The 57,015-nt window shown below is 67.2% G+C and carries 50 protein-coding genes and 1 pseudogene (2 of these 51 running past the window's edge); 25 read left to right on the top strand and 26 right to left on the bottom strand.

Translation table 11 applies throughout. The features are described 5' to 3' along the window. The 4 genes from WS96_RS24865 to WS96_RS24850 all read right to left on the bottom strand — a co-directional run. Positions 1-585, bottom strand: the 5' portion of a protein-coding gene (locus tag WS96_RS24865; protein WP_059836488.1) for a response regulator transcription factor. 99 nt of this gene lie to the left of the window's left edge; 585 of the gene's 684 nt are visible here — the first part of the coding sequence; the start codon lies at positions 583-585; its stop codon lies beyond the left edge, outside the window. A 58-nt stretch (positions 586-643) separates the two neighbouring features. Further along, the gene (locus tag WS96_RS24860) at positions 644-1,975 is read right to left on the bottom strand and encodes a HAMP domain-containing sensor histidine kinase (protein ID WP_257128057.1); all 1,332 of its coding nucleotides are present in this window, start codon (positions 1,973-1,975) and stop codon (positions 644-646) included. 79 nt (positions 1,976-2,054) lie between these two features. Continuing rightward, positions 2,055-2,732 carry a response regulator transcription factor gene (locus tag WS96_RS24855; protein ID WP_059836485.1) on the bottom strand — a complete coding sequence of 226 codons (678 nt, stop codon included), beginning with the start codon at positions 2,730-2,732 and terminating at the stop codon, positions 2,055-2,057. Positions 2,733-3,093: 361 nt separating this feature from the next. Continuing rightward, complete coding sequence (locus WS96_RS24850) at positions 3,094-3,288, bottom strand: hypothetical protein (protein WP_236872702.1); 195 nt, start codon at positions 3,286-3,288, stop codon at positions 3,094-3,096. A gap of 288 nt (positions 3,289-3,576) precedes the next feature. Between WS96_RS24850 and WS96_RS24845 the strand changes: the two genes are divergently transcribed. Both WS96_RS24845 and WS96_RS24840 read left to right on the top strand, forming a co-directional pair. Continuing rightward, positions 3,577-3,882 (top strand): DUF4148 domain-containing protein, encoded by a 306-nt coding sequence (locus WS96_RS24845; protein WP_059836132.1) that lies wholly within the window; start codon positions 3,577-3,579, stop codon positions 3,880-3,882. 430 nt (positions 3,883-4,312) lie between these two features. Then, positions 4,313-5,482 carry a porin gene (locus WS96_RS24840; RefSeq protein WP_059836130.1) on the top strand — a complete coding sequence of 390 codons (1,170 nt, stop codon included), beginning with the start codon at positions 4,313-4,315 and terminating at the stop codon, positions 5,480-5,482. A 122-nt stretch (positions 5,483-5,604) separates the two neighbouring features. Here WS96_RS24840 and amiE read toward each other — a convergent pair. The 3 genes and pseudogenes from amiE to WS96_RS24830 form a co-directional block, all read right to left on the bottom strand. Next, a pseudogene (gene amiE, locus WS96_RS34930) lies at positions 5,605-5,763 on the bottom strand (aliphatic amidase); the annotation flags it as partial. Next, a complete protein-coding gene (locus tag WS96_RS24835; protein WP_059836128.1) occupies positions 5,736-6,725 on the bottom strand; it encodes a quinone oxidoreductase family protein in 990 nt (329 codons plus the stop codon). The pseudogene amiE and the gene WS96_RS24835, both read right to left, overlap by 28 nt. Positions 6,726-6,857: 132 nt before the next feature. Further along, on the bottom strand, positions 6,858-7,817 hold the full coding sequence (locus WS96_RS24830) for an aldo/keto reductase (RefSeq protein ID WP_059836126.1): 960 nt from the start codon (positions 7,815-7,817) through the stop codon (positions 6,858-6,860). A gap of 170 nt (positions 7,818-7,987) precedes the next feature. Between WS96_RS24830 and WS96_RS24825 the strand changes: the two genes are divergently transcribed. The 5 genes from WS96_RS24825 to WS96_RS24805 all read left to right on the top strand — a co-directional run bounded on the left by WS96_RS24825 (position 7,988) and on the right by WS96_RS24805 (position 13,430). Continuing rightward, a complete protein-coding gene (locus tag WS96_RS24825) occupies positions 7,988-8,887 on the top strand; it encodes an AraC family transcriptional regulator (protein ID WP_059836124.1) in 900 nt (299 codons plus the stop codon). A gap of 161 nt (positions 8,888-9,048) precedes the next feature. After that, positions 9,049-9,966, top strand: coding sequence for a LysR family transcriptional regulator (locus WS96_RS24820; protein ID WP_059836122.1), 918 nt, complete (start codon positions 9,049-9,051; stop codon positions 9,964-9,966). A 215-nt stretch (positions 9,967-10,181) separates the two neighbouring features. Beyond that, positions 10,182-11,231, top strand: a complete 1,050-nt coding sequence (locus WS96_RS24815) for an Ldh family oxidoreductase (protein WP_059836121.1) — start codon at positions 10,182-10,184, stop codon at positions 11,229-11,231. 141 nt (positions 11,232-11,372) lie between these two features. Continuing rightward, positions 11,373-12,653 carry an MFS transporter gene (locus WS96_RS24810; RefSeq protein ID WP_059836119.1) on the top strand — a complete coding sequence of 427 codons (1,281 nt, stop codon included), beginning with the start codon at positions 11,373-11,375 and terminating at the stop codon, positions 12,651-12,653. A gap of 45 nt (positions 12,654-12,698) precedes the next feature. After that, entirely contained in the window at positions 12,699-13,430 is a 732-nt protein-coding gene (locus tag WS96_RS24805; protein ID WP_059836117.1) for an ABC transporter substrate-binding protein, read from the top strand. A gap of 110 nt (positions 13,431-13,540) precedes the next feature. Here the strand turns inward: WS96_RS24805 and WS96_RS24800 are convergent, their stop codons facing one another. The 6 genes from WS96_RS24800 to WS96_RS24775 form a co-directional block, all read right to left on the bottom strand. Further along, entirely contained in the window at positions 13,541-15,871 is a 2,331-nt protein-coding gene (locus tag WS96_RS24800) for a dockerin (protein WP_373557918.1), read from the bottom strand. A 64-nt stretch (positions 15,872-15,935) separates the two neighbouring features. Then, on the bottom strand, positions 15,936-18,209 hold the full coding sequence (locus tag WS96_RS24795) for a LamG-like jellyroll fold domain-containing protein (protein WP_059836113.1): 2,274 nt from the start codon (positions 18,207-18,209) through the stop codon (positions 15,936-15,938). 414 nt (positions 18,210-18,623) lie between these two features. Further along, positions 18,624-19,814 carry a M20 aminoacylase family protein gene (locus WS96_RS24790; RefSeq protein WP_059836111.1) on the bottom strand — a complete coding sequence of 397 codons (1,191 nt, stop codon included), beginning with the start codon at positions 19,812-19,814 and terminating at the stop codon, positions 18,624-18,626. A gap of 81 nt (positions 19,815-19,895) precedes the next feature. After that, positions 19,896-21,230 (bottom strand): DUF3100 domain-containing protein, encoded by a 1,335-nt coding sequence (locus WS96_RS24785; protein ID WP_059836109.1) that lies wholly within the window; start codon positions 21,228-21,230, stop codon positions 19,896-19,898. A gap of 48 nt (positions 21,231-21,278) precedes the next feature. After that, a complete protein-coding gene (locus tag WS96_RS24780) occupies positions 21,279-22,796 on the bottom strand; it encodes an aldehyde dehydrogenase family protein (protein WP_059836106.1) in 1,518 nt (505 codons plus the stop codon). Positions 22,797-22,850: 54 nt separating this feature from the next. Then, positions 22,851-23,723 (bottom strand): NAD(P)-dependent oxidoreductase, encoded by an 873-nt coding sequence (locus tag WS96_RS24775; protein WP_059836105.1) that lies wholly within the window; start codon positions 23,721-23,723, stop codon positions 22,851-22,853. Between the two features lie 144 nt (positions 23,724-23,867). On the opposite strand from WS96_RS24775, the gene WS96_RS24770 reads away from it, so the two are divergent. Beyond that, positions 23,868-24,776, top strand: a complete 909-nt coding sequence (locus WS96_RS24770) for a LysR family transcriptional regulator (RefSeq protein WP_034204624.1) — start codon at positions 23,868-23,870, stop codon at positions 24,774-24,776. 130 nt (positions 24,777-24,906) lie between these two features. On the opposite strand, the gene WS96_RS24765 is transcribed toward WS96_RS24770, so the two are convergent. From WS96_RS24765 to WS96_RS34820, 4 genes are all read right to left on the bottom strand, one after another. Continuing rightward, a complete protein-coding gene (locus WS96_RS24765; RefSeq protein ID WP_059500269.1) occupies positions 24,907-26,001 on the bottom strand; it encodes a potassium channel family protein in 1,095 nt (364 codons plus the stop codon). Between the two features lie 61 nt (positions 26,002-26,062). Next, a complete protein-coding gene (locus tag WS96_RS24760) occupies positions 26,063-27,397 on the bottom strand; it encodes an NAD(P)/FAD-dependent oxidoreductase (protein ID WP_059836103.1) in 1,335 nt (444 codons plus the stop codon). 632 nt (positions 27,398-28,029) lie between these two features. After that, positions 28,030-28,305 carry a hypothetical protein gene (locus WS96_RS24755; RefSeq protein WP_059836101.1) on the bottom strand — a complete coding sequence of 92 codons (276 nt, stop codon included), beginning with the start codon at positions 28,303-28,305 and terminating at the stop codon, positions 28,030-28,032. A 167-nt stretch (positions 28,306-28,472) separates the two neighbouring features. After that, a complete protein-coding gene (locus WS96_RS34820) occupies positions 28,473-28,682 on the bottom strand; it encodes a hypothetical protein (protein WP_011547465.1) in 210 nt (69 codons plus the stop codon). A gap of 486 nt (positions 28,683-29,168) precedes the next feature. Between WS96_RS34820 and WS96_RS24745 the strand changes: the two genes are divergently transcribed. Together WS96_RS24745 and WS96_RS24740 are read left to right on the top strand one after the other, a co-directional pair. Beyond that, complete coding sequence (locus tag WS96_RS24745; RefSeq protein WP_059836099.1) at positions 29,169-30,023, top strand: helix-turn-helix domain-containing protein; 855 nt, start codon at positions 29,169-29,171, stop codon at positions 30,021-30,023. Positions 30,024-30,146: 123 nt separating this feature from the next. Beyond that, positions 30,147-31,814 carry an ATP-binding domain-containing protein gene (locus WS96_RS24740; RefSeq protein WP_059836097.1) on the top strand — a complete coding sequence of 556 codons (1,668 nt, stop codon included), beginning with the start codon at positions 30,147-30,149 and terminating at the stop codon, positions 31,812-31,814. A gap of 48 nt (positions 31,815-31,862) precedes the next feature. Here WS96_RS24740 and WS96_RS24735 read toward each other — a convergent pair whose 3' ends face one another. After that, the gene (locus tag WS96_RS24735; protein WP_059836095.1) at positions 31,863-33,422 is read right to left on the bottom strand and encodes a methyl-accepting chemotaxis protein; all 1,560 of its coding nucleotides are present in this window, start codon (positions 33,420-33,422) and stop codon (positions 31,863-31,865) included. A gap of 230 nt (positions 33,423-33,652) precedes the next feature. Here WS96_RS24735 and WS96_RS24730 point away from each other — a divergent pair, with 230 nt between their 5' ends. Next, entirely contained in the window at positions 33,653-35,173 is a 1,521-nt protein-coding gene (locus WS96_RS24730; RefSeq protein WP_059836093.1) for an MDR family MFS transporter, read from the top strand. Between the two features lie 56 nt (positions 35,174-35,229). On the opposite strand, the gene WS96_RS24725 is transcribed toward WS96_RS24730, so the two are convergent. Beyond that, positions 35,230-36,228 (bottom strand): quinone oxidoreductase family protein, encoded by a 999-nt coding sequence (locus WS96_RS24725; RefSeq protein ID WP_059836091.1) that lies wholly within the window; start codon positions 36,226-36,228, stop codon positions 35,230-35,232. Between the two features lie 131 nt (positions 36,229-36,359). Here WS96_RS24725 and WS96_RS24720 point away from each other — a divergent pair, with 131 nt between their 5' ends. From WS96_RS24720 to WS96_RS24700, 5 genes are all read left to right on the top strand, one after another. Then, positions 36,360-37,232, top strand: coding sequence for a LysR family transcriptional regulator (locus WS96_RS24720; protein WP_059836483.1), 873 nt, complete (start codon positions 36,360-36,362; stop codon positions 37,230-37,232). 80 nt (positions 37,233-37,312) lie between these two features. Beyond that, complete coding sequence (locus WS96_RS24715) at positions 37,313-37,873, top strand: GNAT family N-acetyltransferase (protein ID WP_059836089.1); 561 nt, start codon at positions 37,313-37,315, stop codon at positions 37,871-37,873. Positions 37,874-37,882: 9 nt separating this feature from the next. Further along, complete coding sequence (locus WS96_RS24710) at positions 37,883-38,722, top strand: MerR family transcriptional regulator (protein ID WP_059836087.1); 840 nt, start codon at positions 37,883-37,885, stop codon at positions 38,720-38,722. Positions 38,723-39,102: 380 nt separating this feature from the next. Continuing rightward, positions 39,103-39,306 carry a cold-shock protein gene (locus WS96_RS24705; protein WP_011549079.1) on the top strand — a complete coding sequence of 68 codons (204 nt, stop codon included), beginning with the start codon at positions 39,103-39,105 and terminating at the stop codon, positions 39,304-39,306. A gap of 278 nt (positions 39,307-39,584) precedes the next feature. Further along, the gene (locus WS96_RS24700; protein WP_059836085.1) at positions 39,585-39,809 is read left to right on the top strand and encodes a hypothetical protein; all 225 of its coding nucleotides are present in this window, start codon (positions 39,585-39,587) and stop codon (positions 39,807-39,809) included. A 210-nt stretch (positions 39,810-40,019) separates the two neighbouring features. Here WS96_RS24700 and speB read toward each other — a convergent pair whose 3' ends face one another. Then, a complete protein-coding gene (gene speB, locus WS96_RS24695) occupies positions 40,020-40,982 on the bottom strand; it encodes an agmatinase (RefSeq protein ID WP_059836481.1) in 963 nt (320 codons plus the stop codon). 360 nt (positions 40,983-41,342) lie between these two features. Here speB and WS96_RS24690 point away from each other — a divergent pair, with 360 nt between their 5' ends. The 5 genes from WS96_RS24690 to WS96_RS24670 all read left to right on the top strand — a co-directional run bounded on the left by WS96_RS24690 (position 41,343) and on the right by WS96_RS24670 (position 46,618). Beyond that, positions 41,343-42,014, top strand: a complete 672-nt coding sequence (locus WS96_RS24690) for a lysoplasmalogenase (protein ID WP_059836479.1) — start codon at positions 41,343-41,345, stop codon at positions 42,012-42,014. Positions 42,015-42,259: 245 nt separating this feature from the next. Beyond that, the gene (locus WS96_RS24685) at positions 42,260-43,849 is read left to right on the top strand and encodes a flavin-containing monooxygenase (RefSeq protein ID WP_059836083.1); all 1,590 of its coding nucleotides are present in this window, start codon (positions 42,260-42,262) and stop codon (positions 43,847-43,849) included. Between the two features lie 21 nt (positions 43,850-43,870). Then, positions 43,871-44,797, top strand: coding sequence for an SDR family NAD(P)-dependent oxidoreductase (locus tag WS96_RS24680; protein ID WP_059836081.1), 927 nt, complete (start codon positions 43,871-43,873; stop codon positions 44,795-44,797). Beyond that, on the top strand, positions 44,794-45,699 hold the full coding sequence (locus WS96_RS24675) for a metal-dependent hydrolase (protein ID WP_059836080.1): 906 nt from the start codon (positions 44,794-44,796) through the stop codon (positions 45,697-45,699). Before WS96_RS24680 ends, WS96_RS24675 begins: the two co-directional genes overlap by 4 nt. Positions 45,700-45,703: 4 nt before the next feature. Beyond that, positions 45,704-46,618, top strand: coding sequence for an alpha/beta fold hydrolase (locus tag WS96_RS24670; RefSeq protein WP_059836077.1), 915 nt, complete (start codon positions 45,704-45,706; stop codon positions 46,616-46,618). Here WS96_RS24670 and WS96_RS24665 read toward each other — a convergent pair. Continuing rightward, on the bottom strand, positions 46,570-47,133 hold the full coding sequence (locus tag WS96_RS24665) for a putative glycolipid-binding domain-containing protein (RefSeq protein WP_059836076.1): 564 nt from the start codon (positions 47,131-47,133) through the stop codon (positions 46,570-46,572). The two genes, WS96_RS24670 and WS96_RS24665, sit on opposite strands and share 49 nt — an antisense overlap. Before the next feature lie 123 nt (positions 47,134-47,256). Here WS96_RS24665 and WS96_RS24660 point away from each other — a divergent pair, with 123 nt between their 5' ends. The 4 genes from WS96_RS24660 to WS96_RS24645 all read left to right on the top strand — a co-directional run bounded on the left by WS96_RS24660 (position 47,257) and on the right by WS96_RS24645 (position 54,186). Further along, the gene (locus tag WS96_RS24660) at positions 47,257-48,147 is read left to right on the top strand and encodes an urea transporter (protein ID WP_059836074.1); all 891 of its coding nucleotides are present in this window, start codon (positions 47,257-47,259) and stop codon (positions 48,145-48,147) included. After that, complete coding sequence (locus WS96_RS24655) at positions 48,125-48,898, top strand: class II aldolase/adducin family protein (RefSeq protein WP_059836072.1); 774 nt, start codon at positions 48,125-48,127, stop codon at positions 48,896-48,898. Before WS96_RS24660 ends, WS96_RS24655 begins: the two co-directional genes overlap by 23 nt. Positions 48,899-48,963: 65 nt before the next feature. After that, a complete protein-coding gene (locus WS96_RS24650; protein ID WP_059836070.1) occupies positions 48,964-49,152 on the top strand; it encodes a 4-oxalocrotonate tautomerase in 189 nt (62 codons plus the stop codon). Positions 49,153-49,344: 192 nt separating this feature from the next. After that, complete coding sequence (locus tag WS96_RS24645) at positions 49,345-54,186, top strand: NAD-glutamate dehydrogenase (RefSeq protein WP_059836068.1); 4,842 nt, start codon at positions 49,345-49,347, stop codon at positions 54,184-54,186. Between the two features lie 25 nt (positions 54,187-54,211). Here the strand turns inward: WS96_RS24645 and WS96_RS24640 are convergent, their stop codons facing one another. The 5 genes from WS96_RS24640 to WS96_RS24620 all read right to left on the bottom strand — a co-directional run. Then, the gene (locus WS96_RS24640; RefSeq protein WP_059836477.1) at positions 54,212-55,072 is read right to left on the bottom strand and encodes a class I SAM-dependent methyltransferase; all 861 of its coding nucleotides are present in this window, start codon (positions 55,070-55,072) and stop codon (positions 54,212-54,214) included. Positions 55,073-55,082: 10 nt separating this feature from the next. Further along, entirely contained in the window at positions 55,083-55,433 is a 351-nt protein-coding gene (locus WS96_RS24635) for a VOC family protein (RefSeq protein WP_034204602.1), read from the bottom strand. A gap of 1 nt (position 55,434) precedes the next feature. Next, positions 55,435-55,611 (bottom strand): ribbon-helix-helix protein, CopG family, encoded by a 177-nt coding sequence (locus WS96_RS24630; protein ID WP_059836066.1) that lies wholly within the window; start codon positions 55,609-55,611, stop codon positions 55,435-55,437. Between the two features lie 91 nt (positions 55,612-55,702). Further along, positions 55,703-56,533, bottom strand: coding sequence for an arylamine N-acetyltransferase family protein (locus WS96_RS24625; protein WP_059836064.1), 831 nt, complete (start codon positions 56,531-56,533; stop codon positions 55,703-55,705). A 128-nt stretch (positions 56,534-56,661) separates the two neighbouring features. After that, positions 56,662-57,015 carry the 3' portion of a hypothetical protein gene (locus WS96_RS24620; RefSeq protein WP_059836062.1) on the bottom strand. The gene runs 333 nt beyond the window's last position, so the window shows 354 of its 687 coding nt (coding positions 334-687); its start codon lies beyond the right edge, outside the window; its stop codon occupies positions 56,662-56,664.

Genomic DNA, 57,015 nt, shown 5'->3' with positions numbered 1-57,015 from the left:
CACGAGATTGACGCTCGACGGATCGACATCCTCCTTGTCCTGCCATACATACCGAATCAATTGGTCGCGCGGCACCGGCGCGTTCGGATGGCGCATCAGGCATTCGAGCAACAGGAATTCCCGGCGCGTCACGGCGAGGCGCAGCTTGCCGTCCTTGAGCTCGCGCGCGAGTGTCCCGACCGCAGACGCACCCGCGATCGAACGACCCGCATCGCGCGGCCCGGCCAGCCGCTGCAACGCCTCCAGGCGTTCGTGCAGCTCGATGAACGAATACGGTGCGCAGAAACATGCATCGGCGCCCGCGCGCAACATATGGATGCGTTCGCGCGCCGACGCCTCGCCGATCAGCACCACGAGCGCGGCGCCGCCGCCGTCGGCAACGAAACGCGGCAGCATCCCGAGCAACGCAGCCTCGCCGCCGGGCTCGAACGCAGTCGCGACGAGCGCGTCGAACGCCTCCTGCGACGCGAGGAACAGGCCGTCGCGCGGATCGTCGGTGCGCTGCACGCTGTGCCCGCTTTCCTGCAGCGCCTTGTGCAGCCACGACGCTTCCGGATGCGGCGAAGTCACGAGCAGGATGCGCATCGTCAGGCGGCCTTGCGGATGCAACATGCGATCGCGTGCAGCGTCGTCCCGACGGCCGTCATCCCAGTGACCTCGGCCAGCATTCGATCGTCACGCGCGTGCCGGGCGCGGCATTGCCGATCCGCAGCGTGAAATCGTGCACGTTGACGACCGTCGACACGATGCTCAGGCCGAGGCCGGCCCCGGCGAGATGCCCGGTGCGGCGGCTGCGGTACCGATACCGCAGCACCGCGTCGCGTTCGTCGGCTGCGATGCCCGGGCCGTTGTCGATCACGTCGATGCGCGGACCGGACGGCGTGTCGTGAAGTTCCAGGCGCACCGTATCGCCCGCCGTCGTGTACTTGAGCGCGTTGTCGAGCAAGTTGCTCAGCGCCTCGAACAACAGCGCGCGATCGCCGTGAATCCGCGCCACCGGCTCGACGGACTGCACGAAGTGGATCGCGCGGCTGTCCGCGAGCGGTTCGAACAACTGCGCGACGTCCACGACCAGATCCTCCAGCGACAGCTCCGCAAATCCGCCGCGCCGCTGCAACGAACCGATTTCGGCGATACGCAGCATCGCCCGGAAACGATCGAGCAACACGTCGGCCTCGTTGCGTGCACGCGAGACGAGACGCGCCAGCACGGCATCGTCGAGCCGCTCCGCGCGCTGCGCCGCCTGCGCGAGCAGCGTGTGCACGTGTGCAAGCGGCGTCCGCAAGTCATGCGCGATGCCGTCGCAGACGCCCTTTACCTCGTTCATCAGCCGCTCGATCTCCTCGAGCATGTGATTGACGAGATGGGACAGCAGATCGATCTCGTCGTGTCCGCCCACCGGCAGCCGCTGGCCGAGATCGCCCTGCGCAATGCACTGGGTGATGTGCCGAACTTCCTTCAGACGCCGCATTTGCCGCACGCTGAGCATCAGGCCGCCCACGACGCCCGTGCCAAGACAGAGCAGCCCGCCGCCGACCAGCGCCTGGATGATCGCCGCGCGGATTCGCAGGATGTGCGTGAGGTCGCGTCCGAGCACCAGCACGTCGCCGTTTGCGCGCCGCTCCGCCATCGTGCGGACGACCGGCGGCACCTGGTCTCCCGCGATCGGCATCGTATGATCGAGCGTCACGCCGCTGCGGTTCGGCTGCAGGCCGGCGGGCAACGCCAGCACATCGCCGGCAATATGCGTGCCGTCCGCGGTGAAGAGCCCGTAGTAGTTGGTATGCATCCGCTCGTGCTCGATCCGGTGCAGGATCGCGGCAGCAAGCTGGTCGTCCCGTATCGAATCGAAATAGATCATCTGCCAATCGATCACCGTGTCGGTTTCCCGCTCCATGTCGTGCGTGATCACCGATGCGATGAAACCGAGCAGCAGCATGACCGACACGGAGAACGTGACGGCATAGACCGACACCAGCCGAAACGTACTCGAGTACCAGCGTCGCGCGGGTGCCGGCTGGACTTGATGGGCGGCGCACGCCGCGGTAGCCGGTTCAGCCAAGGCGATACCCCGCGCCGCGTACCGTCTGGATCATCTGCTTCGCATCGGGGGGATCGATCTTCTTGCGCAACCGGCCCATGTGCACTTCGATCAGGTTCGTGCCGGGATCGAAGTGATAGCCCCATACGGCCTCGAACAACATCGTCCGCGTAATGGTTTGCCCGGCATTGCGCATCATGTATTCGAGCACGCGATACTCGGTCGGCAACAGCGCGATTTCTTCGCCGTCGCGGAACGCCTTGCGCGAGATCAGGTCGAGCTTGAGGGGGCCGACGACCAGCGTCGTGTCGAACGGAGCCGGCGCGGCCTGGCTCCGGCGCAGCAGCACCTCCAGGCGCGCGGCCATTTCCTCGGGATCGAACGGCTTGGTCAGGTAGTCGTCGCCCCCCGCACGCAGCCCGCGCACCCGTTCGTCGACATCGCCGAGCGCGCTCAGCATCAGCACGGGTGTGCGAACCCCGACGCTGCGCATCGTGGTCAGGATCGTGAGGCCGTCGACGACCGGCAGCATCCGGTCGAGCGTGATCACGTCGAACTCGTTGCCGAGCGCGCGCGCCATCCCGTCGCGCCCGTTCGCCACCCATTCGACCGTAAAGCCGCGCCCCTCCAGCGCCCTGACTATTTCGTTCGCGGCGATTTCGTCGTCCTCGATCGTGAGGACGTGCGCGATGGCCGTACGCTCCTCGGCCAGCGTGTCACGCGAGACGGGCTCGTTGCCCGGGGAAGCGGATGATGCCATGTACGATTCTCGTCTTCGTCGAAGGGACGTATGCGCGTCGATATCCGACGACCGAACGCGCTCGTGCAGAGCTTATGCGCGCACGCGTAAAAGATGCACATCGGCTTCGTGAAGAAAGTTTCATATCCGGCAGCATGGCGTCCAGGCCGTCTTCGATCCTGTCCGGTGCGCCGTCGCAACGGAGGCCGGGAACGGCGCGGCATGCGGGCCTTTGCGACACGATGCCGTACCGCGACCATCCATGCGCACCGGCCGGCGCGACCAGCTAAGAACCGAGCGCCGCAACGCGCGATCAGCGCGGGCGAGATCGTGTGCCCGATCCGTCCGCACGATGCGATGCGAGATCGCGTGCGGCGTCGATCGCGCGATCCGTCCGTTCGGCTTTCGCATGCGCGAGCGTCACGTCGGCGATCGCGAGCCCGGTTCCCTGCACCTTCGCGAACGCCGGCAGCGACGCACACATCAGCGCGACCAGTCCAGTCGTCACGACCGTCGATTTCATTGCATTCCCCCAGGGTGTACCGCGCGGCGCACGGCATCGATCGATTCGTCGCTCGACGATACGCCGCAGCGCCTAACCATCCGGAAACACGCACATGAAGGATTCTTTAGATTCCCATGCGGCAGCCGAGGCATGGACGGATCCGCGCGTGCCTAAAACATCTTTCATCATCGCGCTGCCGTTTAGCTAGTCCGGCGTGCCTAATCTTCGTCTCGCGGCCGACGCAGGCATCCTGCCGTACGGCCTCTACCCAACGCTATCCAGGAGCCGAAGATGAATCATCCCGTCCGTTACGTCGTCTGCGCCGCCATGCTCGCACTGAGCGTCTGCGCGCATGCCGAGACGACGCTCACGTCGGCGCAATGTCATGACTATCCGTTCGTGCATACGAAAGGCCCGGTCTCCCACCGGCAGCTCGTCAACGAACTGAACGAGCTGGAGTCCGTCGGTTACAACCCGTCGTCCGGCGACGAGAGCAGCTATCCGGACGACATCGATTCGGCACAGGCGCGCCTGATGCAGAAGTATCAGCACGATTGTGCCGGTGCAGCCCATACCGTCGCGTCGAACGGCAACTGATTCCTTTGCGGCACACGTTCTCCGAGTTTGCGCGCGAGCCTCGCGGCCGCGCGCATTTTTTTGGGTTGATGCGACCCGATCGTCGACGGCACGCGCGACCGTTTCCTCGTACGCTTTGCCCCGACATTCCGTTCCGATATGTCGACGTGTCACGCGAATAAAATCTTCATGTCAACCGGCGAAAAACGGAAAACGACACATCGCAAAGCGTTCGATACGCCAGACGACTCCAAAGCACCCCTATCTTTGCGCGTGACGCCCATCGCCGCACGAGACTTTCGAATACTGAAAGAGAGTCTTTCCATGCACGTTGCGGCGCCCGCTTTTCCTCTGCCTACACTGCCTCGTCCGCCGAGATCGCATTTCGGGACGACATCGACGTCAGCGCCATCCGGCGCCGACTACCCAACCACACCATCAGGGCAACGAAATGAAACGTCAATCGATGAAACCGTGCTGGTTCGCATTCGCGCCGGCACTCCTGCTCGCCGGTGCGGCGCACGCCCAGCAGAGCATCACGCTATACGGGCTGATAGACGAAGGACTCAACTTCACGAGCAACGCAGGCGGCCATCGCGCCTGGCAGATGTCGAGCGGAGACACATTCGGCAGCCGATGGGGCTTGAAAGGCAGTGAAGACCTGGGCGGCGGCGACAAGGCCATCTTTCAGCTCGAAAACGGCTTCAACGTGAACAGCGGCAAGCTCGGTCAGGACTCGAGCATGTTCGGCCGCCAAGCGTTCGTGGGCCTGTCGTCTTCACGGTACGGCACGCTCACGCTCGGACGCCAGTACGACACCAGCGTCGACGCGCTCGGCTTCGGCGGTATCACGGCGGCCGGCAACTGGGCGGGCGACATCGCTACCCCCCCGTTCGACAACGACAATACGGACTGGGATTTCCGCGTCGACAATGCCGTCAAGTATGTCACTCCGACATACCGCGGACTCACGGCGGAAGCGATGTACGGCTTCAGCAACCAGCCCGGCGGATTCTCGGACAATCGCGTCTGGGGCGCCACGCTGAACTACCAGAGCGGCAACCTGACCGCGGCGGCGTCCTACCTGAAGCTCGACAATCCGGGGCTCGCCGCGGGTGGCGCGGTCAACGGTGGCGATCTCTTCAACGGGTCGTCCCAGCAGGACATCGGCGTAGCGGCTTCCTACCAGTTTACGCACGTACTCGTCGGCGCCGCGTGGTCCCATGTCGATGTCTACAACCCCACCGGCAATGCATGGATCGACGATTCCACCCTGCAGAACGGCGCGACGTGGAATGCGTGGAAATTCGACAACTTCGAACTCAATGCTCAGTACTACTTCACTCACGCCCTATGGCTGGGCGCGTCCTACACGTTCACCATCGCGCATCTGTACACGTCCGACACGAAATATGTCCCCAAGTGGCACCAGATCGGCATGATGCTCGACTATGACCTGAGCAAGCGCACTTCGCTGTATCTGCAAGGTGCGTGGCAGCATGTCGTCAGCGCTCGTACCGGCACCGGCTTTGACGAAGCGCAGATCGTGGACGCATCGGCTGCCGCGTCGTCCGGGCCGAACCAGATGGTTTATCGAATCGGCATGTTGCATCGCTTCTAGCCGGCGAGACGCCCGCACCGGAACCCGCTCGGCGCGGCTTCGGTGCGGGCGCCGGCATGTCGATCGGCATGCGATGCGATTCATCTTCATGAATTCGCTCGCTTACACGCGGGCACACGTACTCAGTCCTCGTGCGGGATGCCTTCGATCGGACACGCCGGCGTGCCGGGCGTAGCGCGCGTCAGCGCTTCGACACGGCGGCGCGTGCGCATCGCCGGCCCGGCGTCTGCGTCGCATGAATGCCCGGCGGGGACTACCCGATGTCCATCACTGCCTTGCCCGACTGGCGGCGCTCCTCGAGCGCGGCATGCGCTTCTTCGACGTTGTCCAGCGTGTAGCGCCCGTTGATTTCGACATGCAACGCTCCCTGCGCGATGGCGGCGAACACGTCGTCGGCCCGGCGCTGCACGGTGACCGCGTCGGCGAGATGATCGGCGAGCCGCGGGCGTGTCAGGAAAAGCGAGCCGGCTTCGCCGAGTTCGTAGGGATCGAAATCGCGGATCGGGCCGGTCACCGAGCCGTAGTTGACGACCAGCCCGCGCACGCGGGTCGCGCGGAGGCTGTCGCGCAAAGTCGTCTTGCCGACGGCATCGAACACCACGTCCACGCCGCGACCGTCGGTCAGTTCGCGGATGCGGTCCGCGAAGCCGCCGTTCTCGTAGAGCAGCACGTGATCCGCACCGCGCGCACGCGCGATCGCGGCCTTGTCGGCCGTGCTCGTCGTGGCGAACACTTCGACGCCCCGCCGCTTCGCCAACTGCACCAGCAACTGGCCGATACCGCCCGAGGCCGCATGGACGAGGCAGGTCATGCCGGCTTCGAGCTTCCCGACGTCGTCGAGCAGATAATGCGCGGTCGAACCCTGAAAGATCGCTGCTGCGGCGAGATCGTACGCAATGTCGTCCCGGATGCGTGCGAGCCGCGCGGCGGGTACGACTGCATACTGGGCGTATGCCCCCCAGACGATGCACCACGCGACACGATCGCCGGTGCGCACGGATGTGACGCCCGCCCCCACCTCGACGACCTCCCCTGCGCCTTCCATGCCGAGCGTGCACGGAATCCGCACGGGATAGCTGCGCGAATCGCGGTACTTCCCCTGCCGCGTATGAACGTCCATGAAGTTGATGCCGGCCGCGACCACACGCACCAGCACTTCGCCCGCGCCCGGCTTCGGCACGTCGATATCCACTCGACGCAGCACGTCGGGGCCGCCGTATTCATGAATCTGAATGGCTCGCATGAGCACGTCTCCTTCGTTTGATCACGTTCGAACGACATGCGCGCGCCGTCGCGGCGCATCGACGAAACGGTGCGTCGACGCGGGGCGGCACGACATCGGCATCGACGTCGGCGACGCTTGCGCGCACGGCATTCAGGCCTGCATCTCTTGTTCCCACCAGCCGCGCGTGTTCACGTCCGCAGCGGCGGCGAGCGCTTCCAGCTCGGCGATTTCGTCGGCGGCAAGCGCGATGCGGCTGGCTCGAACCAGGCCATCGACATGATCGGGCTTCGTCACGCCGACGATCGGCGTCGTTCCCTTGGCGATGGCCCAGGCCGTCGCGACATCGGACGCTGCTGCCCCGCGCGTCCGCCCGATCGCGGCGAGTGCGTCCGTCAGCGCTTTCAGCCGAGGCAGCATGCGATTGTAGGTCTGCGCCCGGTTGCTGCCTGCCGGCAAAGGATGCGCCGGACCGTACTTGCCGCTCAGCGCGCCCTGCTCGAGCACCATATAGGCGAAGAACGGGATGCCGCGATTGCGGCAATAGTCGAGGATGCCGGCGCGTTCGGAATCGCGGTAAAGGAGACTGTAGTGGTTCTGGATGGCTTCGACCCGAAACCCGGCTTCGCCGAGAATCCGGTCGGCGTGTTCGATTTCGCTCAGGTCGTGATTCGAGACGCCGACGTGCCTGATCTTCCCGCTCTCGAGCAGCGGAATCAGGTGCGGCGTCCATCGCGCCACATCGGCCGGATTGTGAATCCAGTAGAGGTCGATGTAATCCGTACCGAGGCGGGCGAGACTCTGCTGCAGCATGTCCGCCACCGGATCGGCGCCGGTTCCCGCGGCCTGCGGGGTGAATTTCGTGGAAAGCCGGTAGTCGCTGCGCGCGAAGCGCCTCAGCACTTCGCCGAGTACGGTCTCCGAACGGCCCATCCCGTACACCATGGCGGTGTCCCAGAAGCCGAATCCGGCCGCATGGGCCTTGTCGGCGACTGCTTCCAGGCCAGCCCGGGTGAGGCTGCTGCCGAAGTAGCCATCGCCTGCCTCGCCGCTGTCGCCCCAGGCCCACGTGCCCAGCGCGATCGTGGGTGTCATCGGATTGTCGGTAGTCATGTCGGATCCCTGTTCGTCTGGCGACCGGGTTTGCCGTGCCCCGGCTGCCACGAACACTATGCTGTACCGCGCCGCCGAACCGTGAGCCTGATACCCCGAAATAGCTGCACGATCCTCCGGAATCAGGTTCGCATTGCCGCCTTCCCGCGTGGCATGCGATAGTCGGACGCATGGAAACACTGACCGAAATCGCTTCCGTCATTGCCCGGCATATCTCGACAGATGGCTTCGAGGCCACCCCGATCGCGCGCGTGACGCTCGTTCGATCGTCCACGGTGACGATGCCGATGCCGAATGTCTACCGGCCGCAACTCTGCCTCGTCGCGCAGGGACACAAGGAGGTCACGCTCGGCGAGCGCATCTTCAAATACGCACCGGGGCGCTACGGGGTCGTGACCTATGACCTGCCGGCAACGGGCCGCGTGGTCGACGCGACGCCCGACAAACCCTACCTGTGCCTGTACCTCGATTTCGATCCGGTCATGCTGGGGGACCTCGCACTGCGCGTGCCTCCGCCGCCGGACGCGCCCTCTCCGTCGATCGGCAAGACGGTGTCCGACGCCGGCGCCGGCCTGCTCGACGCGGCGCTGCGCCTGTTGCGCCTGCTCGACGATCCGGCCGGGCTGCCCGTGCTCGGGCCGCTTGCCGAGCAGGAAATCCTCTATCACCTGCTCGCCGGCCCCGACGGCGCCAGGATGCGCCAGATTACCGCCAGCCAGGGCCGGGTGGCTCAGGTCGGTCGCGCGATCGCATGGCTCGGCAAGCATTTCCGGGAACGGTTCAGCATCGAGCGGCTTGCCGCGGAAGCCGGCATGAGTCCGTCGAGCCTGCACGAGCATTTTCGCGCCGTGACGGCGATGACGCCGTTGCAGTTTCAGAAGCAACTCAGGCTGCAGCAGGCGCGCAGTCTGATGCTGGTGCACGACATCGACGTCACGACCGCCGCGTTCCGCGTGGGTTACGAGAGCACGTCGCAGTTCAGCCGCGAATATCGCCGTCATTTTGGAGAGTCGCCGGCACGCGACATCGCTCGCCTGCGCGCTTCGGCGGATTTGGCAACGGTCACTTGAGTTGGAAATGGCTTCGCACGCCGCGCACCGCGCAACAACGGGCGTGGCGCGTCGCAACACGGGATGATCGCGCCGGCGAATTCGTGTGTCGTACGCACGAATTGACAGCCCCCGTCGGCGCACTGAAACTGAGCATCCCTTTCCATCGCGGCGATCACGGAATGAATTTCGAGATATCGGACTTGCGGGCCTTCGTGGCGACGGCCGACCTCGGCAGCTTTCGCGCGGCGGCCGACACACTGCATCTGTCGGCGTCCGCGCTGTCGCGCCGGATCGAAAAACTCGAGGAGGTGCTGGGCGTCAGACTGTTCGAGCGAACGACGCGGAAGATGGACCTGACGATCGTCGGTCGCGGGTTTCTCGAGCGCGCGCACCGCATCCTCAACGAAGTCGACAACTCGATGCTCGAGTTCGACGATCTTGCACGCAAGATGACCGGCGAACTCACGGTCGCGTGCGTGCCGTCGGCGGTGCGCTACTTCCTTCCGGAAACCATTGCGACCTATCATCAGCGTTATCCGGGCATTCGCCTTCGTCTCATCGACGAGCCGTCGTCGATGGTTTTTCTCGCGGTCGCGCGTGGGGAAGCCGATTTCGGCCTGACTTACGTCGGCACCGAGGAGCCGGACATCGAATTCACGCCACTGCTCGACGACCCTTTCGTGCTCGCCTGCCCGCGCAGTCATCCGCTTGCAAAACGCAAATCCGTCGCCTGGGCGGAGCTCGCCAGCCTCGAGTATCTGGCCATCGCACAAGGCAGCGGCAATCGCGCGCTCATAGACGAAGCGCTGGCAGGCGCCGCCGACCGGCCCAAATGGTTCTGCGAGGTACGCCATGTACCCGCGCTCGTGAGCCTGATCGAAGCGGGGCTGGGTGTCGGCGTCGTGCCCCGGCTCGCGATGCCCCGCGGCCCGCACAAGGTACTGGCCAGCGTCGCGCTCGTCGATCCGCCGATCCGGCGAACGCTGGGTGTCATCCAGCGGCGCGGCCGCGGTCTGTCCTCCGCTGGCCGCTTCTTCCTTCAGCTGTTGACGGAGATGCGAGCGCCCGGTATGCCGCCCGCAAGCACTGCCGCATAGGCGAAGCGCCGGCCCCGACTCGAGGCGGCCCGGCAAGGTCTTCGCGAGTAGGCCGGTGGCTGGATTCGATTCGTGCGTACGACGCACCAATCGAACGAAAATATGCGTTTGTTGCGTGAACCGCTCCTGCACGATCATGTGCGAAACGCAAGCGTCTTGCCGTGCGCAGCCGCTTGAACCGCACAGCGTCCAAATCGAAGGAGACAACGCATTCCATGACCCAGCCGACTCCCACCCATGGCATCGTCAGCAAGGCCCATCTGACCGAGCTGACCGTCGAAGCACTCTGCGCGCTCGGTCTGACGCGCGCCGACGCGACGGACACCGCCACGATCCTCGTGCTTGCCGATCTGTTCGGTTTGCGCACGCACGGCACGAGCCGCATCGAGTCGTACGGCGCGCGACTGCGCATCGGCGGCATCAATCCCGCGCCTTCGATCACCGCCGAACAGGTGGCGCCGGCGCTTCACCGCCTCGACGGCGACAACGGCATCGGCCCGCTCGTCGGCTATCGCGCACTCGAGCTGGCGATGACCGCTGCACGCGAACATGGCATCGCCTGTGTGTTCGTGCGCGGCAGCAACCACTTCGGCCCCGTGTCACCGTATTCGTACCTGGCCGCGATGCAGGGCTTCGCCAGCATCATCGGCAGCAACGCGACGACGACGATCGCGCCGTGGGGCGGCACCGACGCTCGCCTGGGCAACAGTCCCGTCGGCTTTGGCGTCCCGAACCCGAATGGCCGTCCGTTCATGCTCGACATGGCGATCAGCGTCGCGGCACGGGCGAAGATTCGCAACGCGCTCAAGCGCGGCGAACCGATTCCCGGCGATTGGGCAACCGATGCACAGGGCAAACCGACCACCGATCCGAAAGCCGCGCTCGATGGCTTTCTGCTGCCGATCGGCGGCCACAAGGGCTACGGCCTCGCGCTGGTGGTCGATCTGTTCGCGGGACTGCTTTCCGGCGCGGCCTATCTCACGCACGTCAAGTCGTGGGAAGACGATCCCGAACAACCGCAGAATCTCGGCCACTTCTTCATCCTCGTCGATACGACCAGGCTCGGCAGCACCGAATGGCTCGCCACGCATATGGCCGACCATGCGGCGATCCTGCACGGCTCCACACCCGCCGATCCGGACGCGCCCGTGATCGTGCCCGGCGAGATCGAACTCGGCCGCCTCGAACGCCAGATGGCGGAGGGCATCGATATCGGCGCGGCCCAGCTCGCCATGCTGGAAGCGATCGCGCATCCGGGGCGCTGAACGCCTCCTTCGCGAGCGTGGCCCGCCACGCTCGCGCCGTTCCGAACACGCGGCGCGGCGGCGAACCGACCAGGCGGCGGACCGGATGGCGCGTACGAGCGCCCGGCCGTCAAGCACATAACAAGCTCCAGGGAGCGACAGGTGACAAACATTCGATGGCGCATCGTCCTGCTGCTGTTCATCGCAGGCTTCATCAACTATCTCGACCGTGCGGCGCTGTCCGTCGCCGCGCCCGCCGTCATGCGGGAACTGCATATGTCGCCGAGCAGCCTCGGGCTGCTGTTTTCGACGTTCTTCATCGGCTATGCGGCATTCAATTTCATCGGCGGATGGGCGGCGGACCGCTGGGGCGGCAAGCGGGTTTTCTCGGGCGCCGTCCTGACGTGGTCGTTGCTATGCGGCGCGACCGGCCTTGCCAGCGGCTTCGGATCGCTGCTGGCGGTGCGCACGCTGTTCGGCATGGCCGAAGGTCCGCTCGCGACGACGATCAACAAGATCGTGAACAACTGGTTCCCGCACAGGGAATCGGCGACCGCGTTCGGCTTCGCGAATTGCGGCCTGCCGCTCGGCGGCGCGGTGGCGGGGCCGGTAGTCGGCCTGCTGACGGCCGCTTACGGCTGGCGCGTCGCATTCGCCGGAATCGCGTGTTTCGGCTTGCTCTGGCTGGTGTTCTGGGTGTTCATGGCGACGGACAAGCCGCACCAGCATGTACGCGTATCTGCTGAAGAACGCCGGCTGATCGAATCCGATCGAAGCGTCGCCGAAAGCCCTTCCGACCTGCGGCCGCTCGGCTTCTACCTCAGGCAGCCCGCCATTCTCGCGGCGATGATTTCGTACTTCGGTTACAGCTACATCCTGTTTTTCTTTCTCACGTGGTTCCCGACCTTTCTGACGATGGACCGTCACCTGAGCCTCAAAAGCATGAGTCTCGCGACGGTGCTGCCCTGGCTGCTGGGGTTCGTCGGCTACGGACTGAGCGGCGTGCTGTCCGATCTGATCTTTCGCCGGACGGGCAATGCACTGCTTGCGCGCAAGCGGGTATTGATCGCCTGTCTCGGCACGGCAGGCGTGTGCGTCACGCTGGCCGGCGCCGTGACCACGACGCTCGGTGCGCTGCTGCTGATGGCCATTGCGGTGTTTGCCCTTTATCTGAGCGGCAGCGCCTATTGGGCACTGATCCAGGACACGATCCCCGGCCCGAAGCTCGGCAGTGTCGGCGGATGCGTACACGCGATTGCGAACTGCGCAGGCATCGTCGGCCCGGCTGCAACCGGCTTTCTCGTGCAGGAAAGCCATACGTTCCTCAGCGCGTTCGTTCTCGCGGGCGGCATCGCGCTGGCCAGCGTGCTCGCCGTGGCGATATTGCTGAGGCCCCGAGCGCCGGCGCAACGCGCGTCGAGCGATGCGCGGGTCTGCGGCTGAAGGCCCCGCGCCCACCCATGAACGTCAGTTCTTCTTACCATCGACATGAAACCCGATCCATCCGTCATTCGCGCATTCACCCCTGCGGGCAAGCTGCGCGCATCGATCAATCTCGGCAATCCCATTCTCGCGGGCAAGGACACCTCGGGCGCCCCGACCGGTGTGTCGGTCGATCTGGCGCACGCCTTTGCCGCAACGCTCGGTGTCGCGCTCGAACTGGTGGTCTTCGATACGGCGGGCAAGTCCGTTCAGGCGGTCAGCGACGAACGGGCAGACGTCGGCTTCTTCGCCATCGATCCACGGCGAGGCGAAACCATCGCGTTTACCGATCCGTACGTTCTGATCGAAGGCTATTACATGGTGCGCGACGCATCGCCGATTCGCACCAACGACGAGGTCGACCGGCCGTCGATCCGCGTGGCCGTTGGCGACGGAAGCGCTTACGATTTGTTCCTGACGCGCGAATTGAAGCATGCGCGGATCGTTCGGGCGCCGACGTCTCCGACCGTTGTCCGAACCTTCCTCGACGAGGGTCTGGAAGTCGCCGCCGGCGTCAAGCAACAGCTCGAGGCAGACGCACGTCGAGCTCCCGGCCTGCGCTTGCTCGACGAACGATTCATGGTGATCCGTCAGGCGATGGGCCTGCCGAAGCGCCGCGGTGCGGCGGCAGCCGAGACGTTGCGCGCCTTCGTCGAGGAAGCGAAGGCATCCGGGTTCGTCGCCGACGCACTCGCGCGGCACGGGATTACCGGCGCGTCGGTTGCACCTGCCGCATAGGCCGATACGGCCCACGCGTCGCGACTTCGGCGTCAGTCCGATACGCGCGCGGTCGATCGGGTCCGGACCGCACCGACGGCGACGAGCGACGGCCGACAGGCCGATCGCCCTCAATTGCTGAAGATCAGACCGCGAGCGGCGCCATTGACGTAAATCCGGCCGTATGTGTTCCAGTCGCCGGCCATCACGCCGGAGTCGCCGAATTGGTGCGCGTCGTCGTTGAAGCGCGCCCACGTTGCGCCGCCGTCGTCGGAATGGTAAATGCCCCAGACGCCGTTCACCGTGCCTTCCACATAGACCGCAGCCGAGTACGGTGAACCGGTCGGCGCCTTGCCCAACGCGATCACGGTGGCGCCCGGCGTGCCGTTGACCGACGCAAAGGCGCCGAGCTTCGCCCAGGTCGCCCCCGAGTCCACCGAGTGGTACACGGCGGTACCGTCGGCCAGCCAAAGATCGCCCTCCGCGTTCGGATTGACCGCCATCGACGTATCCCGCCACGCATTCCAGGCCAGATTCGCGTTCACCGAGCCCTGGCTCAGCGTGAACGTATGGCCGCCGTCGTTCGACACGTAGATCTTGCCGCGCTGCCAGCTCCACGACGCACCGCCCGAATCGTACGCATAGACCTTGTTCGGGTTCTGGCGGTCCGCGGCCAGCCGATAGGCACGCGGGAAGCCGTTCCAGGTGGCGCCGAACGCCGGCAGGTTGGTCGCCGTCCAGCTGGCGCCATTGTCGGTGGTGTACGACGGCACCGAGTCCGGCGGTGCCCAGGTCACGTTGTTGCGCGACGAGACCGTCAGGTTGCCCACGTTGCTCTGGCTTGCCGCGGCGCCGTTGGGCAGCGACGCGAACGTCGCCCAGCTATTGCCGCCGTCGCCCGACCAGAAGCCCTTGGTGGCATGGCCGTTGGCGTTGTCGACGCCCGCGGCGGCGATGTACGTCGGATCGGACCACGACATATCGGCCGAATTGCCGCTGCTCCACGTGTTCAACGGGCCTTTCGTCGGCCTGGCCGACAGGTCCGTATTGACCCACGTGCCGATGTCGCCGGCGCTGTTGATGAAGTTGTACGACGCGCCGGGCGGCGCCGTGACGAGCGCGAGCGTCACGGTTTCCTCGAGGTTGTCGACCTTGGGGCTCCAGATTGGCGTGGGCGACGACGCGTTCATGGTTTCACAGATACCGCCGCCGTGGACGTGCATGACGTGATCGCGATTGGCGGGGTCGATGGCGACGCTTTCCACCCAGCCGGCGCAGCCATCCGAGGCAGTGCCCGTATGCGGCATGCCTGCCTCGATTTCGCGCCACGTGCTGCCGCCGTCGTCGGACAGCTGGATGGTCTTGCTGGTGTCGCTCCAGCCGGTCATGCCCAGTGCGATTCGGGCGGACGAGCCCAGACCGGAGACGGACAGGCCGCCAAAGCCGTTGCTGTTGGAACTATTGAGGAGCGTCCAGTTGCCGTCGTTGCTGCCGCCGAACCTGTAAAGATAGCTCGGTCCGCCGATGCCCTGGCCGACGCCCGCGTTGAACACCACGTAGAAGTTGCCGTCGGACGTGCGCACGACGTGCGGGATGTAGTAGCCGGACACCGTCGGCGGGACGGGCACCGGGGTCCACGAGAAGCCGCCGTTGGTGGACTTGTACAGCGTCGACGTCAGGCCCGCCGCGTTGGCATAGTCCGGGGCGACGGTGGCCCACATGATCCAGGTCGGCTGGCCGCTACCCTTGCCCGACGTATCGAAGATCACCTGTTCGACGCCGATCGGGGAATTGCCGCCGCCGATCGTGGTGGTGGACAGACCCGTGACCTGCGCCCACGTGCGGCCCGAATCGGTACTCTTCCACAGGCCGGCCGTGCGCGATCCGTAGAACAGCGTCGACGGATGGTTGGGGTCCACCTGCAGGCGCTCGCCGGTGGCCCGGCCGTTGTCGTTGCCGCCCACCGGGAACGGCAGATCGTAGTGCGTCCAGCTGTTGCCACGATCGCTGGAGATGTAGATGCGGCCGTTGTGACCCTGCGTCACGGTAATGCCGGCCATCATGTAGACGAGCTGATCGTCGTTCGGGTCGAGCGCGAGGCTTTCGACGCCGTGGAAATCACCTTCCCCTGCGCCGAAACCGATGCCGTCGGTGATAGGCGTCCACGTCGAGCTGGTCGCATTCCAGCGGTACGCGCCGCCGACGTCGGTGCGTGCGTACAGCAGGCTCGCGTTGGTCGGATGATAGATCAGGCCGGTGACGTAGCCGCCCCCGCCCCACTTGACGCTGGTCCAGCTGGCCGCCGGCAGGTTGCTGCCGCTGCCGTTTCCGCCGGTCTGGTCACGCTTGGCGGCGGCATTGGCACCCAGGCTGGACGCGCCTGTCGCGCTGTCGGATCCCCCACCGCAGCCCCATAACGTACACGCCATCGCCGCCACGGCGATCCATCGTTGAGAAAACATAGTCATCCGAAAAGTCCTTAAAGGAAGAGGTCCATCGCAGGGCCCGCCACCGGGCCCAGCGCAATCAATTCGCCATGAGCGATGCAATCTGCGCAGCGTCGAGCGCACCGCGATAGATGCGGAAATCGTCGATCAGGCCGTTGAACGTGGCGTCGGCACTGTATTGCGATTTGCCCAGCCAGTTCTGCGTGGTACCGCCAAGGCGGAACGGCGCCTGGAACATCGCCGTGTTGGTGCTGACGGGCGTGCCGTCCACGTAGATCGTGCCGGTCGACCCCGACAGCGTGACGGCCACATGCACCCATCGCTTGGTCGGCAACTCGGCGGGGGCGTCGACGATCTGTTCCGGAGGGCCGTCGCCGGGGCCGTTGGCCGTCATCGCGAAGCGCATGCCGGCCCAGCCGTTGCGCGACTGCCCGCGCGGCGTGAACATCATGTAGCGATGGAAGCCCGTGCCGAAGTCGAACAGGCGTACCCACGTCTGCGAGCCGTTCCAGAATACCCAGCTGGCGATGGTGAAGTCCGACACATCGGTCAGCACATCGTCGGGCAACGCCACATACGCGCCCGAGCCATTGAGCGAGACCGCGTTGCCGTTGCGCCCCGCTGCCCACGTTGCGCCGTTGAGCGTGCCATTGCGCCCGTTGCCCGAACGATCGGCGGCCGTGATGCCGCTGCCTTCATCGAAAGTGAGGTGCGCAAGCAGCTGCTGCGCCGTGATCACTTTCACTTCGTTGGAGTGCGCCGATTCGCCCGCAATCGTTTGCGCCGTCACGACATAAAAATACGTCCCGGCACCGGCTGGCATGTCGGTATAGGTCAGCAGATCGGTGACCCCGCTCCGGATGGTGCTGTACGGTCCGCCGGCAATGGTCGCGCGCTTGACGTTGTAGCTCGTGGCATCGCTGCTGCCCCACCACGACAGCACCACCTTGCCCGCGCTGGCGTAGCCGGTCAGGCCGGTCGGCGTGGCGGCAGCGGGGCCGGGGTCGAGCGTGCAGGTGAGCGTGCCGTAGCCGAGCTGGTCGAAGCCGCCGCTGTTGGGGCCGTAGTTGCCGCCGCCGCCTTCCGGCGCCACGAGTTCGGCTGCGCGCTTGGTGTAAGGCGCCGCCAGGCCTTTGCGGTTGATGTAATGGTTGGCCACCAGCGCCCAGCAGGGCCGTCCCAGCGCGCCGCCTTGCCCGCCGGCGGCGAACTGCGTCTGGATGACGCCGGCGCTGTTCTGATACGTGACGAAAGGCACCGTGTAGAACGCGCCGTCTGCCTGCTTCAGGTTGGCCTTGGCCACGTATTCGGCGCCCGCCAGAAAGCGGTTGTTGTCGTAGCCGTACAGGTCGATGCCCTGATTCCACGCCATTTCGCAAATGGCGCCCGTCAATGCAATGCCCAGCACACTGTGCCCCTGGTCCCGGCCGGCTTCCTGCCATTGCCCGAGGTTGCCGGGGTGCATGTAGTACACGGCTTGCCGGATACAGCCGTTACTGCCGCCGGTCTTGAAATGGGTGACGGCCTCGTCGACGAGCCCGGCATCGTCGCACAGCACGCCGATGGCCAGGACGCACGCGACATTGGCCAGTCCCCAGTTGGCCCAGTAGTGCGTGTCCATCGCGGTGTCGATACGGGTCAGGAAAGCATGGCTGACCGGGTAGAAGACATTGCGCATCATCGTCTGAAACGCGGCGAGGCCGGCCGGGCTCCAGCCGCTGTAGCTGCGCATGATTTCGGCTACGTTGGCGAACTCGTAGCCATAGATGCCGGCGGCGAGTGCCACGTCGCTGCCGCCGAGCGTCGTCAGCGTCGAGGCCCATCGGTCCAGATACGCCACTGCCTTGTCGGCGTAGCGCTTGTCGTCCGACACCTTCCAGCGCAGCGCGTCGCCATAAGCGCAGGCGATGTCGTTGTAGAGGGCGCCGTAGTTCTGACCATGCGTCGGATCGTTGCCACGATAGATGCCGACCTGCGGGTTAGGCTCGTTCGTCAGGCGCGTGTGACCGTTGGCAACGAGCACGTTCCAGCTGTCGATCCACGGGGAAGCTTGCGCGCCGACTTTCGCGCGCATGCGTTCGAAATCCGCGTCGGTATGCAGCAAGCCAGGATGCACGAAGGTGCGGGTTTGGGCAGTGCCTGCCGACGTCGCACCTGCGTCGATACCGTCCGAAGCCGGGGCCACTGCGGACGCTTGGCCGCCGTTGTTTGCCGATGCACGCTCACCGCCTGTCACCGCGTTCCCGCCGTCACCGCCGCATCCGGCCAGAAGCGTTGCACCGAGCCCCATCACGAAATGGCGTCGGGCAAGATTGTCGATGTCGCCGAGTGCGACGACTTCCTCGGACAGCATCGTCGATGCTCCCTTGTCTCGCATGTCTGGATCCCCTGTTTTTAGCTATCGTCAACGCACTAAAATGTACTATCCGTTCCGTATTCATCCGGAACGGGGTGCATTCTATCCAGTGTGATAGGGATCCAATCAAGCGAAAAATAACAAATTCACCGATGACACGCACTTGTCACATCGGTGATGCAGGGAGCGAGGAATGCGCGAAGCGGTCGGGTACAGCCGCAGAACCGAGCAAAGGTCGTCATCGCTTGCGAGGTACGAATGTCGCTTCATCGGCCGACACCGACGCGAAACCTGAAAACTTACACGGAATCCAGTCCATTTCCATTCGTGCTACGAAATAAAATCGTCACTGACCATGATGTCGCGAAAAGCGGCGCCAACTCCTCCCCCTGCAGTGCCGGCACCGCCTCCCTACCGTTCCAAAACCCGCTCCACCAACCTCACGAAATAACTCGCCCCCACCGGCAGCAACGCATCGTTGAAGTCGTAACTGGCGTTGTGCAGCAGGCAAGGCCCGCCGCCATGCCCATGCAAACGATGATCTCCCACGCCATTCCCGAGAAACGCATAACAACCCGGCTTCTCGCGCAGCATGAACGAGAAATCCTCCGCCGCCATGGTCGGATCGACGGCTGCGTTCACATGCGCGTCGCCCACCAGCTCACGCATCACCGCCACCGCCACCGCCGTCTGCTCGGCGTCGTTCACGGTGGCCGGATACTGGCGCTGGAAATCCACCTCGCTGTCGCAATCGAAGGCTGCGGCCGTCGCGGCCACCACGGCGCGCATGCGCGTCTCGATCAGGTCGAGCGTCGCATCGGAGAAGGTCCGCACCGTGCAGCCAAGCCACGCATCGGTCGGCACCACGTTCATCGCCTCGCCCGCATGCACCTGCGTGACCGACAGCACCGCGCCGTCGATCGGATTTCGGTTGCGCGTGACGATACCCTGCAGCGCATTCAGCACCTGGCCCGCCGCGAACACCGGATCGCGGCCCAGGTGCGGCATGGCCGCGTGGCAGCCGGCACCGCGCAGGTCGATCCGGAACAGGCTGGTCGAGGCCATCAGCGGCCCCGGTCGCACCGCGAAATCGCCAGCCGCGATGCCGGGCCAGTTGTGCAGCCCGAACACGGCATCCACCGGAAAACGCTCGAACAGGCCGTCGTCGATCATTGCGCGCGCGCCGCCGCCCGCTTCCTCGGCCGGCTGGAAGAACAACTGCACGGTGCCGTCGAACTCGCCATGCCGCGCCAGGTGGCGCGCGGCCCCCAGCAGCATCGCGGTGTGCCCGTCGTGGCCGCACGCGTGCATCGCGCCGGGCACCGTCGAACGATGCGCGAAGGTATTGGCCTCCTGCACGGGCAGCGCATCCATGTCGGCGCGCAGGCCGATCGCACGCGGGCTGCTGCCGCGCTTCAAGGTGCCGACCACGCCGGTGCGGCCGACGCCGCGCGTGACGGCATAGCCCCATTGCTCGAGCCGCCCCGCAACGAGTTCGGCGGTGCGGAACACGTCGAAGCCCACCTCGGGATGGGCGTGAATATCGCGGCGTATCGCCGTCAGTTCGTCTGCGTGCGCGACGATGGAATCGATCAGTTTCATGCGGAGGGAAGCGCTTTTGTCGTCGTCGCGACACGGCGGCGGGCCGGTCCATGCCGGTCGCCGCCGCGCCGCGACGCATCATCAGATATGGAACAGTTGCGCCACCAGGGTCGCGCCGATGAAGGTGCCGGCATTGGCCACGAAGGACACCAGCACGATGCGCCAGCCGAGCCGGCGGAAAGCCGGGATGTCCTTGGCGATCGACAGTCCCGCGAATACCAGCATCGGCGTGGTCACGCCGAGGAAATCGTTGTGCGAGCTGAGCGCGGCGATCTGCGAAGCCCACGGGCACCACGGCGAGGTCAGGAACATCGCCACCACCGATACCCAGCAGACCGCCGGAATCCGTCGCCCCGTCACACGCGCCAGCGCATCCCCGACGATCGTCGCGCACACCATGATCGCGATTCCCGGCAGTCCCGCGAGCGGCGTGGTGCCGTGGGCGATCCAGTCGCACACCAGCGCCATCGCGGCCGTCACGATCCAGGCCAGCAGCTTGCCGCCGTAGCCGAGCGCCGGCGCCTCGGTCCGCACGTCGCCCAGCGACGGGCTGGCCGCCTCGGGCTGCGCCGAGGCCCTGGTGGTGCGGCCGATCAACGGCTCCAGCACGCGATAGCCCCAGACCGCGAGCGGCAGCGAGATGAACAGCGTGAAGTAGGTACCGATGGTGGTGGTGATCAAATTGCTGGCCGCGGCGAACGCGAGCACCGATTTCGCCGTCTCCGGGTCCTGCTGCGCGGCGATCGCGCCCGAGGCGGCCGCCATCATGCTGCCCGAGCCGACGCCGGAGCCCATCGCCAGCGCGAGCGGATCGAAGATGCCGAGGCTGCTCACGAAACCCGCGAACACGGCGATGAACACTGCACCGAACACGGTGCCGGTCAGGTACTCGGCCAGCACGCCGCGGCCCTCAGCCGAATCCATGCCGTACTTCTCGCCGATGATCGCCAGGCTCGGCTCGCGGCCCACCGAGAAGGTCGCGCCGATCGCCTCGCGTTTGATGCCGAGCAGCAACGCGAGCGGCAGGCCGAGCAGGATGGTGCCGACGAAGTGGCCGAATTCCTGGAAGGCCAGCGCCCAGCCCGCCGACGCCAGCTTGGGCAGCGCGCTGCCCACCATCAGCCCGAGCTTGGAGACGAACAGCAGCAGCGCCGGCTGCAGGATCGCGGCCGCGAAGAATTGGTCGGGCACGCTCAGGCGCGCACTGCCGTTCCAGCGCGCGCTGGCCAGCCCTACCGCCGCGCCGAGCAGCAGCGCCCAGATCATCGGCAGCAGCACGACCTTGCCCGGCCCGAGCTTGAACGTGAACGAGCCGATCCATTCGGCGACCAGCAGGATGCCGGCCGCGTATAGCAGAACCTTGGCGGTAGCCGCGCCGCCCAGTTCGCGGCGCTCGATACCCAGTGCGTGTTCCATGACGAGTCTCCCCTTGAAGCCCGGCTGCCGTCGAATGCGGGCCGGTGGTTACAGATAACCGAACGCGGTGGGCGGCGCTTCGGCCGTCTCGACCCACACGCTCTTGGTCTGCGTGTATTCGTACAGCGCCTCGACCCCGCTCGAGCGGCCGTAGCCGCTCATGCCGTAGCCGCCGAACGGCGATGCCACGTTGATGGTCTTGTAACCGTTGACCCAGAAGGTGCCGGCCTTCACCTGCGCGGCCACACGATGCGCGCGCGCCACGTCGGTGGTCCACGCCGCGCCGGCCAGGCCGAAGTCGGTGTCGTTGGCGATCGCGATCGCCTCATCCTCGGTGTCGAACGGGATGGCGGCCACCACCGGCCCGAAGATTTCGGTGCGCGCCACATCCATCGCGTTCGACACGCCGGCCAGCACGGTGGGCGCCACGAAGTAGCCGCCGATGCCCTCCGCGACGCGCCCGGGCGAGCCGCTGGCGAGCGTGGCGCCCGCCGCAACGCCGCTCTCGATCATCGACATCACGTGGTCGTACTGCTTGCGATTGTTGATCGGGCCCACCTCGGTCGCCTCGTCGAGCGGCGCGCCGACACGGATCTTCTTCGCCCCGGCCGCCACCATCGCGACGAACTCGTCGTAGACGGCGCGCTGCACCAGCAGACGCGAGCCGGCCACGCAGCTCTGGCCCGCGCCGGCGAAGATCGCCGCCTGGGCAGTCAGCGCGGCGCGCTTGAGGTCGGCATCGGCGAACACGATATTGGCCGACTTGCCGCCCAACTCCAGCACGCACGGCAGCACGCGGCGCGCGGCGGCCTCGGCGATGCGCGCGCCGGTGGCCGGCGAACCGACGAACACCACCTTGCCGACCACGCGATGCGCGATCGCGGCCTGCCCGACGGTGTGACCGAAACCGGCCAGCACGTTGACCAGGCCGCGCGGCAGCCCGGCCCGCTCGCCGAGCCTGGCGACCGCCAGCGACGTGAAGGGCGTCAGTTCCGAGGGCTTGAGCAGCACGCCGTTGCCCATCGCCACCGCGGGCGCCACCTGCCACCCGCAGGTAAACACAGGCGCGTTCCAGGGCGTGATCTGCAGCACCACGCCGGCCGGCTCGCGGCGCGTGTAATTGAGGTGCGAGGTCGGCACCGGGATCACGCTGCCGTAGAACTTGTCGGTCCAGCCCGCGTAGTACTCGAACATCTCGGCGACCTTGCCCACCTCGCCCCGGCAGTCGCGGATCGGCTTGCCCGAGCCCAGCGCCTCCAGCCGCGCGATCGCCTCGGCCTCGGCGCGGATCGCGCGCGCCACCTCCTGCATCACGCGGCCGCGCGCGGCATGCGTGAGCGCCCACCATTCGCGCTGCGCGCGGCGCGCGCTTTCGGCCGCGTGGTCGATCGCGGCTGCGCCGGCGTCGCGATAGGCGAGCGTGGCCTCGCCCGTCGCCGCATCGTAAAGCTGGATCGTGTCGCCCCGGCCGGCGACGAGCTCGCCGTCGACATACGAGCCGATCGTGACGGCACCGGGGAAGAAATGCGCGAAGGCGGCAAGCAACTGGTCTGCGTGCTGGGTCATGTCAGGTGTCCGTGTATGTGAGTCGAGCGGGATCGCGGCGCGGGCTGCCGGGCCTCACGCCGGGTCGAGGAAGTCGACGATGCGGTTGAAGTCCTCGCCGTCGGCGACGGATCCCTCGCTGGCGGCCCACACGCGCGCCGCCTCGCGCGCCACCGGCGCGACGCTGTCGAACTGGTCGAGCAGGCCCAGCGCGAGCCGCACGTCCTTGCGCATCAACTTCATCGTGAAACCGGAATCGAACTTGCCGTTGAAGATCCAGGTCGGGTAGTTCGTCAGCGTCGCGCTGTTGCGGCCGGAGCCGCCGTTGAGCGCCTCGACCAGCTTTTCCGGATCGACGCCGGCCGCGCGCGCGGTGCGCACCGCCTCGCTGGCGGCCAGCAGGTGCACGCCGGTCAGCAGGTTGTTGAGCAGCTTGGTGACGTGACCGGCGCCCACCGGGCCCACATGAACGCGCTTGGCGCTGATCGTCGCGAGAATCGGCTCGATGGCGGCGATATCGCTGTCCGAGCCGCCGAGCACCATGGTCATGGTGGCGGTAGCCGCGCCTTTCGGGCCGCCGCTCACCGGGCCGTCGACGAACCCAATGCCGCGCTCGGCCAAGGCCGCCGCCACGCGCCGCGTGCTGTCCGGATCGGCCGTGGTGGTGTCGATCACGATGGTGCCCGGTTTCGCGTGCTCGAGCACGCCGCCCGCGCCCAGCACCACCGCCTCGACCACCGCCGAGGTCGGCAGCGACAGCAACAGCACGTCGGCGTCGCGCGCAATCTCGGCCACCGAATCGCGCGCCGACAGCACCGCCTGTCCGGCCAGCGCGAGCGCCACGCCGGGCGCCGCGTCATAGCCGAGCACCGTGTAGTCGCCGCGCCGCAGCGAACCCGCCATGCCGCGCCCCATGTTGCCCAGACCGATCACGCCCACCGTTTTCATCCGACGACTCCCGATAGCTGTTGGTTCGAGGCCGGCGCGCCAGCTTGCGCCTACCTTGCATGGCTACGATGTTCGGTCCAGCGATCCGTATAATCAATCAACGCCAATATTGAGATTGTTCTCTTTTTTAGAACACCAGAATCCATGAGCGATACCCTTACCGACAGTCGGATCGTCTATTTCTACGAGGCCGTGCGTTGCGGCACGATCCGCGCCGCGGCCGACTGGCTCGACGTGGCCCCCTCGGCCGTGAGCCGCCAGATCGGGCTGCTGGAGAAGGAGCTCGACGCCACGCTGATGGAGCGCCACGCGCGCGGCGTGACGCCCACCGAGGCGGGACGCTGCGTGATCGAGTATTTCCGCGAGCAGCTCGCGCACCGCGACGACCTGATCTCGCGTCTGCAGGAGCTGCGCGGGCTCAAGACCGGCCAGGTCAGCCTGGTGCTCGGCGAGGGCTTTGTCTCGGATCTACTGGCCGGGCCAATGCAGCAGTTCTGCCGGCAGTTCCCCGGGATCCGCGTCAACCTCGACGTGGGCAGCACCAACGACGTGATCCGCAAGATCTCGAACGACGAGGGCGAGATCGGCCTGGTGTACAACCCGCCCGCCGAGCCCAAGCTGGTGTCGCGCGCCTCGAAGCGGCAGCCGATGATGGCGATCGTCGGCCCCGATTTCCCGCGCCGCAGCCACAAGGTGCTGACGGTGCAGCAGCTCGCCACCTACCCGCTGGCGGCCACTCACCCGTCGTACGGCACACGACAGATGATGGAGGCCGTGGAATACGCCGAGCGCGTGCGGCTCGCGCCGATCATCACCACCAATTCGTTCGCGATCCTGAAGGAGTTCGTGAAATCGGGGCTCGGCATCTCGGTGATGCCGGCCTTCGCGGTGACCGCCGAACTGCAGGCCAAGGAGCTGTTCGCGATCGAGATCGCGCATCCGATCCTCGAGAACGCCGAGGCGCACATGGTCACGCGCGTGGGCCGCAAGCTTTCGGTTGCCGCCAACAAGATGCTGCAGATGATGACGGGGCAGATGCGGGCGTTCCGGTAGGGGGTTCTGGCCTGACTCGTGATTCTGCCTGCGACGCGAGGCTTCGGTCAGCGGCCTGCAACGGTCATCGAAGAAAAGGGAACGCTGCACGCCCGTGCCCTCATGGGCACATAACCAAAGCCAAACGCCCTCACGCATCCGCATCCGGAATCCGCGCCGACTGAATCACCACCAGCGTATCGCCCGCCTCGATCCTGCACGGCGGATCCTCGTAAAACGAATGGATCTTCCCGCAGCGGTCGAGCCCGACCACGATCGCGCCCGGCACGACGTTCGTCATGCAGCCGATTTCATGCGGCAACGCCTCGCGCTCCAGCAGCGTCGCGCGACCGCGCGTCGACAGCATGTCGTTCACGAACGGCACGATGTAGCGGCTATGGACCGCGTCCGCCAGCAACAGCGCGCCGATCTTCGTCGACGACACGATCACGTCCGCGCCGGCCTGCCGCAGTTGCCGCTGGTACAGGTTCTCCTGGATCCGCACGACGATCTTCGTATCGGGCGCGATGCTGCGCACCGACAGCGTCAGCAGGATCGCGGTCGGATCGTCGGTCACTGAAATGATCACGGCCTTCGCCGCGCGCACCTGCGCCTGCTGCAGCAGATCCTCGTGCGCCGGATCGCCGAGCAATCCCGTCACGCCGAGCGACGTCGCCGCCTCGAGGGCCTGCTGTTGCGAATCGATCACGATGATCGTGGCCGGATCGACGCCGCTCTCCAGCAACTCGCGCACCGCGATCGACCCCGACAGGCCGTAACCGCACACGACGATGTGATCGGACAGTTGCTTCTGCAGGCGTTTCATGCGGAATTCCTCGACGACGCGCTGGATCACGAACTGATACGCCGTGCCCAGGAAAATGAACCAGATGCCGATGCGGATCGGCACGATGAAGAACGCATCGAGCAGGCGCGCCCGCGCCGTGACGGGCACGATATCGCCGTAGCCGACCGTCGCGACCGTGACCATCGTGAAGTACACGAGATCGGCCACGGTCATCGGCGTGCTCTTGGTCGAATCGCGCAGGCCGTCGCGATCGAGATACAGCACGAGAAACGCAAGCGTGCACAACAGCACGACCGCGCCGAGGCGGAACAGCAGCGTGCGCCGCGGCGACGTCGCGGGGCGCGTGAACAGCGTGCGCGCGCGCGGCGCCTGCCACGGATCGCGGGCGCGACGCAGACGCAGGCGCAACGAGCGGCGCTGATCGGATGGCGTTGCCAACGGGAAATCTCCTGAAGGATGCGGGCTCGATTCTACGACGGGAACGCGTGCGCGCGGCCGGTCACAGCATGCTGCGCGGCCGCACCATCGTCCCGTCGACGAAACGCCGCGCGCGAAACGCCGACAGGTCGAGCGACGGCGCGCCCGTGTCGATCCATTCGGCGAGCAGCCGGCCGACGATCGGCCCCATCGCGAAACCGTGCCCGCAGAACCCGGTCGCAATCGCGAGCCCCGTCGGCGTGCCGGGCGCATCGATCACCGGAATGCCGTCGGGCAGCACGTCGATCAGGCCGGCCCATGCCTCGACGATCTGCGCGTCCTTCAGCGCGGGAAAGATCGCCTTGAGCTTCGCGAGCGCGCGCGGCGCATGCGCGCGATTCGGCTGGGGCTGCGGATCGCGCGGCTCGATCGGCCCGGTCGAGCCGTCGATGCGTGCGAGCACGTCGCGCCAGGCGGACGCACCCAGATGCAGCCGGAACTTGTCGCGTTGCGACCAGAATTCCGGCCAGAAGAGACTCAAGCCGCGCAGATGGCCGAGCGTCAGGTCGACGTCGACCTGCATGTCGTCGGCGAGATTGATCGCGCCGTTCTTGCGCTGCCGGATGCCGAGACCATGGCCCCACACCGTCGCCGCGGACACCGGCGGGACCACGTTGGTACGCATGCAGGTGCCGCGCACGGCCTGTTGCGGCAGCCGGATGCCGACGCCGTCGAGCAGCCGGAAACTGGTCGCGCCGGCCGCGCAGATCACGCGACGCGTGCGGATCGTGCCGCGCTCGGTCGCGACGCCGACGACCGCGCCGCCGGCCGTCTCGATCGCGCTCACACCGCAGCCTTCGAAGAAACGCGCGCCGGCCTCGGTCGCGCGCGCCGCGAATGCGGCGGCCACGCGACGCGGCTCGGCCTGCCCGTCGGTTGCCGTATACAGGCCGCCGAGAGTACGCGCGTGCGTCGACAGCCCTTGCACGCGATCGTCGATCTGGGCGCGCGTCAGCGTGCGCGTGTCGAGCCCGTGCTCGCGCGCGACGGCGAGCCATGCCTGGAACGAGGCCCAGTCGTCTTCGTTGTCCGCCATGTAGAGGCAGCCGCCCTGCCGCCATTCGAGATCGAAGCCGAGCGCCTGCTCCAGGCCTTCCCATATCCGCATGCCGGCCATCATCAGCGGCACTTCGGCCGATTCGCGTCCCTGCTGTCGCACGAAGCCCCACGCGCGCGTCGATTGCTGGCCGGCGATGCGCGACTTGTCGAGCACGACGGCTTTCAGGCCGCGCAGGCCGAGGTAGTAAGCAGCCGCGCAGCCCATGATGCCGGCGCCGGCGACGACGACGTCGGCTTCGGTCGGAAACGCCGTATCGGCGTGGCTCAATGCGTCGTGCAGCGGATAGGTGGTGGTCATTGTTTTCTGTCGGGTCGATGCATGCCCGGCAAAGCTTATCGTGGCGGCGACGTCACATGAAGCGATAAATTTCGAAAACCGTCATTCGGCCATCCCTTCGGGTCCATCATCGCATCGACGCCGCCGCGGTGGCGCGGCCTGCCGACGCCACGGCGCCGCAGCCGCATGTCGCACCGCGACGGTTGCGCTCGCTTGCGCGTCGATACCGGCAGCGGTGGAATTGTCGGCCGCTGCCGGTGCCTCGACACCCTGCGCCGTCGCGGAAATTCGATCCGTAGATGCGGGCTCGCCAAGCGCAACGCGAACCGTTGCGTCGACAAGGCTCGACGCCCGATGCGATCGTTGCCCGCCCAGCCGGATTCCTTATCGATCAGGATTGCGAATTTAATGGCGGACAATACCCGATCGATGCCGCAGCCGTTCGTGCCTGACCGGCTCCGGCGGCTGTTGTCCGCCGGACGAGACGACGGCACGCCGTTCACGTCTATGCACGATGTAGCGCGAACGCGCAATCGATGCGTGTCGGTTCGACGGCGTCGACGGCGACATGTCGAGCGCCCGACAACCACGCGGCCATTCATTCAGTCAGGACTTCGCGGCCTGCCCGGGGAGCCGCCGCCACGCCGGCGTCCTCAGTGCGAATAGCGCGTTTGCGTGCCTGCGGTGCGGTCGAACGGCTGGAGCCTCGCCAGCTGCTCGATCGACATCGTGACGACTTCCAGAACATGTCGCGCGATTTCGTCGTCGGCCATGCCCGCGTTGATGTACCGCTCGATGCTCATCGTGCGGGGCGGATAGCTGCCGGCTTCGTCGTCGACGATGTCGATCCTGGCCGTACGCTGCTCGGGCGACAGCATGATCTGGACGGTTTTGCCGTGAACGACGGTCTGCATGCACAAAGTGGACATTCGCAGTCTCCGATTGCGTTGGCTTCGGACGATCGATACCTCACAACAGGAGTCGTCAATCTACAAATTTCCGCACGCATTCGCAACATTCAGACACGAATTCCCCGTCGTTCGGGCGCAGCACCGCCGGTCGACCCGATGCCCGCATTGCACGGGCATGCGCTGCGCTACGCATAGCGGCTCAGCCATTCTTCGGAGAATTGTCTCGCGTACGCGACCGCTTCGGCTTCGGTGTCGAATTCGCCCAGCTTGCGGAACGCAGCCTCACGGCTGAAACCCACCTTCGTGACCTCGACCTGCGCGGCGTATTTGCCCGTCTCCGTCACGCGCGGCTCGCAGTTCATTTCGTATCCGCGCATCAAGAATTTCTTCTGCATCGGTTCAACACGTTTTTGAAACGGCGGAATCGTAGCACGCAGCTGCGCCGACCTGAAAAGTGTATCCGCGTCGGTCTCACTAGAGGAAACCGTCGATGGATCGCACTCCCGGAACTGCGACGATCCGTCGTGCGATACCCTGAAAAAATGGGGTGGAAACGTCGGTCCGGCGCGTCCGCGCCCTGCGTTGGTGCATCGTGCGGCGATTACCTGCCGCCTCGTGTGGAATCGCATCGCGGCCGACCGGAATGCGGACCGGAAGATGTCGAACTCGCCATCACCGGCACGCGCCGCGTCAAGCCGGGCGTAACTTCGTGACACACCTTTCACACAAACGCACCTTTCACGACACTGAATGACGACCATTTTGCGGTAAAGTTATCTTTTCCGTGCGTGGCCGGTCGGCTCGCCATTGGACGTCATGAAGACTGTCCGCCGAGACTGCCGCAAGGCGTCGTTCTGAACGTCACGATCCGTTCCCGTAGCATGACCACTGAAGCAATCACCACGGATTCCCTCGCGGTTGCCGAGCGCGTGCGCGAGCTGATGACCCGCAACGGCATCGGCAAGCGCCAGCAGACCACCGAGCTGTGCCGCATCCTCGATCTGAGTTTCTCGCAAGGCCACCGCAAACTGCGCGGCAGCAGCCCCTGGACGCTCGCGCAGATCAAGAAAGTCGCCGAAGCGTACGGCGAACCGGCCGCGCAGTTGTTCGGCGCGCAAACGCTCGACCCCGGCATGGTCGGCGCCTATTCCCAGGAAGCCGTCCTGTATGCGGGCGTCGCCGAGATACCGTGCACCGCCTGGATCGGCGCGCCGCTCGAAGCCGGTGCGCGCCCCGAGTTCGTCGCGTACGAACAGAACGGCCGCTGGCGCGTGCTGCGCCATACCGGCGTGCTGTACCAGAACGCGTACGACGTGCACAAGATCGAGATCTACCCGCGCCGCGCGGAGAGCGACAAGCTCGTCGTCGCGGTGGTCGATCCCGATCGCGTCAGCGCGACCGAGCTGTGCCGCTATCTCGAACGGCAGGGTTTCGCGACGGCCGCGTTCGACGGGCTCGCCGCATTCGTCGACGCGCTGCAGGGCCAGGCCTTCGACGCGGTCCTGACCGAATGGCTGTTCGACGACGGGACGGCCGCGACCGCGATCAAGGCCGTGCGCACGTCCGACAATCCGGGCGCGCCGATTTTCGTGCTGACGGGCGACCTGCTCACCGGCCGCGCGAGCGAAGCCGACATCAGCGAAGTGATCCGCGCGTTCGACGTGGTGTGCTACGAAAAACCCGCACGCATGGCGATCCTCAGCGCCGATCTCGCGAAGCGCCTCGCGCGCGGCTGACCTCCGCCGGGCCGGCCGCCCGTCGAATGGCCAACGCACGCGCGGCGCCGCGGGCATGAACCGGTTCCTCAGTACAATAGCCGCACCCGTTCACGCGCATGCCGGCATCCGCCGCCCGACTCCATGGCCCGCCTCATCCCCGACGACTGGAAAAGCCTCGCCGCGACCGGCGCGGCCGAACGCGAGCGCGAAACGCTCGCCGCGCTCGAACACGCGCTGCCCGACAGCTACACCGTGTATCACGGCGTCCACTGGACGCGCGCCGACCAGGCGTTCTCGGTGTTCGGCGAAGCCGCGTTCGTCGTCGTGAGTCCGGCCGGCCGCGTGCTGCTGATCGAGCAGAAGGCCGGCTTCCTGCGCGAAACCCCGAAAGGGCTCGTGAAGGTCTACCTGCAGAAGGAACGCAATGTCCCGATCCAGCTCGCGCGCACGCAGGAGACGCTGCACCGGCGCTTGACGGCCGCGCTCGGCGCGGGCGTCTACGGCGTCGAGGCGCTGCTGTACTGCCCCGACTATTCGATCCGCGACGCGTCGATCGCCGGCGTCGCACCCGAGCGCATCGTCGACGCGTCGCGCAAGGCGCAGCTCGCGCACGTGATCCTGCAGATCCTGCCCGAGGACGACGCGCCCTTTCCGAACGCGCCGAAGCTCCACCATTTCCTCGCGGACGAGCTCGCGCTCACGCCCGACACGAGCGCGCTCGTCGGACAGGCCGGCACGCTCGTCACCCGGCTGTCCGGCGGGCTCGCCGCATGGGCGCGCGAGCTCGCGTTCACGCCGTTCCGGCTGCGCGTCACCGGCACCGCGGGTTCGGGCAAGACACAACTCGCGGTGCAGGTGATGCGCGATGCGGTCGCGGCCGGCCAGCGCGTGCTCTACGTATGCTTCAACCGGCCGCTCGCCGACTACATCGCGCGCATCGCGCCGCCCGGCGCGAAGATCGCGAACTACCACCAGCTGTGCGACTGGGTCGCGCGCGACGGCGGCTATACGCCCGACTTCCAGGTGCCCGGCGAATTCGAACGGCTCGAGGCGCGCTTCGCGCACACGCCGATTCCCGAACGCTGGCGCTTCGACGTGCTGGTCGTCGACGAAGGGCAGGATTTCCACGCGCCGTGGGCGGCCGCGCTGGAGCGCCTGCTCGCGCCGGACGGCGCATGGTGGTGGCTGGAAGATCCGCTGCAGAACCTGTACATGCGCGAACCCGTCGCGCTGCCCGGCTGGGTCACGCTGAAGGCGCTCACCAATTACCGCAGCCCGCGCGACCTGCTCGAATTCGTGCGCGACGTCGTCGGCCGGGCCGAGCCGCTCGCGGCCGAATTGCGCTCGGGCAGCCCGTTCGACGGCTCCGATCCGTCGGTGTCGGCATACGGGGAAGACGGCGCGTCGGGCGACGCGCTGGCGCAAGCCTGCATCGACGCGACCAAGCGTGCGATCACGCAGGCGCTGTCGCTCGGCTTTCGCAAGCAGGACATCGCGGTGCTGTCGTACCGCGGCCGCGAAGGCTCGGTGCTGGCATCCCTCGACCAGCTCGGCCCGCACCGGATCAAGCGCTTCACCGGCAAGTACGACCTGTTCGGCAACCCCGAGTATCGCGACGGCGACGTGCTGCTCGATTCGATCTACCGTTTCAAGGGCCAGTCGGCGCCGTGCGTGATCCTCACCGAAGTCGATTTCGACACGCTCGACGCGCGCGCCGCGCGCAAGCTGTTCGTCGGCGCGACGCGCGCGACGATGAAGCTGCTGATCGTCGCGTCGTCGCGCGCGGCCGCGCAACTCGCGGCCGGTTGATACGACGGGCGGTGCACGTGCCTGTCACGGCGCCGCCGTCATTTCGCTTCAAGCGACCCGAAACGCCCCCACCGTGCGACGCAGCCCATCCGCCTGCTCCTCGAGCGACGCGGCAGCCGCAGCCGCCTGCTCGACCAGCGCCGCGTTCTGCTGCGACACCTGATCCATCTGCGACACCGCGCGGTTCACCTGCTCGATCCCGTCGCGCTGCTCGCTCGATGCGGCCGCGATCTCCGTCATGATGCCCGTCACGCGCCCGATCGCCTGCTGGATGTCCTGCATCGTCGCGCCGGCCGTACCGACGAGCCGCGAGCCGGTCGCGACACGTTCGACCGATTCGCCGATCAGCGTGCGGATTTCCTTCGCCGCGGACGCCGAGCGTTGCGCCAGCGTGCGCACCTCGCCCGCGACCACCGCGAAGCCACGGCCCTGCTCGCCCGCGCGCGCGGCTTCGACCGCCGCATTCAGCGCGAGGATGTTGGTCTGGAACGCGATGCCTTCGATCGTGCCGATGATGTCGGCGACCTTCTGCGAACTCCGGTCGATCTCGTTCATCGTGCCGATCACCTCGCCGACGACCGTCGCGCCGCGCGTCGCGATCTCGCTCGCGCTGTCCGCGCAGGCCTGCGCCTCGAGCGCGTGATCGGCGTTCTGCTTCACGGTCGCCGTCAATTGCTCCATGCTCGCGGCCGTCTGCTGCAGCGCCGACGCCTGCTCCTCGGTGCGCTGCGACAGGTCGGTGTTGCCGGCCGCGATCTGGTGCGTCGCCGTCGAAATCGCTTCGGAACCCTGGCTCACCTGGCGCACCGTATCCGCGAGGCTGCGCTGCATGCCGGTCACGCCCTTGACCAGTTCGGCCATCTCGTCGCGCGACGACCAATGCACTTCCGACGTGAGGTCACCGTCCGACAGCCGACGGAAATGCGACAGCAGGCGATTCACCGGCTGCGTGATCGCGAAATGCAGGCCGATCGCGCACCCGAGGCACGCGGCCAGGCCAAATGCGATGCCCGCGATCGCGCCCGTGCGCATCCAGCCGTAATAGGTCTGCGCGGTGTCGTACACGTCCTTGCCGCGCGCGGCCTGGTACGCATCGAGCGCGTCGGTCGCCTGCGTGAGCGCGACCGACAGCGGCGGCGCGACCGTCATCAGCAACCGGTCGGCTTCGTCGCGCCGCCCTTCGCGAATCGCGTCGATCATCGGCTTCAACGCCTGTCCGATCAGCGCCTGGCGCGCGGCATCGAGGCGGCTCGCGAGCGGGCCCTCGTCGTCGCCGTGCGGCATCGCCGCGTAGGTGCGCCACGCCGTGTCCGCCTTCGCGAGATAGCCCTCGGCCTTCTTCACGAGATCGGGCACCTCCGGCGCTTCCGGATGCAGCAGCGCACGGTCGAGCGTCGTCCGCACGATCGTCAGATTCAGGCTCGCCGCGGACAGCGCGGTCTTCGCCGCGAGTTGCCGCGTATAGGCCTCGTCGAGGGCGCGGTTCGAGCTCTGCATGCCCGCGAGGCCGATCAGCCCCGACACGACGAGCAGCGCGGCGACGAGGCCGAGCGTGGAGAAAATCCGCGTACGGATCGAGAAACGGGAAAACAGGGCGTTCAGGTTCATGACGGCACGTGAGCGATGAAAAGTGCCGCGGCAATCGGTCCGCGGCAAGCTGTATTACGGTTTGCCTGCAAAAAACTTGAGTCCGTCCCTGCTTCGCGGCTGACCGCGATCAATTTTTCGGGCGGCAATTTCCTGTTACGACTGCAACATATCGAGGCTGGGCAGAAATTGACTAGGCAATCATCCATGGCTATATTTCGACTCAATTCCCTGCCATGGCAGATATTTCGATGACACCCCATACGCTCCTCACTTCTCCGTCCGCGTCCTCGGACGCGGCCCGCCGCAATGCGCCGACCGGGCTGATCGTCGCCGCGCTGCTGCTCGTGATGCTGCTGTCCGCGCTCGACCAGACGATCGTGTCGACCGCGCTGCCGACGATCGTCGGCGAACTCGGCGGGCTCGACCAGTTGTCGTGGGTCGTCACCGCGTACCTGCTGTCGTCGACCGCGGTGCTGCCCCTGTACGGCAAGCTCGGCGACCTGTACGGCCGCAAGATCGTGCTGCAGGGCGCGATCGTGCTGTTCCTCGCCGGCTCCGCGCTGTGCGGCGTCGCGCAGGACATGACGCAACTGATCGTGCTGCGCGCGCTGCAGGGGCTCGGCGGCGGCGGCCTGATGGTCGTCACGATGGCCGCGATCGGCGATCTGGTCCCGCCCGATCGCCGGGCGCGCTACCAGGGGATGTTCGGCGGCGTCTACGGCCTCGCGACGATCGTCGGCCCGCTGCTCGGCGGCTTCCTGGTCGAGCATCTTTCATGGCGCTGGATCTTCACGATCAACCTGCCGCTCGGTGTGCTCGCGCTCGCGGTGATCGGCATGGCGTTCCGGCCGCACACCGCGCACGTGAAGCACCGGATCGACTACATGGGCGCCGCGTTCCTCGCGACCGCCCTCACCTGCGTGATCCTGTTCACGAGCGAAGGCGGCTCGCTGCTGCCATGGACGTCGCCCCAGCTGTGGATGACGCTGGTGCTCGGCCTCGTCGCGATCGGCGGCTTCATTTACGAGGAGCGCATCGCGGCCGAGCCGATCATGCCGCTCGACCTGTTCCGCCATCGCACCTTCGTGCTGGTCAGCCTGATCGGCTTCGTGGTCGGCATCGCGCTGTTCGGCTCGGTCACCTTCATTCCGCTCTACCTGCAGGTCGTGAAGGGCTCGACGCCGTCGCAGGCCGGCATGCAGTTGCTGCCGATGATGGGCGGGATGCTCGTGACGTCGATCGTCAGCGGGCGGCTGATCTCGCGGTTCGGCTCGTACCGGCTGTTCCCGATCGGGGGGACGCTGATGGGCGGCGTCGCAATGGCGCTGCTGTCGACGCTGACGCTCGATACGCCGCTGCACACGATGTACGCGTACATGGCGCTGCTCGGGATCGGGCTCGGGATGGTGATGCCCGTGTTGACGCTCGCCGTGCAGAACACGGTCGAATTCCGGCACATGGGTGTGGCGACGTCGGGCGCGACGCTGTTCCGCTCGATCGGCGGCTCGCTCGGTGTCGCCGCATTCGGCGCGCTGTTTTCGCACGGGCTGCAGTCGCGGATGATGCACGCGCTGCCGGCCGGTACCGAACTGCCGCCCGCGCTCGGCCCGGCCGCCGTGCACCAGTTGCCGGATGCCGTGCGCGACGCGTACCTGCACGCGTTCGCCGGTTCGCTGCACGTCGTCTATCTGTCGGCCGCGGCGGTGATCGCGATCGCGTTCGTGCTTGCCTGGTTCGTCGAAGATGCGCCGCTGCGCAAACACCCCTGAGCGCCGGCGGCTCGCGATGCGACCGCCGGGCCGCCGCGCGTCCGCCGTCCCCGCCGTCACGCCAGCAGCACGACCCCGCCCGTCGTCGCCCGCGACTCCAGCAACCGGTGCGCCTCGGCGGCCTGTTCGAGCGGCAGCCGCGCGCCGATCTCGACGTGCATCCCGCCGGCCAGCCGGTCGAGCGTCGCCCGCGCGGCGTCCCGATACGCACCGACATCGCGCGCGATGAAACCGAGCACGCTCGGCCGCGCGAGCGCGATCGAACGGGCCGGGCCCAATTCGTCGAGATCGAACGTCTGCCGCGCGCCGATCGCGGCCACCTGTCCGATGCTCGCGACCATGCCGAACGGACGAATCGCGCCGAGCGTGCGGGTCAGCACGTCGCCGCCGATGCCGTCGATCGCGTAGTCGACGCCCGCGCCGCCGCCGAACGTACGCGCGGCCGCGACGAAATCCTCCTCGCGATAATCGACCACCGCTTCCGCGCCGTGCGCGCGCACGAGCGCGGCTTTCGCGGCCGATCCGACCGTGCCGATCACCCGCGCGCCGAGCGCACGCGCCCACTGCGTCGCGAGCAGCCCGACGCCGCCGGCCGCTGCATGCACGAGCACCGTGTCGCCGGCGCCGACCTGCCGGACACGATGCAGCAGCATGTAGACGGTGATCCCCTTCAGCAGCCCGGCGGCGGCGGCTTCGTCGCTCAGCCCGTCGGGGATCGGCAGCACGCGCTCGGCCGGCATCGTGCGCAGGCTCGCATAGCTGCCGGTCGGCAGGCCCGCATACGCGACGCGCTGCCCGCGCGCGAAATCCGTCACGCCCGGCCCGACCGCGTCGATTACGCCGGCCGCCTCGACGCCGAGCGCCTCCGGCAGCGCGGGCAACGCGTGCGCGCCCGTCCGGAAATAGATGTCGACGAAATTCACGCCGATCGCGGTCTGGCGAATCCGCACTTCTCCGGCCCCGGGCGGCGCGACGGGCGCATCGACGCGGCGCAGCACGCCGGCGTCGCCGTAACGGTCGATCCCGATCCGGATGGCATGGGCGGTTTGGGTCATGGCGTTCCTCGCTATCGAATGAAGTGACACGATCATCTCATCGTGCATAATCGAACGGAATTCACGTTCAACGCCCATCTACTGTGCAAAATTCGACCGATCGCGAGGCTGCCGACGCGCCCACCCTGCCGATGAGCTGGGATGACATTCGCTACTTCCTGGCGGTGATGCGCGGCGGCAGCCTGTCGGCCGCCGCCCGGGCGCTGCAGGTCCAGCATTCGACGGTCGCGCGGCGGATCGACGCGCTGGAGTCGGCGCTCGGGATCCGGCTGTTCGACCGGCTGCCGCGCGGCTGGCCGCCGACCGACGAGGGGCTGCACGTCGCCGAGCACGCCGCGCGCCTCGAAGCCGACGCGCATGCGTTCGCGCGCGCGGCGCAGGGCGCGGCCGCGCTCGACGGCGTGGTGCGCGTATCGGCATCGCCGGTATTCGCCAGCCATTTCCTCGCGCCGCGCCTGGCCCGCGCGCAGCGCGCATGGCCGGCGTTGCGGATCGACCTGATGGGCGAGATGCATGCGGCGAACCTGTACGCACGCGAAGCCGATCTCGCGGTGCGGCTGTCGCGGCCGAGCGAACCTGGGCTCGCCGCGCGCCGGCTCGGCACGATGCGCTTCGCGCTGTGCGCGACCCGGGAATGGGCGGACGCGCCGCCCGATCGTTGGTCGTTCGTCGGCTACGACGATGCGCTCGCGCAAACGCCGCAGCAGCAATGGCTCGAACGCTTCGCGGCCGGGCGTCGTTTTGCGTTCATCGCCAACGACCTGGCCGCGCAGCATCGCGCGTGCGCAGCCGGGGCCGGCGTCGCGCTGCTGCCGCGGTTTCTCGTCGACGATCCGGCCGCGCACGCCGGCGCGCCGCTCGTCGAGCTGACGGCCGCGCCGCGCTGCGACATCGAGCGCGAGATCTGGCTCGTCGTTCACCCGGACGTGCGCCGCTCGCCGCGCGTGCAGCGCGTCGCCGACGCGATAGCCGATGCGGTCCACGCGGCGGACGGTCGGCTGTAAGCCGCCGAAACCGCAAACGGCTTTGCCAGCCGCGCCAGCAGCCGGCATAGTAGCGTTTTGACTTCGCTCGCCCTGCCGCCATGCCTGCCGCTCCCGCCTGCGTCGTTCGCGACGCGACCGACGCCGACCTCGATGCAATTCACGCGATCTATGCGCACCACGTGCATCACAGCGTCGCGTCGTTCGAGGAAACGCCGCCCGACGTCGCCGAACTGCGCGCACGCCGCGACGCGGTGCTGCGCCACGGGTTACCGTATCTCGTCGCCGAATGCGACGGCCGCGTGGCCGGCTACGCCTACGCGACGCCGTACCGCACGCGCAGCGCGTACCGCTTCGCGATCGAGGATTCGATCTACATCGACGATGCGCAGCGCGGGCGCGGCATCGGCCGCGCATTGCTCGCGGCGCTGATCGAGCACTGCGAACGCGGCCCGTGGCGGCAGATGATCGCGGTGATCGCCGACGGCGGCACCGGCGGCTCGACGTCGCTGCATCGCGCGTTCGGCTTCGAGCCGGCCGGCCTGCTGAAATCGGTCGGTTTCAAGCACGGCCGCTGGATCGACACGGCGCTGCTGCAGCGCCCGCTCGGCGACGGCGCGAACACGCGCCCCGCCTCGCCCGAGCCTGGCGCGGCGCGCTAGAATGGCCGCATGTCAAAACAGACTCATTCCACGCCCGACGAGGCCACGCCGGATTCCCGCAACGAGTACACGGTCGACGAACTCGCGCGCGTGTCCGATACCACCGTGCGCAACGTCCGCGCCTATCAGGATCGCGGGCTGCTCGCGCCGCCGGAGAAACGCGGTCGCGTCGGCATCTACGACGACACGCACGTCGCGCGGCTGAAGCTGATCAACCATCTGCTCGCGCGCGGCTATACGCTGTCGAACATCCAGGACCTGATCAAGGCGATCGACGAAGGCCACGACCTGCGCTCGATTCTCGGCCTCGAAAACGCGATCGGCGGCCGCTGGTCGCACGAGTTGCCGAAAACCTATTCGCTCGCCGCGCTCGCGCAGATGTTCGGCCCGCAGGCGACTACGCAACTGTCGCGCGTGACCGAGCTCGGACTGCTCGAACGGCGCGGTCTGTCGTTCGTCGCGAAAAGCCCCGCGCTGCTCGAGGCGGCGGCCGCGATGACGAAGGAAGGGATTCCGCCGCGCGAGCTGCTCGACGTGATCAGCCTCGCGCGCCCGCATTTCGACGCGATCGCGCGGCTGCTCGTCGATCTCGTCGTGAAGCGGCTCGACCGTTACGACGCCGGCACGCTGCCGCCGGCCACCGACGTGCCCGAACTGGTCGACGCGATCTGGCGCCTGCGCCCGCTCGCGGCCGTGTTCGTCGAGGGCGAGACGAACCGCGCGCTCGAAACGGCCGCCAGCGCGTATCTCGGCGGGCGGGTCGCGACGATCCTCGACAAGAAGCTCAGCGACGAAGCGGCGCGGCAGTCGGGTACGACCGATACGCAAGGCGACGGCGACAACGCATAGGGCGCGCCGTCTTGCGTCGGTTCGCCGCTCACGACGCGCGCGCATCCGGTTCGCGGAAGGACCGACGGCCGTTGCCGATGAGAAGCGCCGTTCGCCGGGACCGGCGCATGGCCGGCAGCACCGTTCGACCCTCATTCCCGCCGGACGGCGCCGCATCGCTCCGCCCACGGTCACCGGCCGCGCCGCAAAACAGTTACAAGTTATCGGTTGACGCGAACCCGCCCGGCGGTTAGTGTATGCGTCGAAGTCCAAGAAGTCCGATTGCTGTTCATCAATTGCTCGCTCTCCCCTCAGCGGTATTCGTTGTCCTCTCCCTCCTTGACGCTTCAAGCGCTCTTTCACAGAGCAAATCTCCGTATATTTTTTCTCAAGGAATCTTCATGGATACCGGTATCGTCAAGTGGTTCAACGACAGCAAAGGCTTTGGCTTCATCACGCCGGACAAGGGCGGTGACGACCTGTTCGCTCATTTCTCCGAAATCCGCGCCGACGGCTTCAAGACGCTGGCCGAGAATCAAAAAGTGAGCTTCGAAACGAAGCAAGGCCCGAAGGGTCTGCAAGCGGCCAACATCAAGCCGCTGTAAAGTTTGAAGGGCCCGGCCTCCCACGACGGACGCCGGGTCGCAGCGACATCCCCACGGAGCTTCGTCTCCTAAAGTTGGCGCGATCGGCTCGATCTGCATTTATTCGGTTAGCAGCTCGCCCGGCGCCACACGTCTCGTTGCACTTCATCCCCCCTCCGGCCGCAACGCCTTATTTTAGCTTTCCGACTGCGTCAGATTCAGCTCGCAATGGCGTTGAATCGGCGTACCCGTGCGTATTGCGCACGGCACGCGCGCACTCGACCATCATTAAAATTAAAATGGACAACCAACGAATTCAACAGTACAACGGCTATGCCGTCCAACCCTCGGCGCATCGCCTGCCCGACGGGTATTTTTCATCCAACCTGCTGCTCGAACGTACCGACGGCACGCACGACGAAGGCCGCTACCAGTTCTATTCGCTCGATTACTTCGCGAGCGAAGCGCAGGCGCTGGCGCATTCGGCACGCTGGGCACGCAACTGGGTCGACACGCGCGGTTGACGGCAGCGCCCCCGTATCGGCGCCTGCCGCACATGAGCCGTCGGTGCGGCCGGTTCGAGCTTCCGGATCGCCGCGCCGACGTCGCCGTCAAGCTGCGCCCGCTCCGCGCGGACATTGGCGACGTATTGCGACATCAGCGCAGACGGCCATCAAGAAAACCGGCGGGCAACGGCCCACCGGCCTTCTGCACGACACGTCCGTTCGCCGACTTCACCGCCCCGCCACCTTCTTCTGCCGCCACAGGCACAGCAGATCGCAAGCCACGTGCGCGGCCGCGATCGCCGTAATGTCCGCGTGATCGTACGCAGGCGCCACCTCCACCACGTCCGCCCCGACCAGATTCACCGCCCCGAGCCCCCTCACGATCGCCAGCGCCTGCGCCGACGACAACCCGCCCGCGACCGGCGTCCCCGTTCCCGGCGCGAAGGCGGGATCGAGACAATCGATATCGAACGTCAGATACGCGGGCCGCGCGCCGACGATCTCGACGATCCGCTCGACCGCCGCGCGCGAACCATGGTCATGCACCCACGCGGCATCGAGCCGCTCGATCCCGAGAAAGTCGTCGTTCCACGTGCGGATGCCGACCTGCACCGACGTCGCGGGATCGATGAGCCCTTCCTTCACCGCCTTGTAAAACATCGTCCCGTGATTGAGGCTGTCCGGATCGTCGTCGGCCCACGTATCGCAGTGCGCGTCGAAATGGATCAGCGACAGCGGCTTGCCGTAGCGCTCCGCATGCGCGACCAGCAGCGGATACGTGATGTAGTGGTCGCCGCCGAGCGTCAGCATCTTCGCGCCCGAGCGCAGGATCGTGCGCGCATGCTCGACGATCGCGGGCTTGATCGACAGCGGGTTGTGCGCATCGAACCAGCAGTCGCCGTAGTCGACGGCCGCGAGGTCGTCGAACGGATCGAAGCCCCACGGATACGGATGGAGCTCCGCGAGCTGCACGCTCGCCGCACGAATCGCGGCCGGCCCGAGCCGCGCACCGGAACGATAGGTCGTCGCGAGATCGAGCGGCACGCCCGAGATCGCGACGTCGATACCGTCGAGCGTGCGCGAGTAATTGCGGCGCATGAACGACAGCACGCCCGCATAGGTGTTTTCGATCGAGGAGCCGTACGGCGTCGTGCGACGGATCGCGCCGTCGCCGTGAAGAAGTTCGGTCATGGTCGGGTTCGGGTTCGTGGTGGCCGGGGCGCCCCGCTTCGAGCGAGCGCTCGCGCCGGGCACCGCGTGGATACGTCGGGCCTGCACCGGCTCGCGCATCCGGTCGCGAGGCAAGGCGGGACATCGACGCCGACAACGGCAATACCGCGGCGATCATAGCAAGCCGATTCGCAGCCGTTGCCCCGGTTCAGCCGGGGCAACGCGCGGAAAAATCCGCTGGCGGCGGGGCGGCGCGTCGCCGTCGTTTCCTAGAAGGATTCGCCGGTTTTCGCGCCCCCGTTCTTCCGGATAATGGCCGGCAGCCGCGCCATCGACCGCGCGCCGTCCACCACGGACGACAACGAACCGGAGACCCCCGCCTTGATCGCCACGCTTCCCGCCGCCTACCGCCGGCTCCGGCCGCTCGCCATCGCCGCGGCGCTGCTGTACGGGCTCTCGCTCGCCGCCGCGCCCTATCCGGGCCAAGCCGCCACAAAAGCCGCGATGGGCATCCTGCTGCTCGCGGCGGGCAGCACCTGCGGCGCGCCGCGCGAACGCACGTGGCTGTGCGCGGCGCTCGCGACCGCCGTGCTCGGCGACGTGCTGCTCGCGCTGCCCGACTGGCCGCTGTCGTTCGTCCTGGGCCTGGGCGCGTTCCTGCTCACGCATCTGTGTTATTGCGCGATCTTCTTCCGGTGGCGCGCGCGGCCGCACGGCTGGCGCATCGTTGCGCTCGTCGGGCTGTGGATCGCCGCGCCGGCGTTTTACGTGGCGTTCTTCCCGCATCTCGGCGAGCTGCAGGCGCCGGTCGCCGTCTACATGCTCGTGCTGTGCGCGATGGCGAGCTTCGCGCTCGCCGCCCGCACGCATGGCCCGCTGGTCGCGCTCGGCAGCCTGGTCTTCGTCGGCTCGGACACGCTGATCGGTGTCGGCCGGTTCCTCGGCGGCTTTCCGGGTATCGACTATTTCATCTGGGGCCTCTATGCGCTCGCGCAGGTCACGATCGTGGCCGGGGTTTTCCATGAGACGGCCGACCAATCGATCCGTCCCTGATACCGTTTCAAACAGGGCGCCGCATGCCGGCGGCCCCGCTTCTTCCGTGTCTCGCCCTGTCGACGGCCTTTCCGCTCATCCCGCATCGCGGAAACCGGACCGTTCCAAACCCCGCTCAGCCTTTTCCCGCGTGGTTTTCAGCCCTTAGAGCGCCGCTTCTAGCCCCTTGCGGTTTCGAGGTTCACGCACTATCGTTACATCAACCAATGTAACATTAAAAAATGAGCCAAATCGGAGACACCCGGATGAATGCTCGCACGTTGCCTTTCGGTCCACCCGGCCATGACGGCCTGGACGAAACCATCGACATCGCCATCATCGGCACCGGCTTTGCCGGCCTCGGGATGGCGATCCGCCTGAAACAAACGGGCGTGACCGACTTCGTCGTCCTCGAGAAAGCCGCGTCGGTCGGCGGCACATGGCGCGACAATCATTACCCCGGGTGTGCATGCGACGTGCAATCGCACGTCTATTCGTTCTCGTTCGCGCCGAACCCGCGCTGGACGCGCATGTTCGCGCCGCAGCCGGAGATCCGCGCGTATCTGGAAGACTGCGTGCAGCGCTTCGGCGTCGGCCCGCACCTGCGGATGAATCACGAACTGCAGCGCGCCGAATACGACGAAGCCGCGCAACGCTGGCGCCTCACGTTCGCGAACGGCAAGCGGCTGTCCGCGCGCGTGCTGGTGTCGGGCATGGGCGGCCTGTCGCGCGCCGCGCTGCCGGCGATTCCCGGCGTCGAAACCTTCCAGGGTCGCGCATTCCATTCGCAGCAGTGGGATCACGATTACGCGCTCGAAGGCAAGCGCGTCGCGGTGATCGGCACCGGTGCGAGCGCGATCCAGTTCGTGCCGCAGATCGCGCCGCGCGTGAAGTCGCTCGCGCTGTTCCAGCGCACGCCGCCGTGGATCATGCCGAAGCCCGACCGCAACCTGACCGGCTTCGAGAAATGGCTGTTCCGCACGCTGCCGTTCACGCAGAAGGTCGTGCGCAGCGGCATCTACTGGATGCTCGAATCGCGCGTGCTCGGCTTCGCGATCCATCCGTCGCTGATGAAGAACGTGCAGAAGCTCGCGCTGCGCCACATCCGCAAACAGATCCCCGATCCGGCGCTGCGCAAGACGGTCACGCCGAACTACACGCTCGGTTGCAAGCGCGTACTGATCTCGAACGACTACTACCCGGCGTTGTCGCGCAAGAACGTCGACGTGATCACGACCGGCATCGATCGCATCGAAGCCGACGCGGTCGTGACGACCGACGGCAAGCGTCATGAAGTCGACTGCCTGATCTACGGCACCGGCTTCCAGGTGGCCGACCCGTATCCGCGCGGGGCGATCATCGGCCGCGGCGGCCTCGACATCGTCGACGCGTGGCGCGACGGCGCGCATGCGTATCTCGGCACGACGCTGCCGGGCTACCCGAACTTCTTCATGATCGTCGGCCCGAACACGGGCCTCGGTCACAACTCGATGGTGTTCATGATCGAGTCGCAGATCGAGTACATCCTCGGCGCGCTGCAGGCGATGCACCGCGAACGCGCCGACGCGATCGAGGTGCGCCCGCTCGTCGAGGCGCAGTTCAACAGCGACCTGCAGGGCAAGCTGAAAAAGGCGATCTGGTCGACGGGCGGCTGCAAGAGCTGGTACCTCGACCCGCGCACCGGCAAGAACACGACGCTGTGGCCGGGCTTCACGTGGCGCTTCCGCCAGGCGACCGCGCACTTCTCGATCGCCGATTACCACGCGTATCGCGCGCCGCAGCACGACACGACCGCGCGGCCCGTCGCCGCGCCGGCCGCTTCCGCTTCCGCTTCCACGTCCGCCGAAGCGGCCTGAGCCAGACAAGGAGCCACCGACATGAAAGATTTCGCCAACAAGGTCGCCGCGATCACGGGCGCCGGCTCGGGCATGGGCCGCGCGCTCGCGATCCAGCTCGCGCAGGCCGGCTGCCACGTGTCGCTCGCCGACAAGAACGGCGTCGGCCTCGCCGAAACCGAACGGATCGTCCGCGCGATCGCGCCGAACGTGCGCGTGTCGACGCGCGTGCTCGACGTCGGCGATCGCGACGCGATGTTCGCGTGGGCCGACGACACCGCGAAGGAGCACGGCAAGGTCAACCTGATCTTCAACAATGCGGGCGTCGCGCTGTCGAGCACGATCGAAGGCATGGACTACGGCGATCTCGAGTGGATCGTGAACATCAACTTCTGGGGCGTCGTGCACGGCACGAAGGCGTTCCTGCCGCACCTGAAGGCATCGGGCGACGGCCACGTGATCAATACGTCGAGCATCTTCGGGATCTTCGCGCAGCCGGGCATGAGCGGCTACAACGCGACCAAGTTCGCGGTGCGCGGCTTCACCGAATCGCTGCGCCAGGAGCTCGACATGATGAAGTGCGGCGTGTCGGCCACCTGCGTGCATCCGGGCGGCATCCGCACGAACATCGCGCAGTCGAGCCGCGTCGCGAAGAACATGGTCGGCTTCATCGTCGAGAGCGAACAGCAAGGCAAGGACAGCTTCGAGAAGTTCTTCATCACGACCGCCGACGACGCCGCGCGCACGATCCTCGCCGGCGTGCGCAAGAACAAGCGCCGCGTGCTGATCGGCCGCGACGCGAAGGGCGCCGACTGGATGGCGCGCATCCTGCCGGCCGCCTACCAGGCGCTCGTCGTGCTCGCGACGCGCCGCGAGGCCGCGAAGGCCCGCCGCCATGCCGCACGCGGCACGCCGGCGCCCGTGCACGCCACCTACAACAATGCAGGCAACCAGGGAGAACAATCATGACGACACCGAACATGATGCCCGTGCGGCGCGACATCCGTTTCGCGCTGCCGCCCGAACGCGCGAAGGACTGGCATGTGCAGGGCGTGCCGGTCACGCACTTCATGAACGCGCTGTCGCTGCTGTTCCCGGCCGGCGAACGCTTCTTCATGGATTCGGTGCGCCACTACCGCGACCGGATCGAGGATCCCGAGCTGAAGAAGCAGGTGCTCGGCTTCATCGGGCAGGAAGCGATGCACACGCGCGAGCACATCGAGTACAACGACCTGCTGCAGGCGTCCGGCCTGCCCGCGCACAAGCTCGACAAGCGCCTGTGGACGATCCTCGGCTGGTTCAAGAAGGTGCTGCCGCACTCGATGCAGCTGGCGATCACGATCGCGCTCGAGCACTACACGGCGATCCTCGCGAACCAGTTGCTGTCGGGCCACGAGCACCGGATCGACGGCTCGGTCGAAGGCTACCAGCAGATGTGGATGTGGCACGCGATGGAGGAAACCGAGCACAAGGCGGTGTCCTACGACGTGTGGCGCACCGTGATGAAGCCGGGCCTCGGCAGCTATCTGCTGCGCACCGGCACGATGCTGACGACGACCGTATTCTTCTGGGCCATCGTGTTCGACTTCCACGTGCGGCTGATGCGCGCCCATCGCCGCGAACACGGCAAGTTCGGCGGCATGTGGCGCCTCGTGAAGTATCTGTACAGCCCGAAGAACGGCGTGTTCCCGAGCATCGCGCGCGAATGGCTCGACTACTTCCGCCCGGGCTTCCACCCGTGGGATCACGACAACCATCAGTACTTGCAGGAGCTCGACACGCTGCTCGAGAACATCGACGCGACCAACGCGCGCTATGCGGCGCAGGCCGCCCCGCGCCGCGTGCCGCTGCATTCGGTGGCGCAGGCATGACGCCATGGCGCGCGCTCACGAGATGCTGACCGTCCGGTCCGGCGACGTGAAACTCGCCGTCTACGTAAGCGGCTCGCGTCGCGCGCCGCCGCTGATCCTCGTGCATGGCTATCCCGACTCGGCGGCCGTGTGGGCGCCGATTCGCGCGCGGCTCGCGAAACGCTACCGCGTGATCGCATACGACGTGCGCGGCGCCGGTGCATCGGATGCGCCGCGCCGCCGTGCCGACTACACGCTCGAACGGCTCGCCGGCGACCTGAAGGCAGTGGCCGATGCGACCTGCGGCGGCCGGCCGTTCCACCTGGTCGGCCACGACTGGGGTTCGATCCAGTGCTGGGAAGCCGTGACCGATCCCGCGTTCCGCGGCCGCATCGCGTCGTACACGTCGATCTCGGGCCCATGCCTCGATCACGTGTTCCGCGCGAAGATGCGCGTCAAGCAGAGCCTGAAGTCGTGGTACATCGCGTTCTTCCACCTGCCGCTCGTACCGTCGCTGGTGTGGCGGCTCGGCGGTGCGGCGCTGTGGCCGCACTGGCTCCAGCTCACCGAACGCGTGCGCGCCGAGCGCGATCCCGTGCAACTGAAGAACGCGCTGAACGGGATGCAGATGTACCGCGCGAATTTTCTCGCGCGAGCCCGCAGGCCGCGTGAACGGTACGCGCAGGCGCCGGTGCAGATCCTGGTGCCGATGCGCGACCGCTACGTGACGCCCGAGATGTCGGTCGATCTCGATCGCTGGCTCGGCGACCACGTGCGTGAGGAAATCGACGGCACGCACTGGATCGTGCTGCGTCACCCGGACATGATCGCATCGCGGATCGACCGCTTCGCGTCCGCGCAGGAGCGGCCGGCGGCGACGAACGCCGCGGTTCAGCGCGCCGTCGGCGGCGCCGGCAGGCGTCTGAACAGCGTCTCGTAATCGACGACGAGCCCGTCGTCGTCGATGTCCATCTCCGCGGTGAAATTCCGGAAGATCCCTTCGTAGCGATAGCGGCGGCCCGGCTCGATGCACGCATAAGCCTGCTTGACCGGCTTGACGGTCAGGTCCGGCGTCGAGATGTACGCGACGTCGATCGGCCGCCGCTCGCCGCGCGCGAGCCCGAGGCGGCCGATCGGCAGCGAATTCGTGAACGGCGTCGCCGCGATGTCGATGTCGATGCAACCCTCCAGTTCCGGCAGTGCGCGGCCTGAACCGTCGCGCCAATGCCCGGCCCCGTCGCCGTGCAATTCGAGCGTGCCGCCGCCCATCACCTTGAGCACCGCGTAAGTCACGCGCCATTGCGCATCGCATTCGACGCGATACGCGAGCCCATACGCGCGACCGTACCGCTGGCCGACCACCGCGCTTTCGACGACGATCGCGCCGCCGCGCCGCTCGAACGTCAGATGTTCGACCCCGTCGCCTTCGAGCGACGCCCATCGCACTTCACGCATCGTTCCGCCTCCCGGTTTCCCATTGCGAGGCATCGTCGCACAAATCCCGACTATCCAGAATTCCCTATTCCGGTGCATGGGATTGTGTCCTATGCTCGCGGCTCATCCTGTTCCGCCGTCATCATGCCTACCGCCCGCCCTGCCTCGCCGCCGATCGACCCGCGCATGCTGCTGCGCGGCATCGGGCAGGTCGTGCTGCAGGCGAACGCGCTCACCGGCACGCTGCTGCTGGCCGCGCTGGCGCTGACCGACCTGCGGCTCGCGTGCACGGCGCTGGTCGGCTCGGCCGCCGCCAGCATGACGGCCGTGTTGACGGGCGCCGAACGCCGCGACGTCGAACAGGGGCTGCATGGCTTCAACGGCGCGCTGGCCGCGCTGATCGCCGTGCTGTTCGCGCCCCATCCACTCGCCGCCGTCGCGCTGGTGCCGCTGGCGGCGATCGGCGCGGCGCTCGTGCAACGCGCGATGCGGGTGTCGCTCGCCCGCTGGCGCCAATGCCCGTATTCGAGCCCGTGCCTGGCCGTCACCGCGCTGTGGTTCCCGTTTGTCGCATTGCAGCATGCGGATGGCGTAGCCGCCGGCCCGCTGCTGACGCCGGTTTCCATCACCGACGCGCTGCTGTCGGGTGTCGCCCAGACGACCTTCGCGCACGGCGCATGGGCCGGCGTGCTGGTCGTGGCCGGCCTCGCCGTCGCATCCCGCCGCGCGGCCGCGTTCGCGCTTGGCGGCGCGGCCGTGTCGACCGTGCTGCTGGTCGCGCTCGGCGCAAGCGGCGCGTCGTTCGCCGGCGGCCTGCTCGGCTTCAACGGCGCGCTCGCCGCCCTTGCGCTGATGTCGCGCGGGCCGCGTGCGGCGTTCGCGGCCGCCGCACTCGCCGCGCTCATTCAATGGCTCGCGATGCGCACGGGCATCCCCATGTTCACGGCCCCGTTCGCGCTCGCGTCGTGGGCGACCGTAGCCGTCGCGCGCCGCCTCACCCTCGGAGAACCCGATGTCGTTCGCACACCGTCCTGATGCCGTGAAGCCCGGCGGCCCGATCTCGGACGCCGAGCGCCGGCTGCGCGTCGACCTCGCCGCCGCGTACCGCCTCGTCGCGCTGAACGGCTGGGACGACCTGATCTACACGCATCTGTCCGCGACCGTGCCCGGCGAGCCCGGCCACTTCCTGATCAACCCGTTCGGCCTCACGTTCGACGAAGTTCGCGCATCGAACCTCGTGAAGATCGACCTGGCCGGCCGGCGGATCGGCGACGGCGAGCACGCCGTCAACGTGACCGGCTTCGCGCTGCATGCGGCCGTGCACGCCGCGCGCGCCGACGCCGTCTGCGTGATGCATCTGCACAATACGGCCGGCATCGCCGTGTCGATCCAGCGCGACGGGCTGCTGCCGGCGTCGCAGCATGCGTTGCGTTTTCATGGCGATCTCGCGTACCACGACTACGAAGCACTCGCGTTCTCGCCGGCCGAAGGCATGCGGCTGACCGCGAGCCTCGGCGCGAAATCCGCGATGCTGCTGCGCAATCACGGCACGCTGACGGTCGGCCGGACCGTCGCCGAGGCCTATGTGCTGATGGATACGCTGATCAAGGCGTGCGACATCCAGGTGCGCGCGCAGGCCGGCGGCGGGCCGCTCGTGCTGCCGGAGCCGGCCGTCGCCGAGCGCACCGCCGAACAACTGCGCGACGGCGGCGCGATCGAAGGCGAACTGGAATGGCCGGCGCTGCTGCGCCGACTCGACCGGATCGATCCGTCGTATCGCGACTGACGTTGCCTGCGCACCCGACCGAATCGTTCGTCGTCAATCGTTCAATCCCAACCGGAGCATCTGTCATGCCGACTTTCAATATCCAGCTCTTCGAAGGCCGCACCGTCGACCAGAAGCGCGCATTCGTCGAAGCAATCACGCGCGTCACGTGCGAAACGCTCGGCTGCGCGCCGGGCTCGGTCGATATCATCCTGACCGACGTGAAGAAGGAGAACTGGGCGACGGCCGGGCAGCTGTGGAGCGACGAGGGCTGAGCGCCGAGGGCAGCGTCGCTTCGGCGCCGCCCGCTCTGCGCTGAACGTTGCATCACGGGATGCCCGCGACGGGCACTGCATGCGGGCGCCTCACACCCGCCTCCGTTGTGCACCCGCACATCGCTTTGTCACGCAATCGGCGCATAATGCCGGACAGACGCAGCAGCCAATGGCCACCCGACGGAGACCGCCATGGAAGCGAAGAACGAGGAAGTCGTCGCACACCTGCTCTCCGACGTCGTCGAATTCGCGCGCGCTCGGCTGCCCGAAGCCACGTTCCGGATCGTCGAGCCTTTCCTGCGTCACTACTACGATTTCGTCGACGCCGACGATCTGCAGAATCGCAGCATCGCCGACCTGTACGGCGCCGCGATGGCGCACTGGCAAACCGCCCAAAAGTTCGTGCCCGGCAGCGAACGCCTGCGCGTGTACAACCCGATCCTCGAACAGCACGGCTGGCATTCCGACCACACGGTGATCGAGATCGTCAACGACGACATGCCGTTCCTCGTCGATTCGGTGACGATGGCCGTCAACCGTCTCGGGCTCGCGCTGCATTCGGCGCTGCATCCGGTGTTCCGCATCTGGCGCGGCGCCGGCGGCGGCATCGAGCGGGTCGACGCGGGCGGCGCGACCTCCAGCGACGGCCAGTCGCAACTCGCGTCGTTCATCCATTTCGAAGTCGACCGCTGCGGCGACGCCGCGTTGCTCGACACGCTGCGCGACGACATCGCGCGCGTGCTCGGCGACGTGCGCGCGTCGGTCGAGGATTGGCCGAAGATCGTCGACATCGCCCGCGCGACGATCAAGGAGATGAAGGCGCGCGAATCGACCGCGGAGGACATCGAGGCGCGCGCGTTCCTCGAATGGATGGCCGCCGATCACTTCACGTTCCTCGGTCAGCGCGACTACGCGCTCGTATCCGACGGCACGGGCTTCGGCCTGCGCGGCATCGAGGGCTCGGGCTTCGGCATCCTACGCGAATCGCTGCGCACGTCCGATGCGCCCGACGTGACGCCGCTGCCGCAGGCCGCCGCCGACATCATCACCGGCGCGTGGCCGATCTTCCTGACCAAGGCGAATTCGCGCGCGACCGTGCACCGCCCCGGCTATCTCGACTACGTCGGCGTGAAACTCGTCGGCGCCGACGGCAAGGTCGCCGGCGAGCGCCGCTTCATCGGGCTCTACACGTCGACCGCATACATGGTGTCGACCGCCGAGATCCCGATCGTGCGCCGCAAGTGCGCGAACATCCTGCGGCGCGCGGGCTTCTTGCCGAAAGGGCATCTCGGCAAGTCGCTCGTGACGGTGCTCGAAACCTATCCGCGCGACGAACTGTTCCAGGCCGACGAAGACCAGCTCTACGACATCGCGCTCGGCATCCTGCGCCTGCAGGAACACCAGCGTACGCGCCTGTTCGTGCGCCGCGACCGCTTCGACCGCTTCGTGTCCTGCCTCGTGTTCGTGCCGCGCGACAAGTACAACACCGACCTGCGCCGGCGCATCGCGAAGCTGCTCGTCGATGCGTACAACGGCGTGAACGTCGAATTCACGCCGCTGCTGTCGGAATCGGCGATCGCGCGGATTCATTTCGTCGTGCATGCCGAACCGGGCACGATGCCCGACGTCGACACGCGCGAGCTCGAAACGCGGCTCGTGCAGGTCACGCGCCGCTGGCAGGACGATCTCGCCGACGCGCTGCTCGACGCCTTCGGCGAAGAGCAAGGCAACCGTCTGCTGCAGCGCTACGCGGAATCGTTCCCGGCCGGCTATCGCGACGACTATCCGGCGCGCACGGCCGTGCGCGACATCGAGCTGATCGAGCGCGTGAAGGATTCGGGGCAGCTCGCGATGAACCTGTACCGGCCGATCGAGGCCGAGCCGCGCGCGTTCCGCTTCAAGGTGTATCGCGCGGGCGACCCGATCGCGCTGTCGCGCAGCCTGCCGATGCTCGAACACCTCGGCGTGCGCGTCGACGAGGAGCGGCCGTACCGGATCCAGACGCAGGACGCCGCGCATGCGTGGGTACACGATTTCGGGCTGGAGCTCGCCGACGACACCGAATTCGACATCGAGCGCGTGAAAGGCCTGTTCGAGGATGCATTCGACCGGATCTGGAGCGGCCGGATCGAGAACGACGACTTCAACCGTCTCGTGCTGCGCGCGCACCTGAGCGCACGCGAAGTGACGATCCTGCGCGCGTATGCGAAATACCTGCGACAGGTCGGCTCGACCTTCAGCGACGCCTATATCGAACGCGCGCTGACCGGCAATCCGGCGATCGCGCGGCAACTCGTCGAGCTGTTCCTGCTGCGCTTCGATCCGCACATCGGCAACACGCGCGACGTGCAGGCCGAGCGGCTGCTGAAGGCGATCGAAGGCGCGCTCGACCAGGTGCCGAACCTCGACGAGGACCGCATCCTGCGCCAGTTCCTCGGCGTGATCAACGCGACCGAGCGCACGAACTACTTCCTCGCCGACGCGAACGGCGAATCGAAGCCGTACCTGTCGTTCAAGTTCGATCCGGCGAAGGTGCCCGGCCTGCCCGAACCGAAGCCGATGTTCGAGATCTGGGTGTATTCGCCGCGTGTCGAGGGCGTGCACCTGCGCGGCGGGCGCGTCGCGCGCGGCGGCCTGCGCTGGTCGGATCGCCGCGAGGATTTCCGTACCGAGGTGCTCGGGCTGATGAAAGCGCAGATGGTGAAGAACGTCGTGATCGTGCCGGTCGGCTCGAAAGGCGGCTTCGTCGTGAAGAACCCGCCGCCGCCGAGCGATCGCGAAGCATGGATGCGCGAAGGCGTCGCGTGCTACCAGACGTTCCTGCGCGGGCTGCTCGACCTCACCGACAACCTCGCCGGCAACGCGATCGTGCCACCGCCCGACGTCGTGCGCCACGACCCCGACGATCCGTACCTGGTCGTCGCCGCCGACAAGGGCACGGCCACCTTCTCCGACTATGCGAACGCGATCTCGCACGAATACGGCTTCTGGCTCGACGACGCGTTCGCGTCCGGCGGCTCGGTCGGCTACGACCACAAGAAGATGGCGATCACCGCGCGCGGCGCGTGGGAATCGGTGAAGCGGCACTTCCGCGAAATGGGCGTCGACACGCAGACCACCGACTTCACCGTGGTCGGCATCGGCGACATGTCGGGCGACGTGTTCGGCAACGGGATGCTGCTGTCGCCGCATATCCGGCTCGTCGCCGCGTTCGATCACCGGCACGTGTTCCTCGACCCGAACCCCGACCCGGCGACGAGCTTCGCGGAGCGCCAGCGCATGTTCGCGCTCGAACGCTCGAGCTGGGCCGACTACGACGCGGCCGCGATTTCGCCGGGCGGCGGCGTGTATCCGCGCACCGCGAAGACGATCCCGCTGTCGCCGGCCGTGCAGGCCGCGCTCGGCATCGACGCGCACGCGCTGCCGCCGACCGAGCTGATCCGCGCGATCCTGCAGGCGCCGGTCGACCTGCTGTACAACGGCGGCATCGGCACCTACGTGAAGGCGACGCGCGAAACCCATGCGCAGGTCGGCGACCGCGCGAACGATGCGGTGCGCGTGAATGGCGCGGACCTGCGCTGCAAGGTCGTCGGCGAAGGCGGCAATCTCGGCTGCACGCAGTTCGGCCGCATCGAGTTCGCGCAGCGCGGCGGCCGCATCAACACCGATGCGATCGACAACTCGGCCGGCGTCGATTGTTCGGACCACGAAGTCAACATCAAGATCCTGCTCGGGCTCGTCGTGTCCGACGGCGAGATGACCGAGAAGCAGCGCAATGCGCTGCTCGCCGAGATGACCGACGAAGTCGGGCTGCTCGTGCTGCGCGACAACTACTACCAGACGCAGGCGCTGTCGATCGCGGGCCGCCATGCGGTCGAACTGCTCGACGCCGAGGCCCGCCTGATGCGCTGGCTCGAACGCGCGGGCCGCCTGAACCGCGTGATCGAATTCCTGCCGACCGACGACGAAGTCGCCGAGCGGCAGGCCGCGAAGCTCGGCCTCACGTCGCCGGAACGCGCGGTGCTGCTTGCGTACAGCAAGATGTGGCTCTACGACGCGCTGCTCGAATCCGACGTGCCGGAGGATCCGCTGGTGGCCGCGATGCTCGTCGACTATTTTCCGAAGCCGCTGCAACAGCGCTTCAGCGAGCCGATGCGCCGCCATCCGCTGCGCCGTGAAATTCTCGCGACGCACCTGACCAACGCGCTCGTGAACCGCGTCGGCTGCGCATTCGTGCACCGGCTGATGGAGGAAACCGACGCGAAGCCCGGCGACATCGTCCGCGCGTGCCTCATGGCGCGCGACGTGTTCGACCTCGACGCGGTATGGCGCGACATCGACGCGCTCGACAACCGCGTCGCCGACGACGTGCAGGCGCGCATGTTCGTCGACGTCGCGCGGCTGCTGGAGCGCGCGGCGCTGTGGTTCCTGCGGCACCTGCAGTCGGGGGCGGTGGCCGACGGCGGCGTCGCCGGATTGATCGCGCGCTGCCGCGACGCGGTGCAGCGCATCGCACCGCAACTGCCGTCGCTGCTGCCGGCCGACGATCTCGATGCGCTGTCCGAGCGGCAGCGCGTGCTGGTCGATGCCGGCGTCGACGCCGCGCTTGCCGGGCGCGTCGCGAGCGGCGACATCTCGGCCGCGCTGCTCGACATCGCCGAAGTGGCCGCGACCTGCAACCGCAGCCTCGAACTGGTCGCGGGCGTCTATTTCTCGCTCGGCACGCTGCTCAACTACGGGTGGATCGGCGAACGCGCGGCGACGCTGCCGACGCCGACGCATTGGGACATGCTCGCGCGCGCGGCCGCACTCGCGGAAGTCGCGCGGCTCAAGCGCACGCTCGCGACCAGCGCGCTCGCGGAATCGCCGGATTCGACCACGCCGGACACGATCGTCGGCGCGTGGCGCGCGCGCCGCGAGGCCGCGCTCGCGCGCTACGAGCACCTGCTCGCCGATCTGCGCGCGTCGGGCGGCGCGAGCCTCGCGGTGCTGCTCGTGGTCGTGCGCGAGATGGCGGTGCTCGAACGCGCGTGAAGCTCGCACGCGCGGCACGCGGCGGTCACACCGTCGCGACGAGCAGTTCCTCTGCGCGATTCGGCGGGCGCAGCCCGTCGGTACGATCGGCGAAATAGCGGCGCGTGATATCCGCCGCCGACACGTGTTCGGCCCGCGTGAAGCCGGCTTGCGTCGCGAGCGCGCAAATCTGCGCCGGCGTGAAGAAGCTGATGAACGGCGTGCCGCTCTCGCGCGCGCCCTTGGCGGCCATTTCGAGACCCGGGCGCACGTCCGGATCGGCATTTTCCAGCGGCAACAGGAAGGTCATCGCGAACGTCGAACCCGGCGCGAGCGACGCGACTTCGCTCAGCGCGGCCGCATTCGCTTCGCGCGTCAGGTACATGCTGACGCCGGTGGACACCACGACCGCCGGTTTGTCCGCATCGAAGCCCGCCCGCACGAGCGCGTCGCGCCACGACTGCTTCGCTTCGAAATCGACCGGCACGAAGCGCAGCCGGTCCGGCACGCCGAAGCCGAGTTCGGTCAGGCGCCGGCGTTTCCACGCCTGAGGCGCGGGCGGATCGACCTCGAAGACGGTCAGTCGCGACGCCATCTCGGGCCGGCGCTGCACGAAACTGTCGAGGCCCGCGCCCAGGATCACGTACTGGTTCACGCCCCGCGCGGCCTCGTCGACGACGAGATCCTCGATGAAGCGCGCCCGCGCGACGATCGATGCACGAAACGGCCGCGTGAAGCGCTGATCCATGTCGCCGCGCTGCTGCCAGCCGGGCGGCGGCGCGAGCAGACGCAGGCCGACTTCATCGGCGAGCACGTGCGGCGGCTCGTCGAGTTCGACGTGCAACGCGCGCCACAGCGCGACGCGCTCGGCGGTGCTGTCGGGCCCATCCTGATGGCGGTCGGTCATCGTCATCCCCTCATGCACCGGGCTTGCCCGGCGCCTGCAGGCGCCACACGCGGCCATCGGGATCGCGCACGGTCATGTCGCGCGTGCCCCAGTGCGTGTCCTCGAACGGCGTGACGACGTCGACGATCGGCTGCGGCTGCACGGCCTGCTCGTCGGCGACCTTGAGTACGACCTGCATGTCGGGCGTCTCGCTCGCCGGCACTTCGGCGATGAACAGGAACGGGCCGTCGCCGCTGCGCAACTGGCCTGACTGATGATCGGTTTCGAACTCCAGCGTGAAGCCCAGCGCCTGGAAAAACTTCGCCGACTTGCCCCAGTTGTGCGTGGTCAGATACACGGCTTCGATTCGCTCGGATGACATGTCACTCCTCCTTGTTGGATGACCTGGCCCCCGGTCGCGGAGCGGCCAGATATGCACGCAATGCGTCGGCCACCAGCGCGGACAGCGACTGCTCCGTTTCGATGGCGCGATGCTTGACCTGCCGGATCAGACTCAGCGGCAAGTACACGTTGAATTGCTTCACTTCTTCGTCGGTCATGGTTGCTAGTATGCTAGCAAACTAGCAAAAGTCAACCGACGGCGGCGGCGAAAGGGCCGCGGGGGCCGCCGTCGGATATCGGCCGGCCGCGTTACTTCGCGCTGCGCGCCGCGAGCCGCGCGAACAGCGCGTCGAGATCGAATCCCGCCGTATCGATGCCGATCGTGTCGCGCAGGCACGCCGCCCAGTCGGCGGCATCGTCGAACGTGACGGTGCGCCCGGCTCCCGCCGCGTCGCGCAGCGTCAGCACGGTGTTGAGCAACGCCGCACGGCCATCCGGCAGCACACGGCACGCGATCAGGTCGTTCACGAAGATCGATTCGGGATACGTCGACGTAAACCAGTTCGCGGCTTCGTAATCGATCCACTCGGCCGGCTTCAGCGAGAAGCGGTAGGTCGTCTGCCAGCCGTCGGGGATCTCGAACTGCATGTCGAATTCGCCATCGACCGGCGCATCGATCACGCGAAACGCGCCGTGCGGCGTCAGTTGCCGCTCGCCCGGCGCGAACCGCAGCGGCGCGGTCAGCGTCGCGCTGCCGAAGCCGATGTCCGCGAGCCACGTCGCGCCGTCGAGATCGATGCGCAGCAGCATGTGCGTCTGCGCGGTGACGATCTCGGGCGGCCGCATCCAGCGCACGCGTGCGATCAGCGGCGTCACGCGAAAACCGATCGTCGTGAGCGCGGTGTAGAACAGCTTGTTGAGTTCGAAGCAGTAGCCGCCGCGCCGGCGTTCGATCACCTTGTCGACGAGCGCGGGCAGGTCGAGCGCGACCCGCGCGCCGGTCAGCGGATTGAGGTTTTCGAACGGAATCGCCTGAGGATGCAGCAGATGCAGCCGGCGCAGTACGTCCAGCGTCGGTTCGGTCGGGCCGTCGTAGCCGATGCGGGAGAAATAGCGCGAGAGGTCGAACGAGTCAGTCATGAGAACCGGCACCGATGAAGGAACACGCCACGATAGCATCGCGCGAAATCCCCATGTTGTGCGGGGCCATGGTTCGTCGCCGGCGCGCACGATGCCGGCCACCGCATCGCGCACGCCTGCCCGCGGCGTTACGGCAGCAGCTTCAGCGCGGACGACGCGACCGACGGCACCGAAATGCCCTGGCTCGTCGCGAACTGCACGGCCTGGCCGAGCGTCGCGGCAAGCGACTGCAACTGGCCCGGCGCGCTTTGCGCAATATACGTCGCGGCCTGCATGTTCTGCGGATTCAGGCCCGATTGCAGCAGCGACGCCGCGCTCGTCGAGCCGAGATTGCCGAGCCCCGACTGCAGTTGCGAATACTGCGTGAGGCCCTGCCCCAGCGACGCGAGGCCGTTGCTGAACGCCTGCTTGTCGATCGGGCCGTGCGTGGCGCCGCCGCTCGCGAATGCCTGGCCGAGCGCCTGCGACACCGATTGCTGCGC

This window comes from Burkholderia sp. MSMB1835 (assembly GCF_001526365.1).
GTDB lineage: Bacteria > Pseudomonadota > Gammaproteobacteria > Burkholderiales > Burkholderiaceae > Burkholderia.
The sequence above is the reverse complement of the archived record's forward strand: the minus strand, read 5'-3'. Positions and strand labels throughout refer to the sequence as shown.

What these genes read in the sequence shown, in the direction of transcription:
- WS96_RS24840 (WP_059836130.1), top strand. Translation starts at nt 4,313, where the DNA reads ATGAAACGTCAATCGATGAAACCGTGCTGGTTCGCATTCGCGCCGGCA.
- WS96_RS24820 (WP_059836122.1), top strand. Translation starts at nt 9,049, where the DNA reads ATGAATTTCGAGATATCGGACTTGCGGGCCTTCGTGGCGACGGCCGAC.
- WS96_RS24755 (WP_059836101.1), bottom strand. Translation starts at nt 28,305, where the DNA reads ATGTCCACTTTGTGCATGCAGACCGTCGTTCACGGCAAAACCGTCCAG.
- WS96_RS24740 (WP_059836097.1), top strand. Translation starts at nt 30,147, where the DNA reads ATGGCCCGCCTCATCCCCGACGACTGGAAAAGCCTCGCCGCGACCGGC.
- speB (WP_059836481.1), bottom strand. Translation starts at nt 40,982, where the DNA reads ATGACCGAACTTCTTCACGGCGACGGCGCGATCCGTCGCACGACGCCG.
- WS96_RS24845 (WP_059836132.1), top strand. Translation starts at nt 3,577, where the DNA reads ATGAATCATCCCGTCCGTTACGTCGTCTGCGCCGCCATGCTCGCACTG.
- WS96_RS24760 (WP_059836103.1), bottom strand. Translation starts at nt 27,397, where the DNA reads ATGACCACCACCTATCCGCTGCACGACGCATTGAGCCACGCCGATACG.
- WS96_RS24815 (WP_059836121.1), top strand. Translation starts at nt 10,182, where the DNA reads ATGACCCAGCCGACTCCCACCCATGGCATCGTCAGCAAGGCCCATCTG.
- WS96_RS24680 (WP_059836081.1), top strand. Translation starts at nt 43,871, where the DNA reads ATGAAAGATTTCGCCAACAAGGTCGCCGCGATCACGGGCGCCGGCTCG.
- WS96_RS24710 (WP_059836087.1), top strand. Translation starts at nt 37,883, where the DNA reads ATGTCAAAACAGACTCATTCCACGCCCGACGAGGCCACGCCGGATTCC.
- WS96_RS24625 (WP_059836064.1), bottom strand. Translation starts at nt 56,533, where the DNA reads ATGACTGACTCGTTCGACCTCTCGCGCTATTTCTCCCGCATCGGCTAC.
- WS96_RS24745 (WP_059836099.1), top strand. Translation starts at nt 29,169, where the DNA reads ATGACCACTGAAGCAATCACCACGGATTCCCTCGCGGTTGCCGAGCGC.
- WS96_RS24770 (WP_034204624.1), top strand. Translation starts at nt 23,868, where the DNA reads ATGAGCGATACCCTTACCGACAGTCGGATCGTCTATTTCTACGAGGCC.
- WS96_RS24785 (WP_059836109.1), bottom strand. Translation starts at nt 21,230, where the DNA reads ATGGAACACGCACTGGGTATCGAGCGCCGCGAACTGGGCGGCGCGGCT.
- WS96_RS34820 (WP_011547465.1), bottom strand. Translation starts at nt 28,682, where the DNA reads ATGCAGAAGAAATTCTTGATGCGCGGATACGAAATGAACTGCGAGCCG.
- WS96_RS24665 (WP_059836076.1), bottom strand. Translation starts at nt 47,133, where the DNA reads ATGCGTGAAGTGCGATGGGCGTCGCTCGAAGGCGACGGGGTCGAACAT.
- WS96_RS24655 (WP_059836072.1), top strand. Translation starts at nt 48,125, where the DNA reads ATGTCGTTCGCACACCGTCCTGATGCCGTGAAGCCCGGCGGCCCGATC.
- WS96_RS24805 (WP_059836117.1), top strand. Translation starts at nt 12,699, where the DNA reads ATGAAACCCGATCCATCCGTCATTCGCGCATTCACCCCTGCGGGCAAG.
- WS96_RS24715 (WP_059836089.1), top strand. Translation starts at nt 37,313, where the DNA reads ATGCCTGCCGCTCCCGCCTGCGTCGTTCGCGACGCGACCGACGCCGAC.
- WS96_RS24830 (WP_059836126.1), bottom strand. Translation starts at nt 7,817, where the DNA reads ATGACTACCGACAATCCGATGACACCCACGATCGCGCTGGGCACGTGG.
- WS96_RS24795 (WP_059836113.1), bottom strand. Translation starts at nt 18,209, where the DNA reads ATGCTGTCCGAGGAAGTCGTCGCACTCGGCGACATCGACAATCTTGCC.
- WS96_RS24825 (WP_059836124.1), top strand. Translation starts at nt 7,988, where the DNA reads ATGGAAACACTGACCGAAATCGCTTCCGTCATTGCCCGGCATATCTCG.
- WS96_RS24780 (WP_059836106.1), bottom strand. Translation starts at nt 22,796, where the DNA reads ATGACCCAGCACGCAGACCAGTTGCTTGCCGCCTTCGCGCATTTCTTC.
- WS96_RS24635 (WP_034204602.1), bottom strand. Translation starts at nt 55,433, where the DNA reads ATGTCATCCGAGCGAATCGAAGCCGTGTATCTGACCACGCACAACTGG.
- WS96_RS24800 (WP_373557918.1), bottom strand. Translation starts at nt 15,871, where the DNA reads ATGTTTTCTCAACGATGGATCGCCGTGGCGGCGATGGCGTGTACGTTA.
- WS96_RS24685 (WP_059836083.1), top strand. Translation starts at nt 42,260, where the DNA reads ATGAATGCTCGCACGTTGCCTTTCGGTCCACCCGGCCATGACGGCCTG.
- WS96_RS24675 (WP_059836080.1), top strand. Translation starts at nt 44,794, where the DNA reads ATGACGACACCGAACATGATGCCCGTGCGGCGCGACATCCGTTTCGCG.
- WS96_RS24700 (WP_059836085.1), top strand. Translation starts at nt 39,585, where the DNA reads ATGGACAACCAACGAATTCAACAGTACAACGGCTATGCCGTCCAACCC.
- WS96_RS24725 (WP_059836091.1), bottom strand. Translation starts at nt 36,228, where the DNA reads ATGACCCAAACCGCCCATGCCATCCGGATCGGGATCGACCGTTACGGC.
- WS96_RS24640 (WP_059836477.1), bottom strand. Translation starts at nt 55,072, where the DNA reads ATGACCGACCGCCATCAGGATGGGCCCGACAGCACCGCCGAGCGCGTC.
- WS96_RS24660 (WP_059836074.1), top strand. Translation starts at nt 47,257, where the DNA reads ATGCCTACCGCCCGCCCTGCCTCGCCGCCGATCGACCCGCGCATGCTG.
- WS96_RS24705 (WP_011549079.1), top strand. Translation starts at nt 39,103, where the DNA reads ATGGATACCGGTATCGTCAAGTGGTTCAACGACAGCAAAGGCTTTGGC.
- WS96_RS24650 (WP_059836070.1), top strand. Translation starts at nt 48,964, where the DNA reads ATGCCGACTTTCAATATCCAGCTCTTCGAAGGCCGCACCGTCGACCAG.
- WS96_RS24645 (WP_059836068.1), top strand. Translation starts at nt 49,345, where the DNA reads ATGGAAGCGAAGAACGAGGAAGTCGTCGCACACCTGCTCTCCGACGTC.
- WS96_RS24630 (WP_059836066.1), bottom strand. Translation starts at nt 55,611, where the DNA reads ATGACCGACGAAGAAGTGAAGCAATTCAACGTGTACTTGCCGCTGAGT.
- WS96_RS24775 (WP_059836105.1), bottom strand. Translation starts at nt 23,723, where the DNA reads ATGAAAACGGTGGGCGTGATCGGTCTGGGCAACATGGGGCGCGGCATG.
- WS96_RS24835 (WP_059836128.1), bottom strand. Translation starts at nt 6,725, where the DNA reads ATGCGAGCCATTCAGATTCATGAATACGGCGGCCCCGACGTGCTGCGT.
- WS96_RS24670 (WP_059836077.1), top strand. Translation starts at nt 45,704, where the DNA reads ATGGCGCGCGCTCACGAGATGCTGACCGTCCGGTCCGGCGACGTGAAA.
- WS96_RS24735 (WP_059836095.1), bottom strand. Translation starts at nt 33,422, where the DNA reads ATGAACCTGAACGCCCTGTTTTCCCGTTTCTCGATCCGTACGCGGATT.
- WS96_RS24720 (WP_059836483.1), top strand. Translation starts at nt 36,360, where the DNA reads ATGAGCTGGGATGACATTCGCTACTTCCTGGCGGTGATGCGCGGCGGC.
- WS96_RS24790 (WP_059836111.1), bottom strand. Translation starts at nt 19,814, where the DNA reads ATGAAACTGATCGATTCCATCGTCGCGCACGCAGACGAACTGACGGCG.
- WS96_RS24730 (WP_059836093.1), top strand. Translation starts at nt 33,653, where the DNA reads ATGACACCCCATACGCTCCTCACTTCTCCGTCCGCGTCCTCGGACGCG.